We start from the raw sequence: 54,409 nt of genomic DNA, 5'->3' as shown, positions 1-54,409 counted from the left end.
GCGGCGGCGCCGCGGCGCCGCCCGAGGCGCCGGCCTCCGTCCCCCGCTTCGAGATGCCCGCGGCGCCCTCGGCCCCCGTCCGCGCGCCGGAACCGACCGCGCCCGCCGCGCAGCCCGAGCCTCGGCCCGAGTCCGCTCCGCAGGAGCAGCCGGCGCCGGACACCGCTGCGCTCCCCGTCATCGCCCCGCCGCCCGTCGCGCCCGTGCCGCGCGAGCCCGAGACCCACGAGCCGGTCGCCCCCGCGCCCGCGGGTCCCGCCGCGCCGGAGGACCACCCCGACGACCGCACGCAGGTGTCCGCGCGTCAGCGCGACGCGTGGGAGCTCGTGACCTCCGAGGGGGGCGTGTACGGCTTCGACGCCGCGTCGGTGCTCGTGGGCCGCAGCGGCGGGCTGCCGCCGGTCGACGGCACCCGGCGGCTCGACCTCGCGGACTCGACGCGCACCATCTCCAAGGCGCACGCGCGGCTCGTGCTCCAGCGCGGCACCTGGTGGGTCGAGGACCTCGGCTCCACCAACGGCACCTACCTGGTCGACGCCTCGGGGCACGAGGCGCAGGTCCCCGACGGCGTCCCGACGCCGGTCTCGGGCCGCCTGATCCTCGGCGACGTCGAGATCGAGATCCGCCGCCGAGGTGTCGAGGCATGACGGCAGGCGGCGCACCCGAGGTGTCCGGCGGCGGCGCGACCGCGGTCGGCGGCCGCGCGCGCAACGAGGACGCGTTCGTCGCCGAGGCGCCGGTCTATCTGGTCGCCGACGGCATGGGAGGGCACGTGGCCGGCGCCGAGGCGTCGGCCGCCGCGATGGCGGCCTTCCAGCCGCTCGTCGGCGCGGTCGCGGTCACCCCGCACGACGTCGACCGCGCGCATCTCGAGGCGCGACGCCTGGTCGCGCGGCTCCAGCTGGAGGTCGGCGCGGCATCGGGCACCACGCTCACGGGTGCGGTCGCCGTCATGCACGACGGCAGCCCCTGGTGGATGGTGATCAACGTGGGCGACTCGCGCACGTACGCGCTCGACGGCGGGGTGCTCCACCAGGTCAGCCGCGACCACTCGCATGTCCAGGACCTCATCGACGCGGGCCGCATCACCGTCGAGGAGTCGCTGGTGCATCCCGATCGCAACATCCTCACGCGCGCGATCGGGGACGAGATCCCCGAGATGGACGCATGGCTCGTGCCGCAGGTGCCTGGCCGCCGCCTCATCGTCGCGAGCGACGGCCTCATGAAGGAGGTCGAGGACGGCGAGATCGGCGAGCTCGCCGCGCTCATCGGCGATGCGGGGTCCGCGGCGGCAGCCCTCGTCGAGCTCGCGGTCGGCCGGGGGGCGCGCGACAACGTCACCGTCGTGGTCGCCGACGCGGGATCCACGACCGCCGAGGATGCCTCGCCCGCGCCCTGGCCCGTCTGGGGCGCGATCGAGCACGAGGACACGACCCCGAGCACGCGGAGGCGGGGCGAGGCGTGAGCGAGGACGAGACCCGGATCTCCGCGCGCCGCGCGGCGGGGACGGGCGAGCCCGCGCCGACCGACCCGCCCGCGCCCTCCGACGCGGCGGACGACGACGCGACCTCGCTGGGGAGCCGCTCGCGCAGCGACAGCACGCGGCTGTCGCGTCGCCGCATCGAGGAGGCGGCCACCCAGCCCGCCACCGAGGCCGCGCCCCCGCCGGACACGCAGCCGAGCACGCAGCCGCATCAGCTCAGCGACACGATGCCTCCGCGCCGGCGCCGGTCGACGGCCCCCGAGGACGCGACGCTGCGCCCGCCGCCCGACCTCGCCGCGCGCGTCGACGCCGATGCCGCCGTGCCGGGGGAGTTCGGGTCGGAGCCCCAGCACTACTACCCGCGCATCCGGCACACGCAGGACGCCGCGGGTGCGGGCGTCTGGCCCCGTCCGCCGCATGTCGACGAGCACCACCCGCAGGTGCTCGATGCCGCGGGGCGCGAGGAGCGTCGCGCCGCGGGGCAGCGGTCCGCGCGTCGGCGGCGGCTGGCCCTCGTCGCCTCGTCGGTCGTCGCGGTCGGTGCCGCGCTCGCGGTGGCGGCCACCCTGCTCTGAGGAGCGGGCGCGGGGCTCGGGGCGGTGCGGATCGGAAGCGTCCGCTCGCTAGGCTGAGGGCCATGTCCGATGCCATCCTGCGCTCGCCTCTCCACGACCAGCACGTCGCGCTCGGTGCGACGCTCGTGCCCTTCGCCGGGTGGGAGATGCCGGTGCGCTACACCTCCGACATCGCGGAGCACACGGCGGTCCGCACCGGCGCGGGGCTCTTCGACCTCTCGCACATGGGCGAGATCGCCATCCGCGGCGAGGACGCCGGCGCGTTCCTCGACTTCGCGCTCGTGGGCCGGCTCTCCGCGCTCGCGCTCGCAGGAGCCAAGTACACGATGCTCTGCACGCCGGACGGCGGCGTGATCGACGACCTCATCGTCTACCGCCGCGACCACGACCACTTCGTCATCGTCGCCAACGCCTCCAACAAGGACGTGGTGGTCGAGGAGCTCGCGGCGCGGGTCGAGGGCTTCGACGCGACGGTCGAGGACGAGTCCGCGCAGATCGCCCTCATCGCGGTCCAGGGGCCGCTCGCCGAGGGCATCGTCGCCCGGATGTGCACGCGGGGCGACGACGACATCCACGCGATGAAGTACTACTCGACCGCGAACGTCCTGCTCCAGGGCGACATCCACGCCTTCGTGGCGCGCACCGGCTACACCGGCGAGGACGGCTTCGAGCTGTTCGTCGGAGCGGACGAGGCGGCGGCCGTGTGGGCGCTCGCGCTCGCCGAGGGGGCCGCGGACGGCATCGTCCCGTGCGGGCTGTCCTCGCGCGACACCCTGCGCCTCGAGGCGGGCATGCCGCTGTACGGGCAGGAGCTCACGCGCGAGACCACGCCCTTCGACGCGGGCCTGGGCCGCATCGCGGTCTTCGGCACCGCCGCGAAGCCGCGCGGGGACTTCGTGGGCCGCGAGGCGCTGCTCAAGGCCAAGGTCGAGGGGCCCGACCGCGTGCTCGTCGGGCTCGTCGGCGACGGCCGCCGTGCCGCGCGCACCGGCTACGCCGTGCTCGACGAGGCCGGTGCCGCCGTGGGCGAGGTGACGTCCGGTGCGCCGTCGCCCACGCTCGGCAGGCCCATCGCGATGGCGTACGTGCCGGCCTCGCTCGCCGAGCCGGGCACCGTCGTCGGCATCGATGTGCGCGGCAGGCGCGAGGACATGACCGTGACGGCGCTACCGTTCTACTCGCGGGCCTCGTAGGCTCGTCCCAGAGCGGGCCCCGGCCCGCGGATCTCCATAGTTCAGACCCGAGAGGGGTTGCCATGTCGAACGTTCCCGACGAGCTCGCATACTCGGCCGAGCACGAGTGGGTCTCCGGCGAGCCCGACGCGGGCGCCGAGGTCACGGTCGGCATCACCGAGCACGCCGCGCAGGCGCTCGGCGACATCGTCTACGTCGAGGCCCCGCGCGTGGGTGACACCGTCGTGGCGGGCGAGGTCTGCGGGGAGCTGGAGTCCACCAAGGCCGTGAGCGAGCTGTACTCGCCCGTCTCCGGCACGGTGACCGCGGTGAACGAGTCGCTCGAGGCGTCGCCCGAGACCGTCGGCTCGGACGCGTACGGCGACGGCTGGATCTTCAAGGTCGAGCTCACCGAGACCGCGACGGACCTGCTCGACGCCGAGGCCTACGCCGCGACGATCGCGTAGGGGCGGGACCGGGCCATGGGTGTCAACACGAGGCTCGTGGTGGCGGCGGCGATCACCGACTCGCTCGACGCCCCGCGGCAGCTCCTGGCCGCTCGCCGCAGCGCGCCGTCCGCGCTCGCAGGCCTGTGGGAGTTCGCCGGAGGCAAGGTCGAGCGCGGAGAGTCCGCGGAGGCCGCGCTGAGGCGCGAGATCCGCGAGGAGCTGGGCGTCGAGATCGAGATCGGCGACGAGCTGGTCGGTCCGGACGACGGCGCCGGCGTCGAGTCCTCCTGCGAGTGCCCCGTGTGGATGCTCCGGCCCGGCGACGCCGATGTCGACCGCCTGGTCATGCGGGTGTGGTGGGCGCGCATCCTCCCTGGTGCCGACGGTGCGGCCGTCGAGCCGCGGCCGCTCGAGGACCACGACGAGCTGCGCTGGCTCGAGCCGGGCGCGTGGCGCGACGTGCCGTGGCTGCCCGCGGACAAGCGCATCGTCGAGGCGCTCCTCGACGATGCCGTCGAGCGCCACCGCCGCGCCTACTGCTGAGGCTGCTGCGACCCTCGCGCATCAATCCGGACATATCCACATCTAGTGGATACAAATGTGGACAACGTGCTGCTTCCGACGATGTAGACCGGTCAGCGCTGCGCCGCCACGCATCCCGCGATGTGGTCGTCGACCAGCCCGCAGGCCTGCATCGCCGCGTACATCGTCGTGGGCCCCACGAACACGAACCCCGCCTTCTTGAGCGCCTTGGCCAGCGCGATCGACTCCGGCGTCGAGGCCGGCACGTCGGCCCAGCTGCCCGGCGCGACGTCGCGGGGCTCCGGCGCGAACGACCAGAAGAGCGTGTCGAGGCTGGTGCCCGCCTCGGCGAGCGCCACGGTGGCGCGCGCGTTGACGATCGCGGACTCGATCTTGCGGCGGTTGCGCACGATCCGCGCATCGTCCATGAGCCGCTCGACGTCCGTCTCGGTGAAGGTGGCGACCGCCGCCGGCTCGAAGCTCTCGAAGACCTCGCGGTAGCCCTCGCGCTTGCGCAGGATGGTGAGCCAGGACAGGCCGGACTGGGCCCCCTCGAGCACGATGCGCTCGAGCAGCGCGGCGTCGCCGTGGACCGGGATGCCCCACTCCTCGTCGTGATACCGCTCGTAGAGCGCGTCTCCCGCACCGAAGCAGCGCACCGCCGCGGGTGCCTGCGCGTCGTTCGTCTCCGCCGTCATGGGACCAGTGTGGCGGCACCGGCGGACATCGTGGTCCGCGATTTGTGGCACCAGAGGACAGTTTTATGCGAGGTAGACCTGGGGACATCAGGTGTGGAAGCGGACCAACGTCCCGGGTATCGTGAGCGCGCCATGACGATCCGTGACCTCCTCGCCCAGCCGCGGCCGACGCTCTCGTACGAGCTGTTCCCGCCGCGCACGCCCGCCGCCGAGTCGACGCTCGAGGAGACGATGCGCATGCTGGCGGCCACGCGCCCGGACTTCATGTCGATCACCTACGGCGCCTCGGGCTCCACCCGCGGCACGTCGCGCGGCGTGGTCCACCGCCTCGCGGTCGAGCACACCATCCCGCCGCTCGCGCACCTCACGTGCGTCGACCAGTCCCGCGCGGAGCTGGTCGAGGTCATCGAGACCTACCTCGCCGAGGGGGTCCGCGACTTCCTCGCGCTGCGTGGCGACCCGCCGCGCGGTCAGGCCGACTGGCGTCCCCACCCAGACGGGCTGCTCTACGCCTCGCAGCTGGTCGAGCTGCTGCGCGAGGTCGCGCACGCGCACGGCGTCGACGATCTCAGCGTCGGCGTGACCGCCTTCCCCGCGCAGCACGCGAAGGAGCGCTACCGCCAGCTGGGGCTCGACGTGCTGCGCGCCAAGCGCGATGCCGGCGCCGACTTCGCCATCACCCAGGTGTTCTACGAGGTCTCCCAGTACGTCGCGCTCGTCGAGGATGCGCGCGAGCAGGGAATCGACCTGCCGATCATCCCCGAGGTGATGCCGCTCGTGAGCGAGCGTCGCGCGATCCGCGCCGAGGAGCTCACCGGCGTCGAGACGCCCGCGGACCTGTTCGCGGCGCTCGAGGGGGCGCCCGACGAGGACGCGGCCCGCGCCGCCGGCGTCGCCCACGCCGCGCGCCTCTCGCGCGACCTGCTCGAGGCCGGGGCGCCCGGCATCCACATCATCACGTTCAACCAGCATCGTGCCGCGCTCGAGCTCGTGGACGCGATGGGCCTGGTGCGGGACTGACCCCCGCGCCGGGCGCGGTCCGGAGCATCGTCCCGGCCATGCGACCATCGGTGCATGACCCGTAGCTCCTCGCCCCGCACCGTCCAGCTGTCCCGTGAGTCCGAGGGCGTGTACATCGCCACGAACGCGAAGGGCGACACCCTCCGCTTCGGCCGCGGCGAGGGCCTGCTGAGCCCGGTCGAGCTCATGCTCGCCGCGATCGCGGGCTGCTCGAGCATCGACGTCGACGTCATGACCTCGCGCCGCTCCGAGCCCGAGCGCTTCGACGTCACCGCCTCGGCCGAGTACGTCACCGAGGACGGCGCCAACATCCTCGAGGACATCCGCGTGCTCTTCGACCTCGCGTTCCCCGAGGGCGCGGAGGGCGATGCCGCCCGCAAGCGCATCGGCGCCGCGCTGCGCTCGTCGCACGAGAAGTCCTGCACCGTCTCGCGCACGGTCGAGGCGGGCGTGCCCGTCGCGCTCGAGCAGGCGCCCGACTCCCAGGCGTGACCGAGCCCTCCGCCGGTCCCGCGCTCGAGATCGTCCTCGACGCCGGGTCCGTCGGCGCGGACGATGCGGTCGCCGCGATGCACCGCGCGTTCGCCGAGTACACCGCGAAGGGCCAGATGTCCGGCGCGCTGCTGGAGACGGCCGAGTCGCTGCGTGAGGAGATCGCCGCGGGGGAGAGGATCGCCCTCGTGCGCCTCGACGGCGAGGCGGTGGCCGTCGCCAAGCATCACCCCGCGTCCGACGGGACGCTGTACTTCGGGCGCCTCGGCGTGGTGCCGGAGGCGCGCGGTCGAGGGATCGCTGCGGCGCTGGTCCGGGCGCTGCGCGCCGGCGCCCACGCGGAGGGGCTCGCGGGGCTGTCGTGTCTGGTGCGCGCCGAGGAGGACGGCAACATCGCCGTCTACGAGCGTCTCGGCATGCGCGTGACCGGTCGCGGCGAGCGCGTGAGCCGCACCGGCGCGACCCTCGCGGTGGTCGAGATGCGGGACGCCTGAGCCCCGCGCGGACTGTTCAACACCTGCTCAACAAGTGTCCACCAAGTGGGACGCTGCGTCCAACTCGCGGACATTGCCTCTAGCGCAACGCGACGTACCGGGGTAATCTGTCCGCGCAACTCGGCGCGTGTGGCGTCGACCAAGCGCAATGGCGAGCCCGCCGCGCACCAAGCCTCTTCGAGGAACCATGACAGAGCAGAACTCCGTCCCTGTCCCCGCGCCGGCCTTCCCTGGCGGCACCATCCTGGGCTACCCGCGCATCGGACGCATGCGCGAGCTGAAGAAGGCGCTCGAGTCCTTCTGGAAGGGCGCGACCAGCGCGTCCGAGCTCGAGGCCTCCGCCCGGGACCTGCGCCTCGCGAACCTCGCGCGCCTGTCCGCGCTGGGCCTCACGCGGGACGATGCGGCGATCCCCAGCAACTTCTCCTTCTACGACCACATGCTCGACGCCGCGGTCACGCTCGGCGCCGTGCCGACGCGGTTCGCGGACCTGCGCGCGGCGGACGGCAGCGTCGACCTCGCCGGCTACTCGACCATCGCGCGCGGCGTGGGGGACAAGGCCCCGCTCGAGATGACCAAATGGTTCGACTCGAACTACCACTACCTCGTCCCCGAGATCGGCCCCGAGACGGTGTTCGCGCTGTCGAGCACCCGCTGGGTCGACGAGTTCGTCGAGGCCAAGGACGCCGGCTACGTCACCCGCCCGGTCATCACCGGTCCGCTGACGTTCCTCTACCTGTCGAAGGCCAGCGACGAGGCGCCCGAGGGCTTCCGCCCGATCGACCGCCTCGAGGACGTCCTCGAGGTCTACGGCAACCTGCTCGAGGCGCTCAAGGCCGCGGGTGCGCCGTGGGTGCAGATCGACGAGCCGATCCTGGTGGCGGACATCGACGCCCCGCGCGACGAGGTCCTCGCCAACGCCGCGAAGGTCTACGGCTCGCTCGCGGCGCTCGCGAACCGCCCGCAGCTCTTCGTCGCCGCGCCGTACAACGCGCTCGACGACGCGCTGCCTGAGCTCAAGGACTCGGGCGTCGAGGCGATCGGCCTCGACCTGGTGCGTGGCGGCGTGCCGTCGGGCACCGACCTTGCCGGCGTCACCGTGGTGGCGGGCGTGGTCGACGGCCACAACATCTGGCGCACGGACCTCGACGCGGCGCTGCGCAAGGCCAAGGAGATCGAGGCGCTCGGCGCGACCGTGGCCGTCTCGAGCTCGACCTCGCTGTTCCACGTGCCCCACACCCTCGAGGGCGAGGAGCACCTGGGAGCCGAGCTCCTGTCCTGGCTCGCCTTCGCGGATCAGAAGGTCGGGGAGATCGTCACGCTCGCGACGGCCCGCGCCGAGGGCGAGGAGGCGGTGGCCGATGCGCTCGCCGCGACCCGCGCCGCGCTGGCGTCGCGCAAGGCGCACCCGGGCACCAACAAGGCCGATGTCCGTGAGGCGCTCGCCGCCGTCACGCCCGCGGACCTCGACCGCCCGGCGTACTCGGTGCGCGCGGCGGCGCAGGACTCGCGCTTCGCGCTTCCCGAGCTCGCCACCACCACGATCGGCTCGTTCCCGCAGACGCAGGACATCCGCAAGGCGCGCGCCGCGTGGGCGAAGGGCCAGATCGACGATGCGGCGTACGAGGAGGCCATGAAGGCCGAGATCGCGCGCGTGGTGAAGCTGCAGGAGGACCTGGGTCTCGACGTCCTGGTGCACGGCGAGGCCGAGCGCAACGACATGGTCCAGTACTTCGCGGAGCTGCTCGACGGCTTCGACGTCACGGTCAACGGCTGGGTGCAGTCGTACGGCTCGCGCTGCACACGTCCGTCGATCCTCTGGGGCGACGTCACACGGCCGGAGCCGATGACGGTGCGATGGTCCGCGTACGCGCAGTCGCTCACCGAGAAGCCGATGAAGGGCATGCTCACCGGTCCGGTGACCATCCTCGCGTGGTCCTTCGTGCGCGACGACCAGCCGCTCGGCGTCACGGCCAACCAGGTCGCCCTCGCCCTGCGCGACGAGATCCGCGACCTCGAGGACGCCGGCATCGGCATCATCCAGGTCGACGAGCCCGCGTTGCGCGAGCTGCTCCCGCTGAAGAAGGCGGACCAGGCGGCGTACCTCGAGTGGTCGGTGAACTCGTTCCGCCTCGCGACGTCGGGCGCCAAGGACGACACCCAGGTCCACACGCACCTCTGCTACTCGGAGTTCGGCGAGATCATCGACGCGATCGACGGCCTCAACGCCGACGTCACCTCGATCGAGGCGGCGCGTTCGCGCATGGAGGTGCTGCCCGCGATCCAGCAGCACGGCTACGAGCGCCAGATCGGGCCGGGCGTGTGGGACATCCACTCGCCGCGCGTCCCGTCCACGGACGAGATCACGGAGCTCCTGTCGCTCGCCAAGGACTCGATCCCCGGCAAGCAGCTGTGGGTCAACCCGGACTGCGGCCTCAAGACCCGCGCGTACGCGGAGACCACCGCGACGCTCGAGAACATGATGGCGGCGACCGCGGCGGTGCGCGCCTAGGCGTCCGCCCACCGCATCGTCCCCGGTCCGACGGCCCGGCACCCGCGTGGTGCCGGGCCGTCGGCGTCTCCCTCACGCCGCCCGGTGCGGCACGGCTCTCGCCTGCCCGTCGCCCGCCCCGCACGCCGTGCGCCCTGCGGCCCCGCTTCCGCTATCCGTCCGCCCCGGTCTCCCGGCCGTACATCCCTTCCCGCCATCACCCGCCGCGTGACAGGATCGCTTCCATGAGCGATGACGAGCAGGGCTTCTCCGCAGACGAGCGGGCCGCGATGAAGGAGACCGCGGCGGAGCGCCGCGCCCAGGCGAAGCGCGCGAAGGCCGCCGACAAGGAGGCCGCGGACCTCCAGGACGTGCTCGACAAGATCGCCGAGATGCCCGATGACGACCGCGCGCTCGCGGAGCGCATCCACGCGATCGTGGGCCGCGTGGCGCCCGAGCTCGCGGCTCGCACCTGGTACGGCATGCCGGCGTACACCAAGGCCGGCAAGGTGGTGTGCTTCTTCAAGCCCGCGGGCAAGTTCAAGTCGCGCTACGCGACGCTGGGCTTCGAGGACGCGGCCGCGCTCGACGATGGCGCGCTGTGGCCCACGTCGCTCGCGGTCCTCGCGATCGGCGACGCCGAGGAGCAGCAGATCGCGGACCTCATCGCCCGCGCCGCGGGGTGAACCCCGAGCGCTGACCGCCGCGCGCATCGCACGCCGGCCGGTTCGCGATCCGTGAGCGGGACGTCACGCGCGCCGCAATCCGCGCTCGACACGTTGCATGCAGGGTCCTCGCACTTTTCACGCACGAGCGTCGCGGTGAACCTGGTGTCGTCGCTCGCGTCCTCGCACTCTTCATGCACGAGCACGAGCACGGGGCACGGGGCACGGGGCACGGGGCACGGGGCACGGGGCACGGGGCACGAGCGCTGAGGCGCTGCCCGCCATGCGCGTTCGTGCATGAAAGGTGCGAGTACCCAGCACCTCACACCTTCCTCCTGCGCGCTCGGTGATGTCCCCAACCCTGGGGAGATGCGGCCGGCGCTCGCGAACGTTCTCCCTGAGCTCCGTGGTACCTCGTTGCCGCCCCACGCTGGGGTGGGCGAGGAGGAGCATGGGCGGCGACTGGGAGAGTTGGAGCGCTCTGCTGGGAACCGCTGCGCCGTCGCCCCGGTTCTTCCCCTACTTCACGACGGCGGACGCGGTACGCGCGACCGCTGGTGCGTGCCGCCGCCTGCCCATGCTGGCGGCGGAGCACCGCATCGTCACAGTCGCGCGTGGCAAGCACGTCGTGGTGCCTCGGGGTGCGGGGGCACGATGGCTTCCGGACCCGGTCGAGGCGGCCTGGCTGATCGCGGCAGCCCGCTTCGCACCGCATCGCCCGCACATCAGCGGGCTCTCGGCGGCGGCGCTTCACGGCGCTGCCGCCCGGCCACATGACGAGGTGCACGTGACGGTGCCCTTTCAGGCCAGGGCGCTGGAGCTGCCCGCGCTCGCGATGACGGTGCGGTTCCATCAACGCGATCCTGAGGAGGTGGCCAAGCTTCAGCGGGAGCGTTTCGGGTTGACCGGCGGCGAGCAGATCGCCGTGACGCAGATGCGCGGGGAGATCTGCATGCCCCTCGTGACGACACCGGCGCAGACGGTCCTCGACCTGCTCCACAGCCCGACGCGTGCGGGTGACCGCTACGACGCGCTCGATGCGGCGGATCGGCTCGTGCGCCGGGTGCCGTTGCGGGAGCTCGACAGGCTCGCCGCCGGGCAGCGGCGGCTCGATGCGTCAGACCGCATCCTCGGGAAGCGCTGGCCGCGCAGGCGTCCCTAGAGGATCAGCTGCCAGAAGCCGACCGCGATCCAGCGGTCGAACTTCCAGCCCGCGTCCTCGATGGTGCCGACGTGGCGGAAGCCCAGCCGCTCGTGCAGCGCGACCGACGCCGGGTGAGGCAGCGCGATCCCGCCGAGCAGCGAGTGCACCGGCGCGTGCTCCGAGTCGGTCAGGCGGCGCACCCGGCCGATGAGGTCCATGTACAGCGCGGTACCCAGCCCTCCGCGCCGCACCTCCGGGTCGAGGTACACCGACGCCTCGAGCGTGTGGCGGTACGCCACCCGATCGCGGTACGGAGCCGCGTAGGCGTACCCCAGGACCCGGTCCTCGTCCTCGAGCACCACCCAGGGGAGGCCGCGACCCTGCACGCCCGCGATCCGCGCCCCCATCTGCTCGGGGGTGACGGGCTCGATCTCGAACGTGGCGGTGTCGTGGAGCACGTAGTGCTCGTAGATGGCGGCGATGCGGGCCGCGTCGTCAGCGGCGTGGGCGTCTCGGATCACGGCGCCATTATCCGGCCACGGGAAGCGGCTCGTCTCGCGACACCTCTTCCTCGTACGCGCGACGCGCCCGCAGGTAGCGCCACGAGGCCAACGCGATGAGGACGCCCAGCGCGCCCGCCCCCGCGGTCACCATGAAGCCGCCCGACGCACCCGACCGGTCGATCACCGCACCCGCGAGCCACGCGCCAGCCGCGACTCCGAGGTCCATGCCGGTCCGCGTCCACGTCATGCCCTCGGTGAGCCGCGACCGCGGCACGAGTGCATGCGTGACGCCGTCGCCCACCGCCATCGTCGGCGCGATCGCGAGGCCGGTGAGGAACATCAGCAGCGCGAGCACGAGCAGCCCGGGCGCGAACATGAACGACACCGCGCCCACGCCCGTGATGGTGACGCCCCACAGCATGCGCGACGCGAGCGTCAACTCCCAGACGCGGGAGCCGTACGCGAGACCGCCGACGAGAGACCCGACGGCCCACACCGCGAGCACGAGGCCCGCCATGTCCTTGTGGCCCAGCTCCTCCGCGAACGCGACCGTCGCCGCGTCGACCGAGGCGAACATCGCGCCCTGCGTGGCGAAGATCGCGGTCGTGACGACGAGCGCGGGCGTGGTGACGAGCAGGTGTCCCCGCAGCGCGCCGCGGTACTTGCGCAGGCCGCGCGGGCGGGGCGGGAGGCCGATGCGCTCGAGGGTGCCGTCGATGACGAGCGCGGTGCTGTGCTCACGCTCGGCCTGGAGCCGGCGCGCGTCCGCGCGGCGGGCCGGCGGCTCCGTCGACTTGAGCGCGAGGAACGCGTAGCCGCCGATCGCGAGCGTCACGACGGCGAGCGCCGACGGCACCCACGACGCGACCTGCGTCGCCAGCACGGTCGCCAGCGCCGGACCCGCGATGAACAGCACCTCCTCGAGCGACGACTCGAGCGAGAAGGCCGTGTTCAGCGCGTTCTTGTCCGGAACGATGTGCGTCCAGCGGGCGCGCGTGTGCGTCGACTGCGTGCCGCCGGCCGCGAACAGCGGAGTGAGGAGCAGCAGGACCCACAGCGGCTGATGCGTGAGCGCCGCGGCGATGAGCGCGAGCCTGCCCGCGATCGCGATCGCGTAGCCGATGCGCAGCACCCGCGACTGGCCGTAGGCGTCGACCAGCTTGCCCACCTGCGGCGAGATCGCGGCGTAGGACAGCGCGACGGCGGCGAGCACGATGCCGCCGTACTCGTAGCGGCCGTACTCGATCTGCACCAGCAGGAACGTCGCGAGCCCCGTGAGGCCCATCTGCATGCGCGCGACGAGACCCCAGGCGGTGAACGCGCGGGCGCCCGGCAGGGCAAGGATGCCTCGGTAGGGGGAGAGCATGACGGAACCTCACAAGACCAGAGATCTCGCGCGTCCTCGCGCGGAAGCCGCACCAACTGCGCGGTGTGGCCGGCGCATCGTCCCCGGGGCAGGGCCACGGCGGGGGCGACGGCTCATCGTCTCATACGGGAGGACGTGCCCTTGACCGGCGCCTTGAGCGGGCTCGGGATGCGGTCCGCGAAGCGCATGAGGATCGACCCGGCGATGGCGAGCGCGAGCACGTAGGCCGCCGCGAGCGGGCCCAGCAGCGGCTGCGCGCCCGCCGCCACGCCCAGGCCGGCGATGACGATCGAGAACTCGCCGCGCGGCACCAGCGACAGCCCCGTGCGCCACTGGCCCTTGGGGCCGATGCCCGCCTGGCGCGCGGCCCAGATGCCCGTGATGATCTTGGTCACCGCGGTCACGAGCGCGAGCCCGAGTGCCGGCAGCAGCACCGGGCCGAGGTCGCGAGGGTCGATGCTGATCCCGAAGAACACGAAGAAGATCCCGCCGAAGACGTCGCGCAGCGGCGGCATGAGGCCTCGGATCTGGTCGGCGACGTTGCCCGAGAGCGTGAGCCCCAGGAGGAACGCGCCGACCGCGGCGGAGACCTGGACGGCCTCGGCGAGCCCCGCCACGAGGAACGCGAGGCCGAGCACGCCGAGCAGCAGCAGCTCGCGGGAGTGCGAGTGCACCACCGCGGACACATGTCCGGAGAAGCGCACCGCGAGCAGGAACGCCGCGGCGACGATGGCGATCGCGATGCCCGCCGCGATCGCGCCCTGCACGAAGCTGGCGCCCACGAGCATGACCGCGAGCAGCGGCAGGAACACCGCCATCGCGATGTCCTCCATCACCAGCAGGCTGAGGATCACCGGAGTCTCGCGGTTCGCGAGCCGGTCGAAGTCGTCGAGCAGGCGCGCGATGATGCCGGAGCTCGAGATGTAGGTCACGCCGGCGAGCAGGATCGACGCCCGCGCGGACCAGCCGAGCAGCATGCCGACCGCGAAGCCCGGCGCCGCGTTGAGCACCAGGTCGACGATGCCGGCCTTCCACGTGGTGCGCATGCCGACCTTGAGGTCGGCGGGGGAGTACTCGAGCCCCAGCAGCAGGAGCAGCAGCACCACGCCGATCTGCGCGCCGATCGACAGGAACTCCTCGCCCGCGTCGATCGGGATGAAGCCGCCCTCGCCCATGATGAGGCCCGCGAGCAGGTACAGGGGGATCGACGGGATGCCGATGCGGTTGGCGACCCGGCCGAGCAGCGCCAGGACGATGAAGACGAGGCCCAGCTCGATGAGGACGGTCGAGGTCTCGCTCGCGTGGGCGCTCACCAGCTCGCCGCGCAGGCCCGTCAGGGGTGCGGTCGCGGCGAGCATCGTTCAGCCCGTCAGGATCGCGGCCGCGCGGTCGACCGCCTCGTCGGAGCCCATCACCAGGACCACGTCGCCTTGCTCGAAGACGAACGACGGCTCGATGCCCGGGATGCCCTGGTCTCCGCGGATCACCGCGACCACGGAGGCCGAGGTCTCGGTGCGGATCCTGCCCTCCGCGAGCGGACGGCCCACGAGGCCGCCGGTCGCGGGCATCGTCACCCACTCGATCGCGAGACCGACGATGGTGTGACGGAGGTCCTCGAGCCGCGCGATGATGTTCGACCCTCCGAGCAGCTCGGCCATCTTGCCGGCGTCGCCCTCGGACAGCTCGACGGTCCCGCGGCACGAGTCCGGATCGTCGCGGTCGTACAGCGCGATGTCGCGCTTGCCGTCGCGACGCACGACCACACCGACGTGGTCACCGGTCTCCGCGGTGAACTCGTAGCGGACGCCGACTCCGGGGAGCGGGGTCTCGAAGATGTCCATGGTGCTAACTGTCCCACGGACGAGGGGCGACGGGCTACGGCCCGGCGCGACCGGCGCCTACGCCTCGTGCGCCAGGCCGAGCTCGATGAGCCGCTCCCAGGCCATGCGGGCGAGGAACGGGTCATCGATCTCGATGTGGTGGAGCGCGCTGAACAGCTGGTACGACTGCGCGCGCCACGCGGTCGCCGTGGAGACCTCGCCGTAGCCGGCGTAGAACTCGTCGCGCATGTCGAGCGGGATCACGGTCGCCGCCCCGCCGAGGTCCGCCGCCGGGTCGCCGGCGCCGAAGCGGTGCCAGATGAGGATGCCCGCGAAGTGGCCGCGGTCCGACTGGATGGAGCGGGGCTCGAGCCTGCCGTGCGTCCACGTCGGCTCGACGTCGACCGGCGCCACCGCACCGACGCGGAAGAGCGCGTCGATCGACTCCACGTCGAGCACGCGGTTCTCGGGTGCGCCGCGGAGCGACGCGAACACGAGGAGCCGGTCCCATTCGGGCAGTAGCGCGCCGAGCCCGGGCGCCGTGGCGGGGTTGGCGGGGGCGTCCTTGGGGGCGGGGGAGTGGATCTGCCGCACCGCCGAGCCGAGCTCCTTCGCGGAGGAGGCGTGCAGCGGGACGAAGGCCGCCGTCGAGGCGGACACCCACTCGACGAGGGTCCAGTGGTACGGGAAGCCGTGACCCGGGCGGCCGGTCTCGAGCGGCGCGCTCACGGGGAACGAGAAGCGGTCGAGCGACGGCGCGATCACGTCCGCGACGCGCGCGAACAGCGGGTCGTCGAGGGCGAAGCGGGGGAACAGCGCACCGTGGTGGTCGCCGATGCGGACCGAGATGTGGTCCTCATGCGTGTACCGCCTGCCCACCTCCTGATCGGCGAGATGCGGGAACTGATCGTCGATGAGCGCGCGGACCTGCGCGTCGTCGATGGTGATCGGCCGCGCGATCCGCGAGCTGGGCAGCATGGCCGTCACCCTAGCGGGGTGCACCCGGGACCCGCGAGACCCGCGGCCCGCCGCGCGCGAGAATCGCGCCTCACGCTCCCGCCCCGACGGGGAGCGCGAGCGTGAACGTCGCGCCCGTCCCTGGTCCGTCCGAGGCCGCCGTGACGTCCCCTCCGTGGGCGCGCGCGAGCGACCGGGCGATGGTGAGGCCGATGCCGCGGCCGGTCCGTCCCTCGGCGCCCGACCCGCGGTAGAAGCGATCGAAGACCCGGGCGAGCTCCTCGGGTGCGATGCCGGAGCCGGTGTCGACGACCTCGACGACGGCCTCGTCCCCGCGGGTCGACGCGCGCATCGTGACCGTCGATCCCTCGGCGCTGTGCGCGAGCGCGTTGCCCAGCAGGTTGACGAGCACCTGGATCACGCGATCGGCGTCGGCCGTCACGGGCACCGGCGCGGGAGCCTCGACCGTGATCCCCACGCCGCGGTGGTCGAACTGCGTCCGCAGACGGTCGGCTGCGGCCCGGACCAGGTCACCGAGATCCGCGGGTCCGAGGCTCAGCGACAACGCGCTCTCCTCGGCGCGGGAGAGCGTCGAGAGGTCCTCGGCGAGCCGCCGCAGCCGTGAGGCTTCGGCGGCGATGCGCTCGTACGACTCGGGACCGGGCTCCACGACGCCGTCGATGAGCCCCTCCGCGGTGCCGCCGATGACGGTGAGCGGGGTGCGCATCTCGTGCGCGACCTCGTCGATGAGGCGTGCCCGCCGCTCCTCGGCGTCGGACAGGCGTGCGGCCAGCGCGTTGACGTCGTCCGCGACCCCGGCGAGCTCGGCCTCCGGCGGTCGGGGCACGCGACGCGAGTAGTCGCCCGCCGCGATCGCACGCGTGGCCTCCTGCACCTCCGCGAGCGGGCCCGCGACCCGGCGCGAGATCCACAGCGCCGCGAGCGCCGCCGCGACGATGCCCGCGACCGCGCCCCAGCCGAGCGCGAGGGGGAGCACGTCCGCGACGGCCTCCTGGACGCGCACGCCGCGCATCATCGACTCGTGGTCGGCGCCCATGCGCCGCTGCACCGCGACCCCGCCGACGGTCGCGCCCACGGCGATCAGCGCGATCACCCCGACCGCCGCGACCGCGAGATGCGACGCGAGCAGCCGGGCGCGCAGCGTGCTCACGGCGCCGCCAGCTTGTAGCCGACCCCGCGCACGGTGAGGATCATCCGCGGGTCCTCGGCCGGGTCGCCGAGGGCGCGCCGCAGCTTGCGCACGTGCACGTCGACGATGCGCTCGTCGCCGTAGAAGTCCCAGCCCCACACGCGCTCGATGAGCTGACGCCGCGTGAAGACGCGCCCCGGCGCCGAGGCGAGCGCGGCGAGCAGGTCGAACTCGAGCGCGGTGAGCGCGATCGCCCGGCCGTCGACCGTGGCCTCGTGCGCGCCCGTGTCGACCTGGAGCGCGCCGGCGACGATCCGGTCGTCGAGGGCCGAGGCGTCGCCCCGCCGGAGGATCGCCCGGACCCGCGCGACCACCTCGCGCGGGCTGAAGGGCTTGGTGACGTAGTCGTCCGCGCCGAGCTCGAGTCCGACGATGCGGTCGGCCTCCTCGGCGCGGGCGGTGAGAAGGAGCACGGGCACGGACGACGACCGGCGGATCCGCCGCAGCGTCTCCATGCCGTCGATGCCGGGGAGCCGGACGTCGAGGATCACGAGGTCGGCGCGCTCGTGACGGAGCGCGTCGAGCGCGTCCTCGCCCGAGCCCGCGGCGAGGACCTCGAAGCCGTCGCGGCGCAGGTACTCGCCGACGAGGTCCCTGATGCTCGTCTCGTCGTCCACCACCAGCACGGTGCGCGCTCCCACACCAGCAATCCTAGGGAGCGGGGACACCGGTGATGTCGGCGACCTCGGCCGGATCCAGGAAGGATGCCTCGTACGCCTGCCCGTCGGCGTCCAGCGCCCGCACGAAGGCGGTGAGGTGATGCTCGCTCGCGTGCTCGAGTCGGTCGTACAGCGCGGCGATCGCCTCGGAGTCCACGTCCTGCGCGCGGAGGTCGGCGATGTCGGTCTCCTCGACGAGCGCGCCGGCCGTGAGCGCGCCGGTCTCCGACGCGGTGCCCTGCGCGAGCAGCTCGTCGTACAGCGCCTGGAGGTCGGCGTCGTCGTAGACGCCCGGCTCCGCGTCCTCGGACGGGTCGTCGAGCCCGTAGGCCTCGAGCAGGCCCTGCACGGCGGCGAGGTGCATGTCCTCGGCGTGCGCGATCATCGCGAACGTGCGAAGCCCGGTGGTGTCGGCGAGCGCGTCGTAGAGGTCGCCCGCCATGCGCTCCTCCTCGGCCATGGCCGCGAGCGAGGCGGCGTCGGCGTCGGTGGCGGGGGCATCGTCCACGTGGACGTCGCCCAGGCAGCCGCCGGCGCCCCGCCAGTCGCGGGCGTCCGCGTCGTCGTCCCACGAGCGACCGCGCATCATGCCCCCCATGCCGCCGCCCATGCCGTAGCCGCGCTCGTAGCCGTAGGTGCTGTCGTCATCGTCGCCGGAGCCGCTCGACGCCGCCCACGCCGCGCCGGCCGTGCCGGCGATGAGCGCGGCGCCGGCGGCGGCACCCCACGCGATCCTGGTCCAGGTGGTCATCACGGTCTCCTCGTCTCGGATGACCCCAGTCCATCGCGCGCGCATGAAGCGTCGGGCGGTGCCGGTGTGAAGATTCCGTGAAGCTACGCCTCGAGGGTGGTGCGGTGGGCGCGCCACTCGCGCGCGAGGAGGCCGAAGATCGCGTCGTCCGAGACGTCGTCCTCGACCCAGAAGGCCTCGCGCTTGATCCCCTCGGCTGCGAAGCCGAGCCGCGTGAGCACGGCGATCGAGCGCGTGTTGTCGGGATGGGTCGCGGCCTCGACGCGGTGCACGCCGGTGACCTCGACCAGGTAGTCGATCAGCGCGATCGACGCCTCGGTCGCGTAGCCCTTGCGTCGCGCCCAGCTGTGCAGCGTGTAGCCGATCTCCGCGGTGTGGCCGTGCTCGTGGAGGTACACGGCGACGTCGCCGACCGTGCGGCCGTCCGCGCGGCGCTGGACGTCGAGCTGGAACCAGTGGCCCGGGACCGGGCCGTCGTGATGCTCGCTCTCCTTGATGACGGCGAGCGCCTTCTCGACCGAGTACGGCACGCGCCAGGCCTGGTACATCGCGGTCTCCGGATCGGAGCGGCGCGCGGCGAAGTCCTCGGCGTCCTCCTCGGAGAAGGGGCGCAGCACGAGTCTCGCGGTATCGATCGGAGCGAAGGCCACGGCCACACAGTAGCCATACATAACCCCGTCATGCCGGACCTGTGACCCATTCAATTAGGAAACGTCGCCGTTGCGGATGTGGTCTACACTCACGAGGTGAGGTGAGCCTCACCTCGCTTCAGGATCCCGCGTCCCCCTCGAACGGAGCCTCATGGAGACCGTCCACGCCGCCACCGTCACCTCTGTCGTGGAGGTGACGCCGCACATGAGGCGCGTGGCCCTGCGGCTCGACGAGCCGGCCGCGTGGGTCTCCGACGGCACGCCGGACGAGTGCGTCCACGTCGAGGTGGGAGCCGAGACCGACGACGCCGACGGTCACAGCGCTCGCCACTACACGGTGAGCGGCCACATCGACGGGGGCTTCGAGATGGAGGTCTTCCTCCACGGCGACGGCCCGGGCGCGACCTGGGCCCGCACCGTCGTCCCGGGCGACCGCACCGAGGTCTCCGACTCCAAGGGCTACTACAAGGTCCCCGCCGCGGGCGCCGGCGTGCGCGTGCTCGTGGGCGACGCCACCGCGCTGCCGGCGATCGCGCGCATCCTCGCGGAGGCGGGCGCCGACGAGGTCTTCCACGTGGTGGTCGAGCTCGCGGACCTCGCGGACGTCCGCGAGCTGCCCACGGCCGCGCAGGCGACCGTCGAGTGGCGGCTCGGCGGCAACGGCGTGCGCGCCTCGATCCTCAAGGACGCCCTCGTCGCGCTCACCGACACGCACCTCGACCCGGGTGCCGGCTCGTACGTCTGGGTCGCGTGCGAGGCCAAGGACTCGCGCGCCATCCGGACGATGCTGCGCCGCGAGTACGGTCTGCCGCTCACGCACATCCGGATCGTCGGCTACTGGCACAAGGACCTCGAGCACGCGCTGCGCGTGTGGAACGAGGCCTCCGAGGAGACCAAGGCCGAGTACATGTCGCTGTGGCGCGACGACCGCAGCGACGAGGAGAACTGGGTCGAGCTCGAGCCCTTCCTCCAGAAGATGGGCGCCTGACCTCAGGCACCCGCCTGGGCGTCAGGCCGCGAGCACCTCGAGGTCGACGAGCGCCCGCCGCCCCGCCTCCGCGTACGGCTCCTCGGTGAGCGCCGCGAGCGTCACCGCGTACGCGAGCGCCTCGGCGCGCACGCGCAGCATCGCGCCCTCGTCGAGCGGTGTGATCGCGTCGTCGTAGCCGTCGAGCAGGTCGCGCATGCGCGAGCTCCCGACCAGGCACCACGCCTGCCCGAGGTCCGTGGCCGGGTCCGCGACACCGAGGTCGCCCCAGTCGAGGATGCCCCCGAGAGCGCCGTCCGCGCTGAGCACGTTCGCACCGTGCAGGTCGAGGTGGCACCACACCTCGAGCGGCCGGCGCTGCGCGGCGCCCAGGTGGAACTGCTGGCGCGCGAGCTCGTCGTCGAGCGTGAGGCCCGTCGCGAGCAGCCGCTCGATGCGGTCGTCGAAGCGCTCCGCGCGCTCGGCGAGGGGAGTCGACCGGAACGGGTTGCGCGGCGCTTCCGGCGGCGCGGGGGCGTGCAGCTCCGCCAGCGCCCGGCCCAGGGCGCGCGCGCCGGCCCTCGACAGCGGCGCGGTGTACGCCGGCACCCCGGGGAGCCACGGCACCACGGCCCATGCCCACGGCAGCTCCTCAGAGGGTCCGCCCAGGCGTGCGGGCACCGGCGCGGCGAACGTCCAGCCCTCCGCCAGCCGGGGGAGCCACACGTGCTCGCGCTCGATCAGCTGCGCCGCATGGGTGCGCCGCGGGACGCGTACCGCCAGGTCCGCGCCCAGTCGGACCGTGACGTTGTCCCAGCCCTCGTAGGCGTCGCCGAGCTCGAGCCCCGCCAGATCGGGGTGATCGCGCGCCAGCAGGTCGTGGATCATCGAGGAGGTCACCGAGACGTCGGCGGTGGGCCGAGACCACGACGCTGTGCTCATGCGTCGAGGCTACGGGCGCCCTCCGCGAGCCGCCACTCGGCGTCGCCTCGCATCGTCCACTCGAGCACCGCGGGCCACGGCCCGTGCCCGTCGTCGGGGTTGAGGTGCCCCGTTCCCGGGAGGACGATGCCGGGCACGCCCCAGCTCGCCGCGACGGCCTCGAGCGGCTCCCGCCGGTAGGGGTCGACCTCGCGCGCGAGCATCGTCGCCGCAGCGAGCGGGGTGTCCGGCGCACCCGCGGCGGACGCGAAGTCGCCGATCCGGGACAGCTGCTCCGGCCCCGGCGGTGCGACCAGCAGCACGCGGTCCGCGAGGGGGCGCCCCTGGACCGTCTCGAGATGGCGCCACAGCACGGTGCCGAGCGAGTGCGCGATCACGATCCGCTCGTCGTCGGCCGCGCCCGTCATGTCGATCTCCGTGGCCGCGATCGCCGACCAGTCCTCGAGGACCGGGTCGCCGGGGTTCGGCAGCTGCGGGTACTGCACGGGGACCCGGCGCCGGCGCAGCTCCTCCGCGAGCCACCACATCCAGTGCGCTCGCGGACGCATGTGCTGGTAGCCGTGGAGAAGGAGCACGCGAGCCGTCATCGGCGCATCGTCCCACACGCCCCGTCACGCGAAGAGCGTCTCGCCGACGAACCCTCCCTCGTCGCAGCCGGGCGGGATCGCCCACACGCCCGAGCCGATGGGCGTGGTCCACGTGTTGAGCAGGTCCGCCTCGGCGAGGCGGCGCTGCATCGGGACGTACTGCGCGTCGACGTCGCGCTGCCACGACCCGAACAGCAGGCCCACGTTGGACACCGCGGGACGTCCCGCCGCGTCGAGCGCGCCCTCCTCGACCGGATCGTCGTAGCTGAAGCCGATGCGGACGATGCCCTGGGCCGGGTCGCTCACGCGCGAGCGGGCGACGTGCGCGGCCGGGTTGATCACCGTGAAGCCGCTCGCGTCGGTCGCCTCGAGATCAACGTCGTCGCGCTCGGTGCCGCCGGTGAGGGGTGCGCCGTCGGACAGTCGCCTGCCGACCGAGTGCTCGCGGCCCTCGCGCCCCACCTCGTCCCAGCCCTCGAGGTCCATCGCGATGCGGCGCAGCACCAATGACGTGCCGCCGCGCAGCCATGCGGGGGAGTCGTCCCCCGCCCACACCGCGGCGTCGAAGTCCGCGCTGCCGGGCTTGGGTGTGGTCGAGCCGTCGACCTGCCCGAAGAGGTTGCGCATCGTCGTGCCCGCCGCGTCGGAGCCGTATGCGCGGCGGAAGCCGCTCTGACGCCACCGCAGCGTCGCGAACGCGCGCGAGTCGCGCACGAGCATGCGGGCGAGGTGCGAGATCGCGGTCGGGTCGTCGCCGTGGAGCAGCACCACGAGGTCGCCGTCGGACCACCGGTCCTCGAGCGCGTCGATCTGCGGGAACGCGGGCAGCGGGCCCAGCCAGGCCGGCTCCTCGGCCCCGGTGCGGCGCACGGCCTCGCGGCCGAGCCCGAACGTCGCGGTGAGGCCCGCGGGACGGACCGCGAGCTCGGGCTCGAGGTCGGCGAGCGCGCCGCGGCCCTGCGTGATCCGCGCGGCGTCGTCCGAGAGCAGTCGCAGCCACGCGCGCAGCCGCTCGCGGTCCGTGGAGTCGAGCAGGTCGAAGGCGAGGTACGTGGCGTACGCGCCCGGCGCCGACGTCACGCCCGCCTGGTGCGCTCCGTGGAAGGGCACGATGCGCTCGCCGTTGATCCCCGCGGTGTCCGCGGCGGGCTCGGTCGCCGAGCCCGGGAGCAGACCCGCGCGCTCCGCGCCGAGGGTGACGGCGGCGCCCGCGCCGGCGGCGGCCCCTCCGAGAAGGAGCCGCCGCCGGCTGACGCCGGTGCGATCGGTGGCGCCCATGATCAGTGCGAGTGCTCCGCGGTCGCCTCGTCGGAGGACATGTCCATGTCCTCGCCGTCCCTCTCGTGGTACTCCTCGTTGCCGCCGTCGAAGTCCTTGGCGGTCGCGGTGAAGTCGACGGTCCCGCCGTCGGACAGCTCGAGGGTGATCTCGACCTCGTCGCCGGCCTCGATGGCCTCGGGGAGCTCGACGATCATGATGTGGAAGCCGCCGGGCTCGAGCACGAGCTCGCCGTGGGCAGGGACGACCATGCCGTCGCCGAGCTCCTGCATCGCGCCGTCGACCACCTCGTGGAGCTCGAGGGCCGGGTACTGCGGGGAGGTGGCGGCGACGACGGTGACGTCCTCGTCCGTGGTGTTGGCGAGGACGCCGAAGGCCGCGGACATCATGTCCTCGGTGGTGGCGGTCTTGACCCACGGGTCGGTGACGGCGAGAGCGGCATCGGCGCTCGCGGCGTCGGAGGCGCAGCCGGCGAGCCCGGCGGTGGCGAGGGCGACCGCGGCGGTCGCAAGAAGACGGGGACGGGTGAACATGACTCTCCTGTGATGGTGGTGCGCGCGCGTGCGCCGGCACGTCGGCGCGCGGGTGTGCCTGAACGGGGTGCGAGCGAGGCTCGCGGGTGACGCGGTTCAGGCGGTCACGGGAGGGGCGCGTCCCGAGGGCACGGCGAGCGCGACCGCGCGCACCAGGCGCGGGCCCTGGGCGGCGGGCACGATGCGGGGCGCGGGGGACGGGGCCGCCGCGGGGCGGAGCCGGAGCGCCGCGACGAGAGCGTCGAGCGCGAGCGCGACGATGCCAGCGAGGGCTCCAAGGACCGTGTCTGCGGCGCGGATCCCCACGTAGGTGGCCGCGCCCGCGATCGCGTGCGCGACCGGCATCGCGCCGTGCGCATGCACCGCGGCGCCGTCGAGCGTGCCGGCGAGGGCCGCCGCATCGTGACCTGCGTGGCCGCCGAGGCCCGTGGGCTCGGACGCGCCGAGCGAGAACGTCGTGTGGAGCGCGACCTGGCTCGCGGCGACCACGACGGCGAGCCGCCAGCGGCCGAGCGGCCGTCCGGCGAGCTGCGCCGCGATCGCGAAGGCCGCCGCGAGGGGCGCCGCGACCGCGAGCAGCGAGGGCGCCTCGCCGCCGGCGAGCATGTGCATCCCGAGCGCGGACAGCGTCGACAGCGCGGCCGCGCCTCCGGCGCGACCCAGCCTCGACATGCCCTCGCTCACGGCGTCGATTCTCGCACGCACCGGGACCGAGGTCCCACGGTGTTCCGCGCACCCGCCGCGGTGGGGGAGGATGGTGCGCCATGAGCGATGAGACGCCCACGGACGCGAAGGTGCGTCCCGACCACCAGCGTTGGAACTACAACATCCACTACATGCAGCCGCTCGTCGCGGCGCTTCCCGAGCACGCGCGCACGGCGCTCGATGTCGGCTGCGGCGAGGGCTACCTCGCGCGCCGCCTCGCCGCGCGCGGCCTCGAGGTCACCGGCATCGACGTCGACGCGGCCGCGATCGCGCGGGCCCGCGCGCAGGGCCACACCGTCGAGCTGCTCGACTCGACCGAGGAGGAGCCGGCGCAGTCGCCGTCGATCACGTACCGCGTGGGCGATGCGCTCGCGGAGGAGCACGGCACCTACGACGTCGTCACCGCGTCCGCGACGCTCCACCACCTCGATCTCGAGGAGGGGCTGACCTACCTGCGCGACCGCGTCGCGCCGGGCGGTCGGCTCGTCATCGTGGGCATGGCGACGCCGAACTGGCCGCAGGACCTCCCGCGCGACGTGTGGGCGACCTTCGTCGACAAGTTCCACCGCCTGTTCCGCGGCTACTGGGATCACGGCTGCGACTGCGTGTGGCCCGCGCCGCACTCGTTCAAGGACGTGCGCGCCGCCGCCGAGCGCCTGCTGCCCGGCTCCGATTACACGCGCGAGCTGCTGTGGCGCTACACGCTGACCTGGGACCGACCCTCGGACTGAGCCACCTCGAGCGTGCGCGCGATCCGGCGCACCGCCTCCTCGAGGATCTCGGGCGAGGTCGCGATGTTCATGCGCGCGTGGCCCGCGCCGCCGGTGCCGAAGTCGGTGCCGACGTTGAGCGCGAGCCTGCCGTGCGTCATGAGCGCGTGCGAGGGCACGTCGCCGAGCATCGTGCCGAAGCCGAGCCACGTGAGGTAGGTGCCCTCGGGCACCAGGTAGCCGACCTCGGGCGCGTGCGCGGCCAGCAGGTCGCGGACCAGGAGCCGGTTGCGGTCGAGGCCCGCGAGCATGCCCTCGAGCCACTCGCCGCCCTCGCGGTACGCCGCGATCTGCGCGATCGCGCCCAGGTGGCTCGGGCCGTGGTGCTTGCCGTGCGCGAAGGAGTCGAAGCCGGCCGCCTCGGGTCCGCCGACCATGAGCGCGGCCGGCATCGCCGGCAGGTTCCACGCCTTCGACGCCGCGTGGAGCGCGACGCCCGTCGGGTCGACGTCGAGGTAGGGCGCGAACTCGTGGGGCGCGTAGACGATGGGCGCGTGGATCTCGTCAGAGACCACCGGCACGCCGTGGCGGCGCGACAGCTCGGCCACGGCCTCGAGCTCGGCGCGCGTGTGGACCGCGCCGCCCGGGTTGTGCGGGTTGCACAGGAGGTATCCCGCGCGGCGCCCGCCCGCGGTCGCGAGCTCCATGGCGCGGTCGATCGCCTCGAGGTCGAGGCGCAGGTCGGGTCCGAGCGGCGCCTCGCGCAGCACGCGTCCGGCCTGCTTGAGGTAGGCGAAGAACGGCGGGTAGACGGGCGAGTTCACGAGGATCTCGGAGCCCGGGTCGGTGACCTCGACGAGGGCGTCGACGTAGCCCATGATGACGCTCTGCACCGGCAGCACCCGCGCCGGGTCGAGACCCTCCCAAGGCCAGCGGGCGCGCGCGAAGTCGACGAAGGCGTCGACGTACGGGCCGGGGGTCGGGTAGCCCATGTCGCCGTCGCGGACCGCGCGGATCAGGGCCTCCTGGATCGGCTCGGCGAGGTCGACGTCCATCTCCGCGACCCACAGGGGCAGCACGTCCGGATCGAACTTGGTCCACTTGGCGGACGTCCGGCGGCGCAGGCGCTCGAGCGGGACGGTGAACGGGTCCACGGTCATGGGCCGAGCGTATCCGAGGCCCGCGTCGCGGGGAACGGGCTCAGCTCATCGAGCGGAGCAGGGTGTCGAGCCGCTCGAGGGGCTCGCGGAGGCGGGCCAGGCCGCCCAGGTTGAGGTACGCCGTGCGGTGGTAGTCGGACGGGAACAGGTGGCTCACCACCATCATCGTGCCCGCGGGGGAGCCGGCCATCTCGACGCGCAGCCACGTGGTGACGTCCGGGAAGATCTCGGACGTCTGCGAGAAGCGCAGCCGGGACTCCCGCTCGACGATGTCGAAGCGCCCGTAGAACGCGAAGGCGTTGCCCTCGGGGTCCATCTGCGACATCCGCCACGCGCCGCCCGGGGAGACGTCCATCTCGACCGAGCGGTTGGTGTAGCCGTGCGGAGCGAACCACTCCTGGATGTACAGCGGCTCGGTGACCGCGGTCCACACGCGCGACAGCGGGAACGGCATCCGGAGGGTGGCGACGAGGACCGGGGGCTCGGCGGGAGCCTCGACCGAGATGTCCATGTCACGCTCCTGAGCTCGACCTGGCCGCTGTGTGTTCACGTCATCAGCCTGGTAGTCGGGAGCATACCCGTCAAACGGAGCGATTCAGGCGCCTGGGCGGAGGATCCCCTTGCCGACCCTGAGCCCCTTGGCGACCTTCGAGTCGGCGCCCTGGCGCGCCTCCACCTCGTCCGCGATGCGTCCCAGCAGCGCCGCCGCCACGGGGATCGCGATCGCCATGAACAGCCATCGTCCGAACCTGCGTCTCATCCGTGCACCTCCGTGCAGGCCAACGCGCTCGCGGCGCAGGACCTTCCCGGCCGAGCGTAGCGTGAGGCGCGTGAGCACCTCGCGGAGCACCGTCGACCACCTGCTCGAGCAGCTCGAGCCGCTTCCGGTGCGCGTCCGGGCGATGTTCGGCGAGTACGGGCTCTACTGCGACGAGCGCTTCGTCGGCGTGGTGTGCGACGACGTCCTCCACCTCAAGCCGACCGCGGCCACCGAGGGCCTGGCGGAGGGCTCCCCGTACCCGGGCGCCAAGCCGCATCGCATCGTCGGCGCGGACGCCGTCGAGGACCCGGCGCTGCTGCAGCGGCTGGTCGCCGGGACCGCGGAGGCGCTGCCCGCGCGCCGACGGTGACGCGCGGGCAGGCGGTGGAGGTGCGTCAGCGCTGCTCGGAGTCCGCGGTCGGGGAGACGAAGCCGGCGTGAGCCGCCTCGGCGGCCGCGGCCTCCAGGCGCTTCGAGGCGCGCAGGCTCGTCACGGTGGTGATCGCGAGCACGCCGACGATCACCACGAGCGACAGCACGGTCGGGATGGTCGGGACACCGGGCCACACGCCGTGCGCCCAGTGCAGCACCAGCTTGACGCCGATGAAGCCGAGGATGACCGACAGGCCGTAGCCCAGGTGGACCAGCTTCGACAGGGCGCCCTCGAGCACGAAGTACAGCGCGCGCAGGCCCAGCAGCGCGAAGGCGTTGGTCGCGAACACGAGGTACGGGTCCGCGGTGATGCCGTAGACGGCCGGGACCGAGTCGACCGCGAAGACGATGTCGGTGAAGATGATCGCCGCCATCACCAGCGCGAGCGGGGTCAGGGCGCGGCGGCCGTTGCGGATGACGGTGGCCTTGGTGCCCTCGTACTCGCCCGTGACGGGGAAGAACCGGCTCATCAGCTTGACGATGCGCATCTGCTCGGGGTCGATCTCCTCGTCCTCCTCGCTGCGCGCGTCGCGGAAGACCTTGACCGCGGTCGCGAGGAGGATCGCGCCGAAGAGCAGGAAGGTCCAGTCGAAGGTCGCGATGAGGCCCGCGCCGAGAGCGATGAAGAGGCCTCGCAGCACGATCGCGCCGGCGACGCCGAACAGCAGCACGCGCTGCTGGAGCATCCGCGGCACCGCGAAGGCGCTGAGGATGAGGATGAAGACGAAGAGGTTGTCGACCGAGAGCGACTTCTCGACGATGTAGCCCGTGTAGTACTTCACGCCGATGTCGGAGCCGTGCGCGGCCCACACCCAGCCGCCGAAGGCCAGCGGGATCGCGATGTAGAACGCGGTCCAGCCGAGCGCCTCCTTGAAGGAGACCTCGTGCGGCTTGCGCGTGATGACGAAGTCGAAGATCAGCAGGCCGATCACGGCGACGATGGTGCCGATCCACAGGCCGGGTGTGGCGATCGTGTGCAGCGCGGCCTCGGTGGTCGAGGTCTCGAGCATGAGCGGGGACATGGGTCTCCTCAGGTACGGCGAAGTCCTGAGGTCTCCTTCGCCGCTGGTGCGGCGCCCGCCCGGGAGGATCCACGAAGATCTCGTATTGACCGGAACGGGGCTTGAGAAGTACTCCCCTCGGGGGTCAAGAGTAGAGGATCACCTCCCCCTCCCGACACTCCGAACGGAAAAGGATCCGACACGCCGGGTCGCGGACGATGTGGACGTGTCCGGGCCGGCGTGTCGCCTCGAGATCCGTTCTGAGTGTCACGACGGGATCAGAGCAGCGCGCGGAAGGCCGCCGCCGCGCGGGAGGGCGCGTCCGGGTCGAGGCCGAGGAACAGGCTCGGCTCGGTCAGCTCGAGCTCGAGGACCACGGGTCCCGCGGCCGTGGGGAGCAGGTCCACGCGCACGTAGGCGAGCCCGGGGTGGCCGAGCGACGGCAGCGCCGCGACGAGCCGGTCGCCGACCTCGCGCTCGGACGCCGTCGGCACGGTCGGATCGATCTCCTCCTCGGCGTAGAGGCCCGAGTCGAAGGACATCTCGCGGGACAGGATCGCGCCCTTGCGCGCGGCGTGGGAGAAGCGTCCGCCCAGGTAGACCAGCGCGGTCTCGCCGGCGGTGTCGACCTCCGCGAGGTACGGCTGGAGCATCGCGACCTTGCCCTGCGCGTGCAGGGCGCGGACGTGCGCGAGCGCGCCCGCGGCGTCGCCGTCGAAGAGCAGCGCGCCGTTCGAGCCCGCGCCGACCGACGGCTTGACCACGAGGTGCCCGTCGAGGGCGACCACCGCATCGTCCGGCACCTCCGTGCCCGGCGCGACGAAGGTGGTCGGCACCACGGGGAAGCCCGCGGCGGCGAGGTCCGCGAGGTAGCGCTTGTCGGTGTTCCACTCGACCGTCGCGACCGGGTTGAGCAGCCGCGTGACGGACGAGGCGCGGCGCGCCCACGCGAGGAAGGTCGCGACGTCGTCGTGGTAGTTCCAGGTGCTGCGCAGGATCGCGACGTCGAACGCGGCCCAGTCCACCGACGGGTCGTCCCAGGCGACCAGCGAGGCCTCGGGCAGGTGGGGGAGCAGCAGCAGCTCGTCGGCGTCGGGAGCGGCGAGCTCGCGCGTGGTGACGAGGGCGATCCGGGGTGCCATGGGGCTCAACCTAGCGGCGGACCCGGGACCTCCCGGGCGGACCGCGCGCGTGAGCGATCTCACGGGGGTCGGGCCGCGTGCCGTGCGGGCGCGTGCCGCGGGCGCGGCTACCCTCGCGGACAGGAGGTGCACATGTCGCGCTGGAGCCAGGCCGTGGCGTGGATCGCGGGGATCGCCGCAGGCGGCGGCATCGCGTACACCGCGTACCTCACGGTCGAGCCCATCGTCCTCGTCGAGAGCACGGCCGCGCCCGCGCCGGCGGCGTCCGTCTCGCCCAGCGCCTCGGCATCGCCCTCGCCCGCGCCGACGGCCATCGCCGGGGACTGCTCGTGGGACCGCCTGCCGGAGGACCTGCGACCCGCGGTGCTCGAGGACGAGCCGGAGGGGCTGCCCGAGGCGCGCGGCATGACCGACGCGGTGTGGGGCTGCGTCGGCGAGGGCTGGGCCGTCGAGGTGCACTCCGCGGACGGCGACAGATGGCGCGCGGGCGGCACGGCGCAGGCGCTCTACCTCGCCGCCCCCGACGGCGACCTGCTCAAGCTCTTCGATCTGCGCACCGACGTCGAGGTGGTGCTGCTCGAGGCCGACCTCGACGCGCGGCTCGCGTGGACAGCGCGCGTCTCGGACGCCGACGCCTACCAGGTGGTCGAGATCGAGCTCGAGACCGGACTGGTGATCGACGACTGGGGCGGGGACGCGATCCCGGCGCTCCAGCGCTTCGTGAGCGAGGACCAGGTGACCTCGGTCGCGCCGCTCGACGCGTTCGGCGGCGACGGCACGCTGTGGGCGGGCTACTCCGCCACCGGGACCCTCCAGTCGCTCTTCGTGCGCGAGGAGGGCGCGGAGTTCCGCGGGCTCGGCGCCCAGAAGGCGGTCGACAGCCTCCTCGCGCAGGACGGCGTCAACGGCCTGGGCGAGGCGGGCGACGAGGTGTGGCTCGACCGCGACGGGACCGTCGCGATGATCCTGGTGCAGGAGGCCTACGAACCCGCGAGCGATCCGGACGCGAAGGACCTCACCCGCGCGCAGAAGCGCCGCGCCGCCGCATGGCGCACGGGCGGCGGGACATGGGTGGTGGTCGACCTCGTGACCGACCAGTGGCGCCTCGCCGAGGCGCGCCTTCCCGACGGGCTGTGCCGCGCCGCGGCCGGCACCTACATCCCCGGCACCTACGAGGATCCGGGCGACCTCCAGGTCTACTGCCTCGAGGGGGTCGACGACGACGAGGTGTACCGCCTGTCGCTCGACGCCGACGCGGTGGCCCGCACCGAGGCGGGCCCGTGATGCCGGGGGCCGTCGCATGAGGGTGCTCGTCGTCGAGGACCATGCCGTGCTCGCGCGCGAGGTGGCGACCGGGCTGCGTCGCGACGGGCTCGCGGTCGACGTCGCGCGCGACGGCGAGGAGGCGCTCGACAAGGCGCGGGTCAGCGCGTACGACGTCGTGGTGCTCGACCGCGACCTGCCGCGCGTGCACGGCGACGATGTGTGCCGCACCCTGGTCGCGCAGGAGCCCGCGCCGCGCGTCCTCATGCTCACGGCCGCCGGCTCGCTCGAGGACATCGTCGAGGGGCTCGGCCTGGGCGCCGACGACTACCTCGCCAAGCCCTTCGCCATGGTCGAGCTCATCGCCCGCGTGCGCACGCTCGGCCGCCGCGGAGGCGCCGCCCCCCGACCCCGCGTGAGCATCGGCGGGCTCGAGATCCGCCCCGACGAGCACGCGGTGACGCGCGACGGGCGTCCGGTCGCGCTCTCGCCCAAGGAGTTCGGCGTGCTCGAGGTCCTCGCGGCCCAGCCGGGCCGCGTCGTGTCCGCCGAGACGCTGCTCGAGAAGGTCTGGGACGAGTACGCGGACCCGCTGACCAACGCCGTGCGGGTGACGATGGTGACGCTGCGCCGCAAGCTCGGCGAGCCGGCGCTCATCGAGACGATCAAGGGCGTGGGCTACGTGCTCCGCGCCGACGGGGACGCGTGACGTGACCATCCGCGTCAAGCTCACGGCGATGTTCGCGCTGCTGTTCGTGGTGCTCGCGGGCGTGCTGGTGACCACCGCGTACCTGTTCGTCGCGAGCGCGACCACCCCCGAGGCGCAGCAGGCCGACCGCCAGCAGCTCCTCGAGGAGGCGCTCGCGGACCAGGGGCTCGAGATCCCCGAGCCCGCGGGCGGGCCCAGCCCGATGCCCTCGGGAGGCCCCGGCGACGCGATCGGACAGGCGCTCACCGACATCGCCGCGCAGGCGCGTGCGAACGTGCTCAACGACCTCCTCACCCGGTCGCTGCTGGCCTTCGCGCTCTCCGCCGTGGTGGCGGTGGCGCTCGCGTGGTGGCTCGCGGGTCGCGTGCTGCGGCCGGTCGACCGGATCGCGCGGGCCGCCTCGACGCTGTCCGAGCGCACGCTCGACCGCCGCCTGCCCGAGGACGGCCCCGACGACGAGTTCGGACGCCTCAGCCGCGCGTTCAACGGGATGCTGGCGCGCCTCGAGGCGGCCTTCGACGCGCGCCAGCGCTTCGCCGCCGATGCGTCGCACGAGCTCCGCACCCCGCTCGCCGTGCTGCGCGCCTCCGCGGACAACGTGCTGTCGCTGTCGCGCCCGTCGAAGCAGGCGCGCGAGCTCGCGGAGGAGGTCGAGATCCAGGTGGAGCGCGCCGACTCGCTCATGTCGAGCCTGCTCACGCTCGCGCGCGCCGACGACGTGATCCACACCCGGGAGGCCGTCGACCTCGCGGACGTGGCCGCCGACGTCGTGTCCGCCGCCTCCCCTCGTGCGACCGAGCTGGGCGTCGCGATCGACCTCGAGATCGAGGACGCGCCGGTGCTCGGCGACCCGGTGCTGCTCGAGCGGCTGGTCGCCAACCTCCTCGACAACGCGCTGCGCTACAACCTGCCCGAGCAGGGCTGGGTGCGCTGCCGCGTCCGCGGCGAGGACGGCCACGCGCTCGTCGAGATCGCGAACTCGGGGCCGGAGCTCGAGGCCGGGGACATCCCGGCGCTGTTCCGCCGCTTCTCCCGCGGCGGGCAGCGCTCCGAGGTCGCGGGCCACGGGCTCGGGCTGCCCATCGTCGCGCGCGTCGCGCAGGTGCACGAGGGTGCGGTGGACGCCCGGCCGGGGAGCGAGGGCGGGCTCAGCGTGCGCGTCTCGCTGCCGCTGCGGCCGTCGGCCTGAGCCCTCAGGCCTCCTCGGGCTGCAGGGCCTCCTCGGCGTCCCGCCGCGCGCGCATGGCCGCGAGAGCCGGGCGGGTGAGCGTCGCGGTCCCCGACACGACCGAGCTGAGGGACCGGCCGTCGCGGCGCGCGACCGCGACCAGCATCTCCGCGAGCAGGATCGCCGGGAGCAGCGCGGGCACCAGCGCCCACGGCAGCCAGCGCGTGGCCCACCGCGCGATCAGGCGGCCGGCGGGCGGCGGATCGGCGCTGCCGAGCCGCGCCGGCGCGACGTTGAGCAGCAGCTCGCCGGGGGTCGCGCGGTCGCGCGTCAGCAGCATCGGCAGGAGCGTCGCCGCCGCGGCCGCGAGGACGTCGATGGTGATCTCGATCCACGGCGCCCCGACCACCTCCTGCGCGCGCTCGAGCGTCGCGGACCGGGCGATCACCGCCTGCACCGTGGCGGCGGAGGCGAGCGTGAGGCCGGCGACCAGCACCACGTCCGCGAGCACCGCGACGGCGCGGCGGGTGCGGGTGGGCGGGTCGAGGTCGGGGACCGGGACCGGGCTCGCGAAGCTCGCGCGGGCGAGCAGCACCGACGCGAGCGCCCCGAGGGTGCCGCCCGCGGTGTTGAGCAGCACGTCGCCGAGGTCGAGCGTGCGGTAGGGGCACGGGTACATGCCGAAGACCCCGGTGCCCTGCGTGAGCTCGATCGCGAGCGAGGTCCCCGCGGAGACGAACGCGATGCGTCCGACGCGCCAGCGCGCGACCTGATGGAGGAACAGCCCGAACGGCACGAAGAGCAGCACGTTGAGCACCGCGAAGCGGACCATCCAGCCGTCCAGCGCGGACAGGATGCCGCGCCGCTCAACCGCGTGCACGACCTGGGTCAGCTGCGCGAACGGGTCGAGCACCCACCGGTCGGTCATCCCCGCGGTCGAGCAGTCGAGGGTCCCCGGCTCCGGCAGCGGGAAGAGCGTGAAGGCCGCGAGAGCCGAGGCGGATCCGAGCAGCGCCACCGCGCACACCAGCGGCCACGCATGCAGGCGTCCGTAGCGGCGCACCACCACCCCGAGCGCGGGGAGCATCGCGACGGGCAGCACCGCGACCGTGAGCACGGCGGTGATGGCGGTGTCGATGCGGAGGTCGGGCCCCATGGATGAACCCTACGAGAGACGACCCTGGCCCGGACATGATCCGGCGCCGGCGCCCCAGGGGGAGGGAGCGGGGCACCGGCGCACGGAATAGGGTGCGGCTCGGGCGACCAAGTCCCCGGATGATCGCCCGAGCCACGGGTGTTCGGGCGGCTTCGCTGCCGCCCACGTTCTGTTGTGTCTTCGACGATAGGCGGCGCCGGAACCCGACCTCGGGGACCTTGGTCCCCTCTTTTCCCAGGTTCAGAGATGAGGCGGCGTGGGCGGCTGCTCGACCGGCACGTCGCGCTCGGACGGCGGCGGCGCATCGTCCTCGCCCGCCTCGTCCCCCCGCTCGGTGCTGCGCTTGAGGATGCCCGCGCTCGCCAGGACGAATACCAGGGCGAGCGCCGCGCCGGCGGCGGAGACCCCCAGTCCGGCGCGCGCGCCGGAGGCGTCCACCAGGCCGCCCGCGAACCACGCGCCGAAGGCCACGCCCACGCCCATGCCGATGCGCAGCCACGCCATGCCCTCGGTGATCTGGTGCCGCTTGACCACGCGCTGCACCACGGTGTCGGCGTTGGTCATGGTCGGCGCGATCGTGAGGCCGGCGAGGAAGCCGAGCAGCGCGAGCACGATGACGTTCGGCGACAGCGCGAGCACGCCGAAGCCGACTGTCATGGCGAGGGCGCCGAGCACCGTGCGCAGCCACAGCGGCATGGTCCAGTGGCGTGCGCCGTAGAGCAGGCCGCCCAGGAGCGAGCCGCCGGACACGATCGCGAGGATCACGCCGGAGAGCGTCTGGTGGCCGGCCTCGTCCGCGAAGGCCACGACGGAGATGTCGAAGGCGCCGAACATCGCGCCGATGCCGAGCGTCACCAGCGAGACGGCGAGCACCGCGGGCGGGAGGCGGAAGCCGAGGGAGTCGGCGTCGGTCCCGGCATGAGGCGCGGGCTCGGTCCCGGTCTGCGCGAGCAGGATCGTCATGCCGATGACGAGCGCGACGAGGCACACCACCACGCCCAGCGGAGGCCACACCAGCGTCGCGAGGATGGTCGCGAGCGCGGGTCCGGTGATGAAGAGCACCTCGTCGAGCGCCCCCTCGAGGGCGAAGGCGGTGTGGATGTCGCGGTCGGAGTCCAGCAGATGCGACCAGCGGGCGCGCGTGAGCGAGCCGAGCGGGCCCTGGAACGAGGCGATGGCGACCGACACCCACAGCAGCCACTCGGGCCCGTGGGACATCGCGGTGACGACGGCCATGACCGCGCCGACCACGAAGATCGCGGTGAGGGGGATCATCGCGGCGCGCTGGCCGATGCGGTCGACCAGCCGCGCGGTCGGGACGGTCTGAGCCGCCCACATGAGCGTGCCGATCGCGGCGACGCGTCCCGCCATCGCGTAGCTGTCGTACTGCAGCTGCACCATGAGGATGATCGAGATGTTGAACATCGAGATGGGCAGGCGTGCGAGCAGGCCCGCGAACGCGAAGGCCTTCGCGCCGGGGTGGGACAGGATTCCGCGGTAGGTGTCGAGCACGTCCGCCATGGTCCCACCAGCGGCGACGCGGCGCCGACCCGGAGGTCAGCCGGTGCGGTCGTCGAGCGTGCCGGGGCCGCCCTCGGAGCCACGCGGCGGCGGCAGGTGCGACTCGTGCCTGCGGCGGCGGTCCTGGAGCACCAGCGCGGTCGCGCCGCCGATGATGACGAGCGCGCCCGCGATCACCGCCAGCCACTTGAGCAGCGGGCCCCAGTCGTGCTCCGTGGTCGCGCCGCCCACGATCCGGATGGTGTCCGCGGCGAGCAGGTCCGACAGCCCGAGCGTCACCGTGTTGCCCACGATCTCGCCCGCGGTGGCCTCGGTCACCAGGCCGGGGAACGTGAACGACGCCTCGATGTCCACGGCGGCGCCGAGGAGCGTGAGGTCGTCCGCGCCGGCGCCCGCGGCGGCGAGACCGCTCGCGGCGCCGGACTCGATCTGCACCACGTACGAGTCGCCCTCGCGGGTGACGGACGAGGCGCCTCCCACGGGTGCCGCGCCGCCCGCGTCGGCGAGCTCGTCGATCGGGATGCCCGTGAGCTCGATCTCGACCCCCTCGAGCCCGTCCTCGTCCTCGTAGGGCTCGACCGAGACCGAGCCCGGGTGGGCCTCCTCGAGGGGTGCGAGCCCCTCGCGCATCGTCTCCGGGTCGAGCAGCGCGTCGAGGCCGTCGAGCACGTCGGCGTCCGCGCCCTCGGGGAGCTCGGTGCCCTCGGGCAGGTCGAGATCGCCCAGCTGATCGAGCTGCTGGCCGAACGCCGTCCGCGCCTGGCTCGTCATCGCGATGACGGTGTGCTGGGAGAGGGTGTCCTCGTCAGAGAAGGTGGTCGCGGCGGTGACCCGCACGCAGCCCGTGAGGGCGAACGCTGCGATCGCCAGCGCGGCCGCGGTCCTTCTCATCGAGCATTGTCCTCCTCAGGACCCGTGCCCTCGACGGGGCCCTCCTCGATCGTAGCCTCGGGGGTCGGGAGCTCGACGGTCGGCGCGATCGGCTCGGTGACCGGCGCGTCCTCCCCGGCGGTCGGCGCGGGGGCGAAGGTCTCGACCTCCGGCTCGACGGCGGCGTCCTCGCCCTCCGTCGCCGCGTCCTCCGACGAGCGGCGACGCGTGACGATGATGACGGCGGCCGCCGCGCCCGCGAGCACCACGGCGCCGATCACGGCCCACAGCCACACGGGAAGCCCCGAGCCGCCGGCCGTGGCGGCGCCTCGCGCGCTCATCGGCTCGGTCTGGGTGAGGAGGTCCCACGTCACCGTGGTGCCCTCGAGCGTGCCGTTGTGCTCGGACACCTCGCCGGGGAACGTGACCGCGAGGGTCATCGTCGCGCCGGTGAGCATGCTCATGTCCTCGCCGCCGGTGTCGAACTCGCCGCCGACCACGAACTCGTCGCCCTCGCGGACGATGGTGATCCCCTCGTCCTCCTCGGAGATCTCGCTCAGCGGCTGGCCCGTGAACGTCACGGTGGTGCCGGCGAACTCGCCGTCGTCGTAGGGCTCGACCGAGCCGCCCTCGATGTCCTCGAACGAGCCCTCGGCGTCGAGCTCCGCGAGCAGGTCCTCGTCGGACATGCCCATCGCCTCGCCGACGCCCTTCTGGATCGCCATGACGATCGAGCCGTCGACGGTGTCGTCCTCGTGGAGCGTGAAGCTCATCTCCATCTTGAGGCAGCCGGACAGGGTCAGCGTGGCCACGACGGCCAGCGCGAGCGTGCGGAGGGTTCTCGACATGGCGGACACCCTGCCAGACCAGGCCCGATGGCGCCAGCCCCAGTTGTGGGGCCGGGGACTCAGCCCTCGAGGGCCTCCGCCACCACCTCGCGCGCCGCCGCCTGGACCTCGCCCAGGTGCGACTCGGACACGAAGGACTCCGCGTAGATCTTGTAGACGTCCTCGGTGCCGGACGGGCGCGCGGCGAACCACGCATCGTCCGTGGTCACCTTGAGGCCGCCGATCTTCGCGCCGTTGCCCGGCGCCGCCGTGAGCTTCGCGGTGACGGTCTGGCCGGCGAGGGTGGTCGCGGGGACCTTCTCGGGCGAGAGGGCGCCCAGCCTGGCCTTCTCCTCCTTGGTGGCGGCGGCGTCGACGCGTGCGTACCAGCTCTCGCCCAGGCGGTCGGTGAGGCCCCGGTGCAGCGCCGAGGGCGACTTGCCGGTGGTCGCGATGATCTCCGACGCGAGCAGCGACAGGATGATGCCGTCCTTGTCGGTCGACCATACGCGGCCGTCGCGGCGCAGGAACGAGGCGCCCGCGGACTCCTCGCCGCCGAACGCGATGTCGCCGCTCAGCAGGCCGGGCACGAACCACTTGAAGCCCACCGGGACCTCGACCACCTCGCGGCCGATGTCCCTGCCGACGCGGTCGATGAGGCTCGAGGAGACCAGCGTCTTGCCGATGCGCGCGTGCGCGGGCCACTGCGGGCGCGCGCCTCCGTAGAGGTACGAGATCGCGGCGGCGAGGTAGTGGTTGGGGTTCATCAGCCCGCCGTCGCGGGTGACGATGCCGTGGCGGTCCGAGTCGGCGTCGTTGCCGGTGGCGACGTCGTACGGGCTGTCCGCGCCGGCCATGAGCGTGCGCAGGCTCGCCATCGCGGACGGCGACGAGCAGTCCATGCGGATCTTGCCGTCCCAGTCGAGGGTCATGAAGGACCAGGCGGGGTCGACCTTGGGGTTGACCACGGTGAGGTCGAGCTTGAACTCCTCGCCGATCGCGCCCCAGTAGTCCACCGCGGCGCCGCCCAGCGGGTCCGCGCCGATGCGCACGCCGGTCTTCCTGATGGCGTCGAGGTCGATCACCGAGGGGAGGTGGTCGAGGTAGAGGTCGAGGAAGTCGAAGCCCTGCGTGGTGTCCGCCGCGAGCGCCGGCTTGAGCTGGAGGCGGGGGACCTGCTTCCAGCCGCCCGCGAGCAGCTCGTTCGCGCGGTCGGCGATCCAGCCGGTCGCATCGGTGTCCGCGGGTCCGCCGTGGGGAGGGTTGTACTTGAAGCCGCCGTCGCGCGGCGGGTTGTGGGAGGGCGTGATGACGATGCCGTCGGCGAGGCCCTTCCCGGAGGTGCGCAGGCCGGTCTCGGACACGGCGCCGTTGGCGACCAGGATCGCGAGCGAGACCGCGGGGGTGGGGGTGAAGCCGTCGCGCGCGTCGATCCGCACCTCGACGCCCGCCGCCGCGAGCACCTCGAGCGCGGTCTCCTGGGCGGGGCCGGACAGCGCGTGCGTGTCCTTGCCCATGAACAGCGGGCCGTCGATGCCCTGGTCGCGGCGGTACTCGACGATCGCGGCGGTGATCGCCACGATGTGCGCCTCGTTGAACGCGGCGTCGAACGCGCTGCCGCGATGCCCCGACGTGCCGAAGGCCACGCGCTGCGAGGCGACCGTGGGATCCGGAATCCTGTCGTAGTACTCACCCAGGAGGGCGTCGATGTCGATGAGGTCTTCAGGAAGGGCGATGGTGCCGGCGCGCTCGTGCATGAGGCCTACTCTTCCACGCCGGTCCGGCGCGTGCCAGGGTCCGGACGATGCCACGGGCAGGTAAGGGGGAGGCAAAGAGTGGTACCTGATCGAGTCACAGGCAACTAGGCTGGTCGACGTGTCCACAGCCGAGGGTTCCGACCGGAGCAGCGCCTCGAGAGAAGCGCTCGCCCGCGCACGCCTGCGCCGTGCGCGCGGCCGCATGGCCGTGCCCGCCGCGCATGCCGGCCCGTCGGTGGCCGCGCTCATCGTCGCGCACGACCAGGCACGACGCATCGCGGCCACCGTGCGCGCCGCGCTCGCGATCCCAGGTGTGGACCTCGTGCTGGTCGTGGACGACGCCTCGACCGACAACACGCAGGAGCTCGCGCGTCGCGCCGGCGCGGTGGTGGTCCGCCACTCGCACATCCGCGGCCGCTCCGCCGCGGTGGAGACGGGCGCCTCGGTCATCGCGATGCGCGACGAGCCGGATCGCCCGCCCCGCGCGATCCTCATCCTCGACCCCAACCTCGGGCACTACGCGATCGGCGCGGCCCCGCTGGTGCCCGCGGTCCTCGAGGGCGTGTGCGACCTCGCGGTCGCGCTGACGGACTCGCAGTCCCTCGCGCCCGGCGTGCCCTCGAAGATCGCGCGCACCGCGGTCGAGAAGGCCACCGGCTGGTCCCCGCGCCAGCCGCTCGGGCGCATCCGGTGCCTCACCCGCGAGGCCCTCGAGATCGCGATGCCGCTCGCGCGCGGCAACGGGCTCGAGGTCGCCATGACCCTCGACGTGCTGCACGCGGGTCTCGCGATCACCGAGGTGGAGTGCGAGATCCGGCACAAGGGCCCCTCGATCGAGGACCGCACCCCGGTGGGCCGCGCCAATCGCTACCGTGAGGTGCTGACGGTGGTCAGCTCGCGGCGCATCCGCTCCCGGATGCAGTCGACGCGGGCCTCCGTGGGCAACCGCCTCCGGCCGGGCGACAAGGCGCCGGAGCCGGCCCCCGAGACGCCCGAGCGCGAGGAGGAGCAGTGACGCAGCCGAGGTACGCGTACCTGGGTCCGTCCGGCACGTTCACCGAGGCGGCGCTGCTCGCCATGGTCGACGCCGACGAGGTCGAGGCCGTTCCCATGATCGACGTGCCGGCCGCGCTCGCGGCGGTGCGCTCCGGCGACGTCGAGTTCGCGGTCGTCGCGATCGAGAACACCGTCGAGGGCGGCGTCACGGCCACGCTCGACACGCTGTCGCGCGGCGAGCCGCTCGTGATCCTGGGCGAGGTGGTGCTGCCCGTGTCCTTCGAGCTCGCGGTCCGGCCCGGCACCGCGCTCGCGGACGTCACGGCGGTCTCCGCGCACTCGCACGGTCTCAACCAGTGCCGTCGCTGGCTCGCGGAGACGCTCCCGGGCGCGGTGCAGATCGCCGCATCGTCCAACGCCGCCGCGGCGGAGGAGCTCGCGGCGGGCGTCGCCGGCTTCGAGGCCGCGCTCGCGCCTCCGGGGCTGGCCGCGCGGCTGGGGCTCGAGGTGCTCGAGACGGGCGTCGCGGACAACGCGCACGCCGCCACCCGCTTCGTGAAGATCGGCCGTCCCGCGGCCGTGCCCCCGGCCACCGGCGCCGACAAGACCACGCTCTCGGTGTGCCTGCCCGACGACCGCGCGGGCGCGCTGCTCGCGATGCTCGAGCAGTTCGCGGCGCGCGGGGTCAACCTCTCGCGCATCGAGAGCCGCCCGCGCTCGGACCGGCCGGGGGAGTACTCGTTCTCGGTCGACGCGCTCGCGCACATCGACGAGCCCCGCATGGCCGAGGCGCTCGTGGGCCTCAAGCGCACCAACCCGGTGGTGATCTTCCTCGGCTCGTACCCGGCCGCCACGGGCTACCCGACGCCGGTCGCCTCGGGAACCTCGGAGGAGGACTTCGCGGACGCCCGCGCGTGGGTCCAGGGTCTACGCTCCGGCCGCCACTAGGCCGCGTCGGCTCGCGCATCGTCGGCCCGTCCGCGCCGCGCGCCCAGCCTCATCCCCCCGAGTCCACCGCCACCTCGCACGAGACGGGGCGCTGACGGTCGCTCTGCTGGCTCAGCTGCGCGCCATGGGGCGCTGACGGTCGGAACCCGGTCAGGCGGCGTCGGAGGGGGCGGGAGCCTCCTCGGGCTCCGCGGCCCGGACGGTCTCGTGCGCGGGAGCGCTCGCGGTCGGCACCCGCAGCACGAGCGCCGACGCGTCCACCTCGGCGAGCACGCGGGTCGCGCGGCCCAGCGACTCGCCGTCGACCTGGACCTTCTGCGGCTCCTCGAAGCGGATCTCGACGCGCTGACCGCGCACGTGGTCGATGCGGGACGTGCGCCACACGCGCGTGTGCCACGGCTCGCGGATCCCCGCGCCCTGCGCGACCACGGTGCCGAACAGCTCCGTCCAGCCGACGATGCCGCCGCGGGCGTCGAGCGTCGCGACGTCGATCATGCCGTCGTCGAAGGTCGCGTCGGGGATGAGCTGGATGCCGGCGGGGAGCTTGCCCACGTTCGCGAGCAGCACGGTGCGCATGTGGCTCTCGACGGGCTCGCCGTCGTCGACCGAGATGCGCGCGATCATGCGCTTGCCGAGGTGCTGCACCGCGGCGAAGAAGTACGCGGCCCAGCCGAGGCGACGCTTGAGGCGGTCGTCCGCGCCGGCGACCATCTCCGCGTCGAGCCCTGCGCCCGCGATGACGAGGAAGATGTGCCGCTCGCCCTCGCCCTCGGCGTCCGGGGTCCGCACGAGCGTGAGCCAGCCGACGTCGGAGCGGCGCTCGGTGCCCTCCAGTGCGGTGCGCAGCAGCGCCGCCTGGTCGCCGAGCGGCAGGTCGAGGTTGCGGGCGAAGAGGTTGCCCGTGCCCATGGGGAGGATCGCCATCGGCACGCCGGAGCCGGCCGTGCCCTCCGCGACCGCGCGCACCGTGCCGTCGCCGCCGACGGCGACCACCACATCGGCCCCCGCGGCGATCGCCTCGCGCGCCTGGCCAGTCCCCGGGTCCTCCTCGGTCGTGTAGAACCACATGGGCTGCGGCAGGTAGCGGATCGCGCACGCGCGCAGCGCCTGCTCGCGCAGCTCCGCGATGCCGTCCTTGGTGGGGTTGGCGATGAAAGCGATGCGCTCGCCCGCGTCCGAACGGGCGGTCGCCTCCCCGAGCTTCATGGTCGGCAGCGGCTTGATCCGGAGCACCTTGCGCCACGCCGGCGGCACCGCGACGGGGTCGCGCACGCCGATGCGGCGCGTGGTCGAGATCGCCAGGGACAGCGCGATCAGCGCGACCACCAGCGCTATCAGCGCGATTCCCGTCCCGAGGGTCATGAGGAGAGCGTACGTCGCGCGTCGATAGACTTGCGGTCATGATCGACCTCAAGCTGCTGCGTTCCACCCCCGACGTCGTGAGGGAGAGCCAGCGCTCGCGCGGCGACGACCCGGGTGTGGTCGACGAGGTCCTCGCGGCCGACGCCGCCAACCGCGCGGCGCTGCAGGAGTTCGAGACCGCCCGCGCCGAGCAGAAGCTGCTCGGCAAGGACGTGGCCAAGGCCCAGGGCGAGGAGAAGCAGGCGCTGCTCGCGCGCACCAAGGAGCTGTCGGCGAAGGTCAAGGAGCTGCAGGCCACGGCCGATGCGGCGGCGACGCGCGCGGTCGAGCTCGCCCGCTCGCTGGGCAACATCCCCGAGCCGGGCGTCCCGTCCGGCGGCGAGGACGACTTCACGGTGATGCGCCACGTCGGCACCCCGCGCGACTTCGCGGCCGAGGGCGTCGAGGTCCAGGACCACCTGGCGATCGGCGAGGGCCTCAAGGCCATCGACATGGAGCGCGGCGCGAAGGTGTCCGGCGCGCGCTTCTACTTCCTCACCGGCATCGGCGCGCGGCTCGAGCTTGCGGTGCTCAACGCCGCGATGGACCTCGCGTACCGCCGCGGCTTCAGCCCGACGATCACGCCCACCCTGGTGCGCCCCGAGACGATGGCCGGCACCGGCTTCCTCGGCAAGCACTCCGACGAGATCTACTTCCTCGAGCGCGACGACCTCTACCTGGTCGGCACCTCGGAGGTGGCGCTCGCGGGCTACCACTCGGACGAGATCATCGACCTCTCCGACGGCCCCCTGCGCTACGCCGGCTGGAGCGCCTGCTACCGGCGCGAGGCCGGCTCCGCGGGACGCGACACCCGCGGCATCATCCGCGTCCACCAGTTCCACAAGGTGGAGATGTTCGCGTACGCCCACGCCGAGGACGCGGCGGCCGAGCACGAGCGCTTCCTGTCGATCGAGGAGGAGATGCTCCAGGCCCTCGAGCTGCCGTACCGGGTGATCGACACCGCGGCCGGGGATCTGGGCTCGAGCGCGGCCCGCAAGTTCGACTGCGAGGCCTGGCTCCCGTCGCAGGAGCGCTGGATGGAGGTCACGTCGACCTCGAACTGCACCACGTATCAGGCCCGACGCCTCAACACGCGCGAGCGGGTGGAGAACGGCACGGCGCCGGTCGCGACCATCAACGGCACCATCGGCACCACCCGCTGGCTGGTCGCGCTCCTCGAGAACCACCAGCAGGCGGACGGCTCGGTCCACGTGCCCGAGGTGCTGCGCCCGTACCTCGGCGGTCTCGAGGTGCTCGAGCCCGTCCGCTGACGTTCATGTGACCGTCACCACGGCCCGTCGCCTCGCGGCGGGGGGTCGTCGTAAGGTCGTCGCATGGATCCCCAGGAGATGCGCCCCCCGCTCGGCCCGGACTCGTGGAGGCTCGTCGGGGTCGACATCGACGGCACGCTCATGCACTGGGGCGGGGAGATCTCCGACCCGGTCGCGGAGGCCGTCGAGCGCGCCCGCATGTGCCGCAATCACGTGATCCTCGCGACGGGCCGCAACATCATGGGGATGCTGCCGGTCGCGGAGCGCCTCGGCCTGCGGCGCGGCTGGGCGGTGTGCTCGAACGGCGCGGTGACGGTGCGCCTCAACCCGCGCGCGACCGGCGGCTACGACATCGTCGAGAAGGTCACCTTCAACCCGCGCGCCGCGCTCGAGCTGATCCGCGAGGAGATGCCGGACGCGTTCTTCGCGGTCGAGGACCTGGGCGTCGGCTTCCTGGTCAACCGCGAGTTCCCCCACGGGGAGCTGGTGGGCAGGCAGCGGGTCGCGAGCTTCGACGAGCTGTGCCACGACGAGGCCACGCGCGTCGTCATCCGCGCGCCCGGCGTCGACGTCGACCACTTCGACGACCTGGTCCACCGCATCGGCCTCAACGACGTCACGTACGCGGTCGGGTACTCCGCATGGCTCGACCTCACGCCGCCCGGCGTGACCAAGGCCTCCGCGCTCGAGGCGCTGCGCCGCCAGCTGGGCGTCTACCCGGACCACACGGTCGCGGTCGGCGACGGCAACAACGACATCTCGATGCTCGAGTGGGCGGGCCAGTCCGCCGCGATGGGCACCGCGCCGGACCACGTCAAGGCCGTCGCGGACGAGGTCCTCGGCTCGGTGGAGGAGGACGGCGTGCTCACCCTGCTCGACCGGCTCATCGACCCCGAGCGCCTCGCGGTGATGTAGGCGGCGCCTCAGCCGACGGTGAGCACCAGCTTGCCGAACACCTCGCCCGACTCGAGCATGCGGTGCGCGTCCGCGGCGCGCTCGAGCGGGAAGGTCGCGTGGACGATGGGCCGCACGGCGTCGGGCGCCAGCGGCCAGACCTCCTCGCGTACCCGCGCGACGATCGCGGCGCGCTCCGCGAGCGGCCGCGCCCGCAGGGTGGTGCCGAGCACCGTCGCGCGCTTCATCAGCAGGGTGCCCAGGTCGATCTCGCCTCGGGCGCCCTTCTGCATGCCGATGACGATCAGCCTGCCGCCCGTGCGCAGCGCGCGCAGGTTCGCCTCAAGGTAGGCCGCGCCGACCACGTCGAGGATCACGTCGGCGCCGCCCTCGGCGCGCACGGTCTCGACCCAGCCGGTGCGGTGGTCGAGCGCGACGTCCGCCCCCAGCGCCGCGCATCGTGCCGCGCGCTCCGGGCCGCCGGCGGTCGCGATCACGCGCATGCCGCGCGCCTTCGCGATCTGGATGGCCGCGGTGCCGACCCCGCCCGACCCGCCGTGGATCAGCAGGGTCTCGCCGGCGCGCGCATCCGCCGCGTCGAGGTTGGACACCACCGTGCAGGCGGCCTCGACCAGCGCGGCCGCCTCGACGTCGTCGAGCCCCGGCGGCGTGGGCAGCACGAGCGACGCGTCGACCACGGCACGCTCGGCGTAGCCGCCGCCGGGCAGCAGCGCGCAGACGCGATCCCCGGGCGTGAGCAGGGACGATGCCGGTGCCGCGAGGACGGTCCCGGCCGCCTCGAGCCCGGGCCACGCGGGTGCGCCCGGAGGGGCCGGATACCTGCCCTGACGCTGGAGGGCGTCCGCACGGTTGATTCCGGCCGCTGTGATCCCCATCACAGCGTCATGGGGTCCCGGCGTCGGAATGTCGACCTCTACCAGGGATAAGACCTCTGGCCCGCCGGGTTCGGACATGGTGCATGCCTTCATGCAGATGCTCCGGTCGGTGGCGTCATAGCGGCTGCCCTCTATCCTCTCATCAAACATCGCACGTGGATCAGGACTTATGTTCCCGCCGGAGACGGCCGATAGGGCAAGGGAGCAGTCGTCCGAATCCATGCACGGAGAGCCCTTCCGTGCGGCGGCTTGTGAGGGGAAGGTTTCATGCTCCAGAGGCTCGGAATTCGAGGAAAGCTCCTCGCCGTCGTCATGGTGCCCATTCTCGTCCTGCTGTCGGCGGTGTCGTACATCACGCTCACCGCCGCCAACTCGTACTCCGTGAACTCGAACGCCGAGCGGCTGATCGAGGTGGCGACCGAGGCGCGCACGACCGAGCAGCTCATCCAGGAGGAGCGCACCGCCGCGCTCAACTTCGTCCACACCATCCAGGACACCCAGGAGAAGCTCGCCGAGGCCCGCGCCGATGTCGAGGTCGCCTACGGGACGCTCGTCGAGCGCGTGGAGGCCGCAGACTCCGCCAAGGCGGACTCGCTGCTCGACTTCGCCAACGAGCAGCTCGACCGCCAGGACGGACAGCTGCTCGCCGGCCTGCGCAGCGTCACGCTCGCGGCTCCCGAGGAGGAGGGCGGCTGGCTGGTCCTGCCGACCGAGGACGAGGTCGCGCAGCTCGACCAGGACTACGCCCGCGCCGCACGCCAGCTCGACACGCTCTCGACCACGAGCGGCGAGGCGCTCAAGATCCCGTTCGCGGCGCTCGCGTACGCGATCGAGAACGAGGCCTTCTACGTCCACCGTCTGCTCGCCGAGTCGGCCGACTACCGCGACCAGCTGGACGAGATCTTCCCGGCGGTCGACGCCGGTCTGGACCACATCGCGACCGAGGCCGCCGAGGTGGAGCTCACCGACGACAACGCCGCCGCGCTCGCGGCGGTGAGCGCCGGTCATGAGCTGCGCGACTCGCTGCCGCAGATCCGCGCGGGCGTCCGGGCAGCCGCCGTCTCGCCCGCGACCGTCATCAGCTACTACACGCAGGTCATCGACACGTTCGTCGGCTCGGCCGACGCGATCGCCCTCGCGATCCCCGACCGCGAGATCGTCGGCACCATCCAGGCGTACGCCGCGATCGACCAGCTCATCGAGCGCATCCGGTTCGAGGGCGACACGTTCAACCGCATGATCCGCACCGGTGCGTTCACCGCCACGGACGTCGCGTCCTCCCGTTCGTACGTGGAGCGCACGACCATCGCGCTCGAGGACGCCCAGGACCGCGCGGACAACCTCGCGCCGGCCATCGAGGTGCCGGAGCTCGCGTCGACCGCGACCTCGAGCTCGTCGTTCGTCACCACGCAGAACCACATCCTCAACGGACTCGACTCGTCGCTGATCGCGGCGCAGGACGTCGACTGGCCCGCCCTGGTGCAGGCCGAGCTCGACGTCTACGAGCCGCTCCGCGAGGAGATGTGGGACCGCACCACCGAGGCGATCTCGGCCAACACGGTCAACGCGGCCTCCGCCACCTGGATCACCCTGGGTGCCGCCGTCGCGGCCGTCGTGGGCTCGCTGCTCATCACGTTCGTCATCGCCCGCCGCATCACCGTGCCGCTCCGTCGCCTCACCACGACGGCGACCGCGGTCCGCGAGGAGCTGCCCCGACTGGTGGAGCGCGTCGCGATGCCGGGCGAGGAGGTCGACGTCTCCGAGGTCCAGATCCGCGTCGAGTCGCAGGACGAGGTCGGACGCCTCGCGGAGGCGTTCAACGGCGTCAACGCCGCGACCCTCGAGATCGCGCGTGAGCAGGCCGCGCTGCGCTCCTCGATCTCCGAGATGTTCGTCAACGTCGCCCGCCGCGACCAGCTGCTCCTCAACCGTCAGCTCGCGAGCATCGACGAGATGGAGCGCACCGAGGACGACCCGGACCGCCTCACCAGGCTGTTCGCGCTCGACCACCTCGCGACGCGAATGCGCCGCAACTCGGAGTCGCTCCTGGTGCTCGCAGGCATCGACACCGGTCGACGCATCCGTCGCGCCATGCCGCTGTCCGACGTGGTCCGTACCGCCTCCTCCGAGATCGAGCTCTACGAGCGCATCGACCTCGAGCTCGTGGTCGACCCCGCGATGCACGGCCACCAGGCGCTGACCGCCGCGCACCTGTTCGCCGAGCTCCTCGAGAACGCGACCGTGTTCTCCGACCCCGGCTCGCGCGTCATCGTCCGCACCGGCCGCACCGAGGACGGGTTCACCGTCGAGGTGATCGACACCGGCATCGGCATGACGACGGAGGAGCTCGCGGAGGCGAACGCTCGCGTCCAGTCGTCCGCCGCCTCCGAGATCCTGGGCGCCCAGCGCCTCGGCCTCTTCGTGGTCGGTCGAATCGCCCGCCGCGTCGGCGCGCAGGTCGCGCTGTCGTCGGTCGAGGGCGAGGGCACCGTCGCGACGATCCTCCTGCCGTCGGCGCTGTTCGAGGCCGTGGGCGGGGACACCGCCCAGCCGAAGGCCGCCGCGCCGGCGCCGTCCGCTCCCGCGACCGCGCCGACCGTCGCTCCCGCCGGCGGCAGCCTGCCTTCGCGTCAGGCGCCGGCGGCACCCGAGCTGCCCGCGACGCCTCCCACGTCCGCGCCTGCGGCCTCGGCGCCGTACGCGCCCTCCTCGATGGTGGCGGGCGCGAGCCTCTCGGGCCGCGCCGCCGAGCCGGAGTACGACGAGGACTCGATCCCGATGCCGCAGGGCATCGAGGCTCTCATCGCCGCCGATGCCGCGGAGGCGCCCGTCGCGCAGCCGGTCGACGGCGCGGACCTCACGTCCGGCACCTCCGAGTCCGGCCTTCCCACCCGCCGCCGCCGCTCCGACGACGCCGAGAAGTCCGGCGGCTCCGAGGAGGCCGAGAAGGTCATCGGCCTCCCGGTGCGTGCGACCGCCGCTCAGCTGAGCGCGCTCGACGCCGAGGCCGCGGCCTTCACGCCGAGCGTCTCGCCCGCCGAGATCGACCCGCAGACCGCGGAGGAGCGGGCCTCGGTGTTCCGCGGCTTCCGTTCGCGCCGCGACGCCGTCAAGCCCGAGCCGGCCGCCGACCTCCCCGAGGCCGTCCCGCCGGTCATGTCCGAGGCGCTCGGCGAGCCGACCGCACCGGTCGAGGCTGTCGAGCCGACCCAGGCCGTCGAGCCGGAGCTGCCGCAGCGCAGCATCGGCGGAGCCTTCGCGGCCTTCGACGGCATGCGTCGCGCCGCGGCCGCCGACCAGGGTCAGCGAGCCGAGGAGCCCGCGCTCGAGCCGGAGGCCGAGGTCCCGGCCTTCGAGCCCGAGCCCGCCCCGGAGCCCGAGCCCGTGGTCCCCGCGCTGCCGACGTTCTCGGTTCCCAAGCTCGCGACCACCGAGATCCCGCTCGTCCATCGCGACGAGGCTCGCGCGGAGCAGCCCGAGCCTGAGGCTCCGGCCGCGCCCGCGTCCCCGCTCGCACGGAGCCCGTACGGCGCGCCCTTCTCGGCTCCGACGGCCGAGACCGCGCAGGTCCCGCCGCTGGTTGAGCCCGCTCTCGAGGAGCCGGCGCCCGACACGTTCTCCGTCCCGATCCTCGAGCCCGACACGGACGAGAGCGCCGCTGACGAGCTCGCGGTCGCGCCGCAGGCCGAGGCGATCGCGGAGGAGCCCCAGCCCGAGCCCGCACCGGAGCCCGAGGCCCCGGCGATGCCGTGGTCGTCGGTGATCTCCCCGGAGCAGAGCTCGGCGCCCGCACCCGCTCCGCAGCCGGCCCCGTGGCAGCCCACCGCCCCCTGGGCCTCGGCCGAGCCCGTGCCCGCACCCGAGCAGTCCGAGCCCGTCGCCGCGGCTCCGGAGCAGCCCGCGCCGGTCGCGGCCGAGGAGCCTGCGTCCCAGGCTCAGCGCGCCCCGTGGCTCGACGCCGCGGCGTTCGCCTCGGCCGCCGCGGAGCGTGACGGCGGCTACGGCGCGGAGGCCGCGGAGGCGGAGCCCGAGGCTCCCGTCGCACCGTTCGCCGCCGCTCCGGCGGCCCCTGCGCCCACCGCCGGCGTCACCGATGCGCTGCTCGACGACCCGTACACGTACGGCGAGCCGACCGAGCCGTCGATGGACGACATCATCGCCCAGGCCTCCGGCGAGGAGTCCGGCCATGCCGGCTTCTTCGGACGGCTCTTCGGGCGCGGTGCGCGCGACGAGGAGACGGCGAGCCCCGTGTCCCCGCCGCCCGCGCGTGCGCCGTTCGCCCCGATCGACGCGGACACGGCGTCGTTCGCTCCCGTCGAGGCCTCCGAGCCTGAGGCCGAGAGCGCCTGGCCCATGACCACCGCGTCGGAGCAGTGGCCCACGGCGCCCGCGCCGGAGCCCGAGCCCGAGCCGGTGGCGGAGATCGCGCCCGAGCCCGAGCCCGCCGCATCGTTCGCACCCGAGCCGGAGCCGGTGCCCGCGCCGCGCCCGGCGCCCGAGCCCGCGGCGTTCACGCCGGAGCCCGCGCCGACCTCGTTCGCCCCGGAGTCTCCGGTGTTCGAGCCGCAGTCGGGCCCGGTCGGCTACTCGCCCGACGAGCTCGCGCAGCCCTCGGGCTGGGCATCGGCGGGCGCCTCGGCCCTCGCCGCGGCCGGTTCCGACAACGGCGCGGGCGGCTACCAGCCGGTGGTCGACACGGAGCACTCGTCCGGTCGCGTCTTCTCGGACGACGACGCCGACATGACCCGCATGGCCTTCTCCGAGCTCAGCTCGCTCTCCGAGCTGCGTCCCACGGTGGAGAAGACCAAGGCGGGTCTGCAGAAGCGCCGCAGCCCCGAGGCCGCTCCGGTCGAGGTGAAGCCGATCACCGAGGAGGTCTCGCTCGCACCCAAGGAGCGGGACGCCGACGCGGTGCGGAGCCGCTTCAGCAGCTTCTACTCCGGGACCCAGCGGGCCCGGACGGATGCCGCCGGACTCGACCTGCGGTCCATGCCGCAGCCGGCGAACGAGCAGTGACATGACCGACCACGACACCCACGAGGCCACCCGGCCGCGCATCACACACAAGGAGCACATGTGACCGCCCTCAGCACCGAGGCCACCAATTTCGGGTGGCTCCTGGACAACTTCGTCGAGTCCGTGCCCGGCACCCGCCACACCCTGGTGGTCTCGGCCGACGGCCTCCTCATGGCGATGTCGAAGAACCTCGACCGCACCGAGGGCGACACCCTCGCGGCGATTGTCGCCGGCATGTCGAGCCTCACGCGCGGCGCGGCCCGCCAGCTCGCCGCCGGCGAGGTGCGTCAGTCGATCGTCGAGATGGACGAGCTGTTCCTGTTCCTCATGAGCGTGAGCAACGGCTCGGTGCTCGCGGTCGCCGCGGACTCGACCTGCGACGTGGGCCTCGTGGGCTACGAGATGACGCTCCTGGTCTCGCGCTTCGAGAACGCCCTCACCCCGCAGCTCATCACCGAGATGCGTCAGAACCTCCCGACGAACGGCCAGACGAGGGCCTGACATGTCGGATGCCATGACGCCGTTCGGCGATGAGGAGGAGGCGTACACGGTCCGTCCGTACGCCGTCACCGGTGGCCGGGTCAGCGCAGCCAGCAAGGACCTCCCGATGGAGGCCCTGGTCGAGGCGACCGCCGACCCCGAGGCTTTGACGGGGCTCACCCCCGAGAAGAAGAAGATCCTGCAGCTCGCTACAGGTCAGTACCAGTCCGTCGCGGAGCTCTCCGCTCACACCCGGCTCCCGCTGGGTGTGGTCCGGGTGCTCGTGACGGATCTTGCCGAAGTCAACTATCTGAAGATCCACGTCGGCGGCACCGCGGACGACGCGTCCACCCATGACGCGTCCGGCGGCCTGTCCCTGAGTCTCCTGGAGAGTGTCCTCGATGGCATCGCAGCCCTCTAACGCAGCAGTCGCCCCGGCGGGAGTCGCGGCTCCCACCGTCGTCAAGATCGTTGTCGCGGGCGGCTTCGCCGTCGGCAAGACGACCTTCATCGGCTCGATCTCCGACATCGACCCGCTCAACACCGAGGCCGCCATGACGGAGCACTCGGTGGGCGTGGACGATGCGGGCGGCGTGACCGATCGCAAGACCACCACCACCGTCGCCATGGACTTCGGCCGCATCGCGCTGCCGGGCTCCCTGTGGCTCTACCTGTTCGGCACCCCGGGCCAGGACCGCTTCCTCTTCATGTGGGACGACCTGGTGCGCGGCGCGATCGGCGCCGTGGTGCTGGTCGACACCGAGCGTCTCGACCAGTGCTTCCCCGCGGTCGACTACTTCGAGGGTCGGGGCATCCCGTTCGTCGTGTGCGTCAACTGCTTCGACGGCGTGGCCCGCCACACCCTCGAGGACGTGCGCGAGGCGCTCGGCATCTCCGAGGACACGCCGATCATGTACACGGACGCCCGTGAGAAGGCGGCCACCAAGCAGGCGCTGATCTCCGTGGTCCAGCTCGCGATGCGTCGCATCCAGGACCGCTGAGCAGAGCACGCTCGACACGGCTGAGGCAGGGAACGCCCCCGCGGTTGCGGGGGCGTTCCCATGCCCGGGCTACCCTTCTACCGTGATCTACGTCGACGGCACCGCGCTGTGCAGGTTCCTGCCGGGTGTCCGCTACTTCGACGAGTTCAACGACTTCGCGGTGCCGCGGATCCACGAGCTCGCGACCACGCAGCTGGGATTCACCGAGCTGCGGCAGGCCGCGGAGCTGTACCCGCGCGATCAGAAGGCCGCGGCGTTCGACGTCGTGGAGATGGTGCGCGGCGCGATCCCCGTGATCCGCTTCTCGGAGCACAACGTCTCCGTGTCGACGCACGCCGTCGCGGTGCTCAAGCCCTTCGCGGCGCTGCACCTGGGCGCGGCCGTCGCGCACTCGCAGATCCACGCGATCCTCACGTACGACGCGGAGCTCGCGCGGGCCGCCGAGCTGTACGAGCTGCAGGTGCTGAGCCCGGGCCTCGCTCCGGGCTGGCACAATGTCACGGGCGCGTGAGCGCCTGCGGCGCCGTGAGGGCGCCGAGGAGAGTTGACCGAGCGGCCGAAGGTGACAGTCTTGAAAACTGTTGAGGCGTAACCCGTCTCCGCGGGTTCGAATCCCGCACTCTCCGCTTCCGGCTCCGACGGGGCCGCGTTGCCCGGCACCTCGCGGGACCGGTACCCTGGTCCCCGGCCCGCGCCGAGGACACGTGACCGAGCGGCCGAAGGTGCATCCCTGCTAAGGATGTGATGGGGCAACTCATCCGTGGGTTCGAATCCCACCGTGTCCGCGTTCGGAAGGCCCCGCCGTCAGGCGGGGCCTTCCCTCGTTCCAGGGCCGATGCCGCTCAGGCCGCCGGGAGGACGATGGGCCGGCCGGGCTCGAGCGGCCGGTGCAGGAAGCGGTCGAGGAAGCCGCGCAGCAGCCCCTCGACGTCCACCTGGTCGTGGTCGAGCAGCCACTGGACCTGGAGCCCGTCGAGCAGTGCGAGCGCCTGGGTGGCGACCTCCTGCGGATCGGCGCTCCGACGCAGCTCGCCCTCCTCCTCGAGCTCCCGCAGGGCGTCGACCAGCAGCCCGCGCAGCCAGGAGTACCGCGCGCGGAGGTACTCGTGCCCCGGGTGCGACGGCGCGGCCGCGGCGGTGGTGAGCGTCGCGAACAGCTCGACCGCACCGGGCGTCTCGGTGCCGTAACGCGCCGCGTCGATGAAGGTCTGGAGCAGCGCGCGGCCGTCGTCGGGGCCCTCGGACAGCGCGTCCACGCAGCGGTCGTCGCGCAGCTGGAGCGTCTCGAGCAGCAGCACGCGTTCGTCGGGGTACCGCGCGCGGAGCGCATCCTTCGACGTGCCCGCGGCGGCCGCGATGCGGTCGAGCGAGCCCTCGCGGTACCCGTGGGCGCGGATCTCCTCGAGCGCGGCGGTGAGGATGGCGTGCGCGTCTGGGGCGAGCGAGAGTCGTGCTCCCGTGGGCCCGTCGACGCCGGTCTGCTGTGACATGGCGGTCTCCCGAACGACGCTGTCCCGGTCCTTCGACTGTAGCCCGGCGCCGGCGTGCGCGCCGGGTCGCGGGGGAGGTGAGGGCAGGGGAGAGGTCGCTCCGGGCTCAGGCCGCGGGGACGGCTGCACGATGCCACGCCGCGGTGGCGGCGAGCCCGTCGTCGAGGCTGGTGGTCGCGTTCCAGCCGAGGACGGCCGCGGCGTGGGCCACGTCGAGCCGCTTCTGCCGCACCGGTCCGGTGCGCACCCCGCGGAACAGGGGCTCGCGCGGCTCGCCGTCGTACGCGAGGCTCACGCGCTCCGCGACGTCCTTGACCGAGGTGAGCGTGCCCGTGCCGAAGTTGAAGGCGATCTCGCTCCCGCCGGTCGCGAGGTGCTCCGCGGCGCTCATGTACGCGCGGGCCATGTCGCCCACATAGAGGAAGTCGAGCCTCGTGCTGCCGTCGTCGCGGTCGCCGAAGTCGTACTCGGTCCCCCCGGCGAGCTGTGCGAGCGCGCGGGGCACCAGGCGCGATTCGTGGCGGTCGCCCGGGCCGTACGTGTTCATGAAGCGGCACGCGGTCACCGGCATGCGGAACGCGCGTCCGTAGCCGCGCACGATCATCTCCGCGGCGGCCTTGGACGGTCCGTAGAGGTTGGCCGCCGGGCCCGGCTCGTGGGACTCGGGGATGGGCTCGGGGCTGAAGTGGTCGCCGTAGTACGCGCCGCTCGACGCGAACACGAACAGCGGAGCGGTGTCGGCGAGCCGACAGGCCTCGAGCAGGGTGGTGGTGCTGCGCACGTTGGTGTCGACCACGGCCGCGGGCTCGCGGATCGAGTTGATGACGATCGGATCAGCCGCGAGGTGGAACACCACGTCGAAGGGCTTTTCGGAGAACACGCTCCGCACCAGCGGCCCGTCTCGCAGGTCGCCGTGGACGAAGGTGATCTCGTCCTCGACCCCCATGTCCTCGAGCGGCTTGCCCGCGATCGGATCGCGGTCGATCACGGTCACCCGTGCCCCGCGGTCCACCAGCTCCTGCACCAGGTGGCTGCCGCCGAACCCCGCGCCGCCCGTCACCAGACAGGCCCGTCCATGCCATGCGTCGGTCATCTCAATCCCCCCTCGAGATCCCCCTCGACCGCGTCCGCCGCCCCTGGGACGAATCGGACATGTCGATCATGCCGCTCCGGGCGCATGGATGTGAAGCCCTGGACGCGAATTGCGCGCGATCGATGCGTGACGGGCCGATGCGCCTCGGGGCCGCCGCGCGGTCCCGCCGTCCGATTCGCGGCCCGTGTACGGAACCACTCCGGAAAGCCTGTATAGTTGTGTCTCGGCCCGCGAGGGCCACGCGCCCGTAGCTCAACGGATAGAGCATCTGACTACGGATCAGAAGGTTGGGGGTTCGAATCCCTCCGGGCGCG

56 protein-coding genes and 3 tRNA genes are annotated in these 54,409 nt (G+C 73.1%); 30 read left to right on the top strand and 29 right to left on the bottom strand.

All coding sequences use genetic code 11. From position 1 onward, the window contains the following. The 6 genes from TR42_RS10305 to TR42_RS10280 form a co-directional block, all read left to right on the top strand. Window positions 1-647, top strand: a 647-nt coding sequence (locus TR42_RS10305; RefSeq protein WP_042215531.1) for an FHA domain-containing protein, incomplete at its 5' end; no start/stop codon positions are given. Then, window positions 644-1,465: a PP2C family protein-serine/threonine phosphatase gene (locus TR42_RS10300; protein ID WP_042215529.1), complete on the top strand. Its 822-nt coding sequence runs from the start codon at window positions 644-646 to the stop codon at window positions 1,463-1,465. The genes TR42_RS10305 and TR42_RS10300, both read left to right, overlap by 4 nt. Then, a complete protein-coding gene (locus tag TR42_RS10295; RefSeq protein WP_042215527.1) occupies window positions 1,462-2,058 on the top strand; it encodes a hypothetical protein in 597 nt (198 codons plus the stop codon). Before TR42_RS10300 ends, TR42_RS10295 begins: the two co-directional genes overlap by 4 nt. 62 nt (window positions 2,059-2,120) lie before the next feature. Further along, window positions 2,121-3,251: a glycine cleavage system aminomethyltransferase GcvT gene (gcvT, locus tag TR42_RS10290; protein WP_042215524.1), complete on the top strand. Its 1,131-nt coding sequence runs from the start codon at window positions 2,121-2,123 to the stop codon at window positions 3,249-3,251. A 62-nt stretch (window positions 3,252-3,313) separates the two neighbouring features. After that, entirely contained in the window at window positions 3,314-3,697 is a 384-nt protein-coding gene (gene gcvH, locus TR42_RS10285) for a glycine cleavage system protein GcvH (RefSeq protein ID WP_042215523.1), read from the top strand. 15 nt (window positions 3,698-3,712) lie between these two features. Beyond that, entirely contained in the window at window positions 3,713-4,222 is a 510-nt protein-coding gene (locus tag TR42_RS10280) for a (deoxy)nucleoside triphosphate pyrophosphohydrolase (protein WP_042215521.1), read from the top strand. Window positions 4,223-4,314: 92 nt separating this feature from the next. Here the strand turns inward: TR42_RS10280 and TR42_RS10275 are convergent, their stop codons facing one another. Then, a complete protein-coding gene (locus tag TR42_RS10275) occupies window positions 4,315-4,899 on the bottom strand; it encodes a DNA-3-methyladenine glycosylase I (RefSeq protein WP_042215519.1) in 585 nt (194 codons plus the stop codon). Between the two features lie 132 nt (window positions 4,900-5,031). On the opposite strand from TR42_RS10275, the gene TR42_RS10270 reads away from it, so the two are divergent. The 6 genes from TR42_RS10270 to TR42_RS10245 all read left to right on the top strand — a co-directional run bounded on the left by TR42_RS10270 (window position 5,032) and on the right by TR42_RS10245 (window position 11,223). Then, window positions 5,032-5,919: a methylenetetrahydrofolate reductase gene (locus tag TR42_RS10270; protein WP_042215517.1), complete on the top strand. Its 888-nt coding sequence runs from the start codon at window positions 5,032-5,034 to the stop codon at window positions 5,917-5,919. A 54-nt stretch (window positions 5,920-5,973) separates the two neighbouring features. Then, entirely contained in the window at window positions 5,974-6,411 is a 438-nt protein-coding gene (locus tag TR42_RS10265; protein ID WP_042215515.1) for an OsmC family protein, read from the top strand. Beyond that, window positions 6,408-6,905, top strand: coding sequence for a GNAT family N-acetyltransferase (locus TR42_RS10260; RefSeq protein ID WP_042215513.1), 498 nt, complete (start codon window positions 6,408-6,410; stop codon window positions 6,903-6,905). The genes TR42_RS10265 and TR42_RS10260 overlap by 4 nt, the downstream gene beginning before the upstream one ends. Window positions 6,906-7,092: 187 nt before the next feature. After that, the gene (gene metE, locus TR42_RS10255; RefSeq protein WP_042215512.1) at window positions 7,093-9,417 is read left to right on the top strand and encodes a 5-methyltetrahydropteroyltriglutamate--homocysteine S-methyltransferase; all 2,325 of its coding nucleotides are present in this window, start codon (window positions 7,093-7,095) and stop codon (window positions 9,415-9,417) included. A gap of 224 nt (window positions 9,418-9,641) precedes the next feature. Beyond that, complete coding sequence (locus tag TR42_RS10250; RefSeq protein ID WP_042215510.1) at window positions 9,642-10,082, top strand: iron chaperone; 441 nt, start codon at window positions 9,642-9,644, stop codon at window positions 10,080-10,082. A gap of 430 nt (window positions 10,083-10,512) precedes the next feature. Beyond that, window positions 10,513-11,223 (top strand): type IV toxin-antitoxin system AbiEi family antitoxin, encoded by a 711-nt coding sequence (locus tag TR42_RS10245; protein WP_042215508.1) that lies wholly within the window; start codon window positions 10,513-10,515, stop codon window positions 11,221-11,223. On the opposite strand, the gene TR42_RS10240 is transcribed toward TR42_RS10245, so the two are convergent. The 9 genes from TR42_RS10240 to TR42_RS10200 all read right to left on the bottom strand — a co-directional run bounded on the left by TR42_RS10240 (window position 11,220) and on the right by TR42_RS10200 (window position 19,121). After that, window positions 11,220-11,726, bottom strand: a complete 507-nt coding sequence (locus TR42_RS10240; RefSeq protein WP_042215506.1) for a GNAT family N-acetyltransferase — start codon at window positions 11,724-11,726, stop codon at window positions 11,220-11,222. The two genes, TR42_RS10245 and TR42_RS10240, sit on opposite strands and share 4 nt — an antisense overlap. Before the next feature lie 7 nt (window positions 11,727-11,733). Continuing rightward, on the bottom strand, window positions 11,734-13,074 hold the full coding sequence (locus TR42_RS10235; protein WP_052405941.1) for an MFS transporter: 1,341 nt from the start codon (window positions 13,072-13,074) through the stop codon (window positions 11,734-11,736). 113 nt (window positions 13,075-13,187) lie between these two features. Then, a complete protein-coding gene (locus TR42_RS10230) occupies window positions 13,188-14,432 on the bottom strand; it encodes a cation:proton antiporter (RefSeq protein ID WP_042215505.1) in 1,245 nt (414 codons plus the stop codon). 3 nt (window positions 14,433-14,435) lie between these two features. Then, window positions 14,436-14,915 carry a cation:proton antiporter regulatory subunit gene (locus TR42_RS10225; protein ID WP_042215503.1) on the bottom strand — a complete coding sequence of 160 codons (480 nt, stop codon included), beginning with the start codon at window positions 14,913-14,915 and terminating at the stop codon, window positions 14,436-14,438. A 57-nt stretch (window positions 14,916-14,972) separates the two neighbouring features. Beyond that, the gene (locus tag TR42_RS10220; protein WP_042215501.1) at window positions 14,973-15,872 is read right to left on the bottom strand and encodes a phosphotransferase; all 900 of its coding nucleotides are present in this window, start codon (window positions 15,870-15,872) and stop codon (window positions 14,973-14,975) included. 70 nt (window positions 15,873-15,942) lie between these two features. After that, window positions 15,943-17,022 (bottom strand): sensor histidine kinase, encoded by a 1,080-nt coding sequence (locus tag TR42_RS10215; protein WP_042215498.1) that lies wholly within the window; start codon window positions 17,020-17,022, stop codon window positions 15,943-15,945. Next, window positions 17,019-17,702: a response regulator gene (locus TR42_RS10210; protein WP_042215495.1), complete on the bottom strand. Its 684-nt coding sequence runs from the start codon at window positions 17,700-17,702 to the stop codon at window positions 17,019-17,021. Before TR42_RS10210 ends, TR42_RS10215 begins: the two co-directional genes overlap by 4 nt. 10 nt (window positions 17,703-17,712) lie before the next feature. Further along, the gene (locus TR42_RS10205) at window positions 17,713-18,471 is read right to left on the bottom strand and encodes a DUF2202 domain-containing protein (protein WP_052405939.1); all 759 of its coding nucleotides are present in this window, start codon (window positions 18,469-18,471) and stop codon (window positions 17,713-17,715) included. Between the two features lie 83 nt (window positions 18,472-18,554). Next, the gene (locus TR42_RS10200) at window positions 18,555-19,121 is read right to left on the bottom strand and encodes a GNAT family N-acetyltransferase (protein WP_161786636.1); all 567 of its coding nucleotides are present in this window, start codon (window positions 19,119-19,121) and stop codon (window positions 18,555-18,557) included. Window positions 19,122-19,272: 151 nt separating this feature from the next. Here TR42_RS10200 and TR42_RS10195 point away from each other — a divergent pair, with 151 nt between their 5' ends. Continuing rightward, window positions 19,273-20,109, top strand: coding sequence for a siderophore-interacting protein (locus TR42_RS10195; protein WP_042215491.1), 837 nt, complete (start codon window positions 19,273-19,275; stop codon window positions 20,107-20,109). Between the two features lie 21 nt (window positions 20,110-20,130). On the opposite strand, the gene TR42_RS10190 is transcribed toward TR42_RS10195, so the two are convergent. The 5 genes from TR42_RS10190 to TR42_RS10170 all read right to left on the bottom strand — a co-directional run bounded on the left by TR42_RS10190 (window position 20,131) and on the right by TR42_RS10170 (window position 24,112). Next, a complete protein-coding gene (locus TR42_RS10190; RefSeq protein ID WP_042215488.1) occupies window positions 20,131-21,030 on the bottom strand; it encodes a phosphotransferase in 900 nt (299 codons plus the stop codon). Continuing rightward, window positions 21,027-21,617 (bottom strand): RBBP9/YdeN family alpha/beta hydrolase, encoded by a 591-nt coding sequence (locus TR42_RS10185; RefSeq protein ID WP_042215486.1) that lies wholly within the window; start codon window positions 21,615-21,617, stop codon window positions 21,027-21,029. Before TR42_RS10185 ends, TR42_RS10190 begins: the two co-directional genes overlap by 4 nt. A gap of 24 nt (window positions 21,618-21,641) precedes the next feature. Continuing rightward, window positions 21,642-22,895, bottom strand: coding sequence for a Dyp-type peroxidase (locus TR42_RS10180; protein WP_042215484.1), 1,254 nt, complete (start codon window positions 22,893-22,895; stop codon window positions 21,642-21,644). Between the two features lie 2 nt (window positions 22,896-22,897). After that, window positions 22,898-23,428 carry a copper chaperone PCu(A)C gene (locus tag TR42_RS10175; protein ID WP_042215483.1) on the bottom strand — a complete coding sequence of 177 codons (531 nt, stop codon included), beginning with the start codon at window positions 23,426-23,428 and terminating at the stop codon, window positions 22,898-22,900. Between the two features lie 96 nt (window positions 23,429-23,524). Next, the gene (locus TR42_RS10170) at window positions 23,525-24,112 is read right to left on the bottom strand and encodes a hypothetical protein (protein ID WP_042215481.1); all 588 of its coding nucleotides are present in this window, start codon (window positions 24,110-24,112) and stop codon (window positions 23,525-23,527) included. Window positions 24,113-24,192: 80 nt separating this feature from the next. Here TR42_RS10170 and TR42_RS10165 point away from each other — a divergent pair, with 80 nt between their 5' ends. After that, the gene (locus tag TR42_RS10165) at window positions 24,193-24,864 is read left to right on the top strand and encodes a class I SAM-dependent methyltransferase (RefSeq protein WP_042215547.1); all 672 of its coding nucleotides are present in this window, start codon (window positions 24,193-24,195) and stop codon (window positions 24,862-24,864) included. Here the strand turns inward: TR42_RS10165 and TR42_RS10160 are convergent. The 3 genes from TR42_RS10160 to TR42_RS15030 form a co-directional block, all read right to left on the bottom strand. Beyond that, window positions 24,831-26,003, bottom strand: a complete 1,173-nt coding sequence (locus TR42_RS10160; RefSeq protein ID WP_042215479.1) for a MalY/PatB family protein — start codon at window positions 26,001-26,003, stop codon at window positions 24,831-24,833. The two genes, TR42_RS10165 and TR42_RS10160, sit on opposite strands and share 34 nt — an antisense overlap. 40 nt (window positions 26,004-26,043) lie before the next feature. Beyond that, complete coding sequence (locus tag TR42_RS14365; protein WP_052405936.1) at window positions 26,044-26,514, bottom strand: SRPBCC family protein; 471 nt, start codon at window positions 26,512-26,514, stop codon at window positions 26,044-26,046. 84 nt (window positions 26,515-26,598) lie between these two features. Continuing rightward, a complete protein-coding gene (locus tag TR42_RS15030) occupies window positions 26,599-26,763 on the bottom strand; it encodes a hypothetical protein (RefSeq protein WP_161786635.1) in 165 nt (54 codons plus the stop codon). Window positions 26,764-26,833: 70 nt separating this feature from the next. Between TR42_RS15030 and TR42_RS10150 the strand changes: the two genes are divergently transcribed. Next, on the top strand, window positions 26,834-27,133 hold the full coding sequence (locus TR42_RS10150; RefSeq protein WP_042215478.1) for a TfoX/Sxy family protein: 300 nt from the start codon (window positions 26,834-26,836) through the stop codon (window positions 27,131-27,133). Window positions 27,134-27,158: 25 nt separating this feature from the next. Here the strand turns inward: TR42_RS10150 and TR42_RS10145 are convergent, their stop codons facing one another. Beyond that, the gene (locus TR42_RS10145; RefSeq protein ID WP_236623426.1) at window positions 27,159-28,217 is read right to left on the bottom strand and encodes a TerC family protein; all 1,059 of its coding nucleotides are present in this window, start codon (window positions 28,215-28,217) and stop codon (window positions 27,159-27,161) included. A gap of 257 nt (window positions 28,218-28,474) precedes the next feature. Further along, the gene (locus TR42_RS10140; protein ID WP_042215476.1) at window positions 28,475-29,338 is read right to left on the bottom strand and encodes an ATP-grasp domain-containing protein; all 864 of its coding nucleotides are present in this window, start codon (window positions 29,336-29,338) and stop codon (window positions 28,475-28,477) included. Between the two features lie 132 nt (window positions 29,339-29,470). On the opposite strand from TR42_RS10140, the gene TR42_RS10135 reads away from it, so the two are divergent. From TR42_RS10135 to TR42_RS10125, 3 genes are read left to right on the top strand one after another with little or no spacing between them, the layout of a single operon-like run. Then, window positions 29,471-30,622, top strand: coding sequence for a hypothetical protein (locus TR42_RS10135; RefSeq protein WP_042215474.1), 1,152 nt, complete (start codon window positions 29,471-29,473; stop codon window positions 30,620-30,622). Between the two features lie 16 nt (window positions 30,623-30,638). After that, complete coding sequence (locus TR42_RS10130) at window positions 30,639-31,310, top strand: response regulator transcription factor (RefSeq protein ID WP_042215473.1); 672 nt, start codon at window positions 30,639-30,641, stop codon at window positions 31,308-31,310. Window position 31,311: 1 nt separating this feature from the next. Then, on the top strand, window positions 31,312-32,499 hold the full coding sequence (locus TR42_RS10125; protein ID WP_042215471.1) for a sensor histidine kinase: 1,188 nt from the start codon (window positions 31,312-31,314) through the stop codon (window positions 32,497-32,499). Window positions 32,500-32,503: 4 nt separating this feature from the next. Here the strand turns inward: TR42_RS10125 and TR42_RS10120 are convergent, their stop codons facing one another. From TR42_RS10120 to pgm, 5 genes are all read right to left on the bottom strand, one after another. Beyond that, window positions 32,504-33,634, bottom strand: a complete 1,131-nt coding sequence (locus TR42_RS10120; RefSeq protein ID WP_042215469.1) for a VanZ family protein — start codon at window positions 33,632-33,634, stop codon at window positions 32,504-32,506. A 240-nt stretch (window positions 33,635-33,874) separates the two neighbouring features. Continuing rightward, a complete protein-coding gene (locus tag TR42_RS10115; protein WP_081953311.1) occupies window positions 33,875-35,155 on the bottom strand; it encodes an MFS transporter in 1,281 nt (426 codons plus the stop codon). Between the two features lie 36 nt (window positions 35,156-35,191). After that, entirely contained in the window at window positions 35,192-36,046 is an 855-nt protein-coding gene (locus TR42_RS10110; protein WP_042215467.1) for an LppM family (lipo)protein, read from the bottom strand. Continuing rightward, window positions 36,043-36,873: an LppM family (lipo)protein gene (locus tag TR42_RS10105; RefSeq protein WP_042215465.1), complete on the bottom strand. Its 831-nt coding sequence runs from the start codon at window positions 36,871-36,873 to the stop codon at window positions 36,043-36,045. Before TR42_RS10105 ends, TR42_RS10110 begins: the two co-directional genes overlap by 4 nt. Window positions 36,874-36,932: 59 nt before the next feature. Then, complete coding sequence (gene pgm, locus TR42_RS10100; RefSeq protein ID WP_042215463.1) at window positions 36,933-38,609, bottom strand: phosphoglucomutase (alpha-D-glucose-1,6-bisphosphate-dependent); 1,677 nt, start codon at window positions 38,607-38,609, stop codon at window positions 36,933-36,935. A gap of 118 nt (window positions 38,610-38,727) precedes the next feature. On the opposite strand from pgm, the gene TR42_RS10095 reads away from it, so the two are divergent. Both TR42_RS10095 and pheA read left to right on the top strand, forming a co-directional pair. Further along, window positions 38,728-39,624: a glycosyltransferase family 2 protein gene (locus tag TR42_RS10095; protein WP_236623425.1), complete on the top strand. Its 897-nt coding sequence runs from the start codon at window positions 38,728-38,730 to the stop codon at window positions 39,622-39,624. Continuing rightward, the gene (pheA, locus tag TR42_RS10090; RefSeq protein ID WP_042215462.1) at window positions 39,621-40,553 is read left to right on the top strand and encodes a prephenate dehydratase; all 933 of its coding nucleotides are present in this window, start codon (window positions 39,621-39,623) and stop codon (window positions 40,551-40,553) included. The genes TR42_RS10095 and pheA overlap by 4 nt, the downstream gene beginning before the upstream one ends. Before the next feature lie 150 nt (window positions 40,554-40,703). On the opposite strand, the gene TR42_RS10085 is transcribed toward pheA, so the two are convergent. Then, window positions 40,704-41,915 (bottom strand): diacylglycerol/lipid kinase family protein, encoded by a 1,212-nt coding sequence (locus tag TR42_RS10085; RefSeq protein ID WP_052405932.1) that lies wholly within the window; start codon window positions 41,913-41,915, stop codon window positions 40,704-40,706. A gap of 38 nt (window positions 41,916-41,953) precedes the next feature. Here TR42_RS10085 and serS point away from each other — a divergent pair, with 38 nt between their 5' ends. Together serS and TR42_RS10075 are read left to right on the top strand one after the other, a co-directional pair. After that, window positions 41,954-43,225 (top strand): serine--tRNA ligase, encoded by a 1,272-nt coding sequence (gene serS / locus TR42_RS10080; protein ID WP_042215460.1) that lies wholly within the window; start codon window positions 41,954-41,956, stop codon window positions 43,223-43,225. A 63-nt stretch (window positions 43,226-43,288) separates the two neighbouring features. Then, a complete protein-coding gene (locus tag TR42_RS10075; protein WP_236623424.1) occupies window positions 43,289-44,140 on the top strand; it encodes an HAD family hydrolase in 852 nt (283 codons plus the stop codon). An 8-nt stretch (window positions 44,141-44,148) separates the two neighbouring features. Here TR42_RS10075 and TR42_RS10070 read toward each other — a convergent pair whose 3' ends face one another. After that, complete coding sequence (locus TR42_RS10070) at window positions 44,149-45,108, bottom strand: NAD(P)H-quinone oxidoreductase (protein ID WP_042215459.1); 960 nt, start codon at window positions 45,106-45,108, stop codon at window positions 44,149-44,151. Between the two features lie 219 nt (window positions 45,109-45,327). On the opposite strand from TR42_RS10070, the gene TR42_RS15385 reads away from it, so the two are divergent. The 7 genes from TR42_RS15385 (at window position 45,328) to TR42_RS10035 (ending at window position 52,297) form a co-directional block, all read left to right on the top strand. Beyond that, window positions 45,328-50,031: an ATP-binding protein gene (locus tag TR42_RS15385; RefSeq protein ID WP_042215457.1), complete on the top strand. Its 4,704-nt coding sequence runs from the start codon at window positions 45,328-45,330 to the stop codon at window positions 50,029-50,031. Between the two features lie 60 nt (window positions 50,032-50,091). After that, on the top strand, window positions 50,092-50,532 hold the full coding sequence (locus tag TR42_RS10060; RefSeq protein WP_042215456.1) for a roadblock/LC7 domain-containing protein: 441 nt from the start codon (window positions 50,092-50,094) through the stop codon (window positions 50,530-50,532). Window position 50,533: 1 nt separating this feature from the next. Then, window positions 50,534-50,932, top strand: coding sequence for a DUF742 domain-containing protein (locus tag TR42_RS10055; protein ID WP_042215453.1), 399 nt, complete (start codon window positions 50,534-50,536; stop codon window positions 50,930-50,932). Continuing rightward, window positions 50,913-51,512: a GTP-binding protein gene (locus TR42_RS10050; RefSeq protein ID WP_042215451.1), complete on the top strand. Its 600-nt coding sequence runs from the start codon at window positions 50,913-50,915 to the stop codon at window positions 51,510-51,512. The genes TR42_RS10055 and TR42_RS10050 overlap by 20 nt, the downstream gene beginning before the upstream one ends. An 82-nt stretch (window positions 51,513-51,594) precedes the next feature. Then, a complete protein-coding gene (locus tag TR42_RS10045; protein WP_042215450.1) occupies window positions 51,595-52,023 on the top strand; it encodes a hypothetical protein in 429 nt (142 codons plus the stop codon). A gap of 27 nt (window positions 52,024-52,050) precedes the next feature. Further along, window positions 52,051-52,138 (top strand) — tRNA-Ser (locus TR42_RS10040). Window positions 52,139-52,210: 72 nt separating this feature from the next. Continuing rightward, window positions 52,211-52,297, top strand: a tRNA-Ser gene (locus tag TR42_RS10035). A gap of 57 nt (window positions 52,298-52,354) precedes the next feature. Here the strand turns inward: TR42_RS10035 and TR42_RS10030 are convergent. Next, entirely contained in the window at window positions 52,355-53,002 is a 648-nt protein-coding gene (locus tag TR42_RS10030) for a TetR/AcrR family transcriptional regulator (protein WP_052405931.1), read from the bottom strand. 106 nt (window positions 53,003-53,108) lie between these two features. Beyond that, a complete protein-coding gene (locus tag TR42_RS10025; RefSeq protein WP_042215448.1) occupies window positions 53,109-54,095 on the bottom strand; it encodes an NAD-dependent epimerase/dehydratase family protein in 987 nt (328 codons plus the stop codon). Between the two features lie 241 nt (window positions 54,096-54,336). On the opposite strand from TR42_RS10025, the gene TR42_RS10020 reads away from it, so the two are divergent. Then, window positions 54,337-54,409: transfer RNA gene (locus TR42_RS10020), tRNA-Arg, on the top strand.

The organism is Demequina mangrovi (genome assembly GCF_000759715.1).
Taxonomy (GTDB): Bacteria; Actinomycetota; Actinomycetes; order Actinomycetales; family Demequinaceae; genus Demequina; species Demequina mangrovi.
The sequence above is the reverse complement of the archived record's forward strand: the minus strand, read 5'-3'. Positions and strand labels throughout refer to the sequence as shown.

What these genes read in the sequence shown, in the direction of transcription:
- TR42_RS10220 (WP_042215501.1), bottom strand. Translation starts at nt 15,872, where the DNA reads ATGCTGCCCAGCTCGCGGATCGCGCGGCCGATCACCATCGACGACGCG.
- TR42_RS10085 (WP_052405932.1), bottom strand. Translation starts at nt 41,915, where the DNA reads ATGACCCTCGGGACGGGAATCGCGCTGATAGCGCTGGTGGTCGCGCTG.
- TR42_RS10225 (WP_042215503.1), bottom strand. Translation starts at nt 14,915, where the DNA reads ATGGACATCTTCGAGACCCCGCTCCCCGGAGTCGGCGTCCGCTACGAG.
- metE (WP_042215512.1), top strand. Translation starts at nt 7,093, where the DNA reads ATGACAGAGCAGAACTCCGTCCCTGTCCCCGCGCCGGCCTTCCCTGGC.
- TR42_RS10235 (WP_052405941.1), bottom strand. Translation starts at nt 13,074, where the DNA reads ATGCTCTCCCCCTACCGAGGCATCCTTGCCCTGCCGGGCGCCCGCGCG.
- TR42_RS10025 (WP_042215448.1), bottom strand. Translation starts at nt 54,095, where the DNA reads ATGACCGACGCATGGCATGGACGGGCCTGTCTGGTGACGGGCGGCGCG.
- TR42_RS10175 (WP_042215483.1), bottom strand. Translation starts at nt 23,428, where the DNA reads ATGTTCACCCGTCCCCGTCTTCTTGCGACCGCCGCGGTCGCCCTCGCC.
- TR42_RS10205 (WP_052405939.1), bottom strand. Translation starts at nt 18,471, where the DNA reads ATGACCACCTGGACCAGGATCGCGTGGGGTGCCGCCGCCGGCGCCGCG.
- TR42_RS10050 (WP_042215451.1), top strand. Translation starts at nt 50,913, where the DNA reads ATGGCATCGCAGCCCTCTAACGCAGCAGTCGCCCCGGCGGGAGTCGCG.
- TR42_RS15385 (WP_042215457.1), top strand. Translation starts at nt 45,328, where the DNA reads ATGGTGCCCATTCTCGTCCTGCTGTCGGCGGTGTCGTACATCACGCTC.
- TR42_RS10165 (WP_042215547.1), top strand. Translation starts at nt 24,193, where the DNA reads ATGAGCGATGAGACGCCCACGGACGCGAAGGTGCGTCCCGACCACCAG.
- TR42_RS10030 (WP_052405931.1), bottom strand. Translation starts at nt 53,002, where the DNA reads ATGTCACAGCAGACCGGCGTCGACGGGCCCACGGGAGCACGACTCTCG.
- TR42_RS10180 (WP_042215484.1), bottom strand. Translation starts at nt 22,895, where the DNA reads ATGGGCGCCACCGATCGCACCGGCGTCAGCCGGCGGCGGCTCCTTCTC.
- TR42_RS10120 (WP_042215469.1), bottom strand. Translation starts at nt 33,634, where the DNA reads ATGGGGCCCGACCTCCGCATCGACACCGCCATCACCGCCGTGCTCACG.
- TR42_RS10105 (WP_042215465.1), bottom strand. Translation starts at nt 36,873, where the DNA reads ATGTCGAGAACCCTCCGCACGCTCGCGCTGGCCGTCGTGGCCACGCTG.
- TR42_RS10265 (WP_042215515.1), top strand. Translation starts at nt 5,974, where the DNA reads ATGACCCGTAGCTCCTCGCCCCGCACCGTCCAGCTGTCCCGTGAGTCC.
- TR42_RS10245 (WP_042215508.1), top strand. Translation starts at nt 10,513, where the DNA reads ATGGGCGGCGACTGGGAGAGTTGGAGCGCTCTGCTGGGAACCGCTGCG.
- TR42_RS10185 (WP_042215486.1), bottom strand. Translation starts at nt 21,617, where the DNA reads ATGACGGCTCGCGTGCTCCTTCTCCACGGCTACCAGCACATGCGTCCG.
- TR42_RS10145 (WP_236623426.1), bottom strand. Translation starts at nt 28,217, where the DNA reads ATGTCCCCGCTCATGCTCGAGACCTCGACCACCGAGGCCGCGCTGCAC.
- TR42_RS10075 (WP_236623424.1), top strand. Translation starts at nt 43,289, where the DNA reads ATGGATCCCCAGGAGATGCGCCCCCCGCTCGGCCCGGACTCGTGGAGG.
- serS (WP_042215460.1), top strand. Translation starts at nt 41,954, where the DNA reads ATGATCGACCTCAAGCTGCTGCGTTCCACCCCCGACGTCGTGAGGGAG.
- TR42_RS10280 (WP_042215521.1), top strand. Translation starts at nt 3,713, where the DNA reads ATGGGTGTCAACACGAGGCTCGTGGTGGCGGCGGCGATCACCGACTCG.
- TR42_RS10270 (WP_042215517.1), top strand. Translation starts at nt 5,032, where the DNA reads ATGACGATCCGTGACCTCCTCGCCCAGCCGCGGCCGACGCTCTCGTAC.
- TR42_RS10115 (WP_081953311.1), bottom strand. Translation starts at nt 35,155, where the DNA reads ATGGCGGACGTGCTCGACACCTACCGCGGAATCCTGTCCCACCCCGGC.
- TR42_RS15030 (WP_161786635.1), bottom strand. Translation starts at nt 26,763, where the DNA reads ATGAGACGCAGGTTCGGACGATGGCTGTTCATGGCGATCGCGATCCCC.
- gcvH (WP_042215523.1), top strand. Translation starts at nt 3,314, where the DNA reads ATGTCGAACGTTCCCGACGAGCTCGCATACTCGGCCGAGCACGAGTGG.
- TR42_RS10135 (WP_042215474.1), top strand. Translation starts at nt 29,471, where the DNA reads ATGTCGCGCTGGAGCCAGGCCGTGGCGTGGATCGCGGGGATCGCCGCA.
- TR42_RS10130 (WP_042215473.1), top strand. Translation starts at nt 30,639, where the DNA reads ATGAGGGTGCTCGTCGTCGAGGACCATGCCGTGCTCGCGCGCGAGGTG.
- TR42_RS10250 (WP_042215510.1), top strand. Translation starts at nt 9,642, where the DNA reads ATGAGCGATGACGAGCAGGGCTTCTCCGCAGACGAGCGGGCCGCGATG.
- TR42_RS10140 (WP_042215476.1), bottom strand. Translation starts at nt 29,338, where the DNA reads ATGGCACCCCGGATCGCCCTCGTCACCACGCGCGAGCTCGCCGCTCCC.
- TR42_RS10110 (WP_042215467.1), bottom strand. Translation starts at nt 36,046, where the DNA reads ATGAGAAGGACCGCGGCCGCGCTGGCGATCGCAGCGTTCGCCCTCACG.
- TR42_RS10070 (WP_042215459.1), bottom strand. Translation starts at nt 45,108, where the DNA reads ATGAAGGCATGCACCATGTCCGAACCCGGCGGGCCAGAGGTCTTATCC.
- TR42_RS10230 (WP_042215505.1), bottom strand. Translation starts at nt 14,432, where the DNA reads ATGCTCGCCGCGACCGCACCCCTGACGGGCCTGCGCGGCGAGCTGGTG.
- TR42_RS10275 (WP_042215519.1), bottom strand. Translation starts at nt 4,899, where the DNA reads ATGACGGCGGAGACGAACGACGCGCAGGCACCCGCGGCGGTGCGCTGC.
- pgm (WP_042215463.1), bottom strand. Translation starts at nt 38,609, where the DNA reads ATGCACGAGCGCGCCGGCACCATCGCCCTTCCTGAAGACCTCATCGAC.
- TR42_RS10160 (WP_042215479.1), bottom strand. Translation starts at nt 26,003, where the DNA reads ATGACCGTGGACCCGTTCACCGTCCCGCTCGAGCGCCTGCGCCGCCGG.
- TR42_RS10195 (WP_042215491.1), top strand. Translation starts at nt 19,273, where the DNA reads ATGGAGACCGTCCACGCCGCCACCGTCACCTCTGTCGTGGAGGTGACG.
- TR42_RS10300 (WP_042215529.1), top strand. Translation starts at nt 644, where the DNA reads ATGACGGCAGGCGGCGCACCCGAGGTGTCCGGCGGCGGCGCGACCGCG.
- TR42_RS10190 (WP_042215488.1), bottom strand. Translation starts at nt 21,030, where the DNA reads ATGAGCACAGCGTCGTGGTCTCGGCCCACCGCCGACGTCTCGGTGACC.
- gcvT (WP_042215524.1), top strand. Translation starts at nt 2,121, where the DNA reads ATGTCCGATGCCATCCTGCGCTCGCCTCTCCACGACCAGCACGTCGCG.
- TR42_RS14365 (WP_052405936.1), bottom strand. Translation starts at nt 26,514, where the DNA reads ATGGACATCTCGGTCGAGGCTCCCGCCGAGCCCCCGGTCCTCGTCGCC.
- TR42_RS10055 (WP_042215453.1), top strand. Translation starts at nt 50,534, where the DNA reads ATGTCGGATGCCATGACGCCGTTCGGCGATGAGGAGGAGGCGTACACG.